The following is a 54,809-nucleotide window of genomic DNA, read 5'->3' on the forward strand; positions in this document are numbered from 1 at the left end:
CGACATCGACATCATCGGCGACGCGACGCCGCGCGCCGAGGCCGAGTTGATGACGGCGAGCCTCGACGTGCTCGACGCGCTGGGCCTCGAGGGCGGCACGATCCGGGTGAACGACCGCCGCGCGCTCGACGCGATGCTCGACGTCTTCGGCTTCGCCCCGGACGAGCGGCCGGGCGTGCTCATCACGATCGACAAGCTCGACAAGGTCGGTGCTTCGGGCGTGGTCGCTGAGCTGCGCGAGCGCCGCGCGACCGCCGCCGCGGTCGACGCGTTCGCCGCCTACCTCGACCGTCCGCAGGCCGCGGACACCGCCTTCGACGACGCCGGGATCCGTGCGGCCCTGCCCGCCGGCATCCCGGACGACGTCGTCGAACACCTGGTCGGACTCGGCGAGACGGTCGCCGCCGCGCGTGGTGCCGACGCCCCCCTGCGGTTCGACCCGTTCCTCGTCCGCGGGATGGGGTACTACACCGGCACGATCTTCGAGCTCGCGCACCCGAGCGTCGACTACTCGCTCGGGGGCGGGGGCCGGTACGACGGCATGATCGGCCGCTTCCTCGGACAGGACGTGCCCGCCGTGGGCTTCTCCATCGGGTTCGAGCGCCTCGTCGATCTGCTCCAGGATGCCGAGGACTCCGGGTCTCGTTCGCTCGTGCTCGTGCACGACCGCGATGTGCCGCTCGCGACGCTGCTGCGACTGAAAGCCGATCTCGTGTCCGCCGGGACGCGGGTGCGGCTCGAGCAGCGCTCCAAGAACCTCAAGGCCCTGCTCGAGCGTTCGCGGGCGGACGGATACACGTCCTTCGCGACCGTGAGCGCGGACACCACCGCGGAATCCCTCGAGATCAAGCCGCTCGACTGACCCGGCGGTCGCGTCACCGCCCGTTCACCGCCGCGCGGTGAGATCGCCTCATGCGCACACGCCGTCCGATCACCGTCGCGGCCGCTTCGTCGGCGGCGCTCGTCGGCGCCGCCGCGGTGGGCGTGCGCACGCTCATCGTCCGTCAGGCCGCGATCGCGCGGCGACGCATCGGGAAGCCGCTCGGAGAGCAGGCTCTGGATGCCGACCGGGTGTGGCGCCGCAAGAAGCATCCGGGGCCGCCGCTGGAGCTCCTTCTGCTCGGCGATTCGATCGCGGCGGGTCTGGGCGCCGGCCATCGGCGCGACACGCTCGGCGCGCGCCTCGCGAAGGGCATCGCCCGCGCTCACGGTCGGTCGGTGCGGCTGCACACGGCGGCGGTGGTCGGATCCGAGACGTCGGCGCTCGCCGGGCAACTCGACGGCCTCCCGGACGGCTACCGCGCGGACATCGCCGTCATCGTCGTCGGAGGCAACGACGTCACGCACCGTGTTCCGGCCGCGCGTGCGGCGGCGCAACTCGAAGCCGTCGTGCGCACCCTCCGCGGTGAGGGCGTGCCCGTCGTGGTCGGCACCTGTCCCGATCTGGGCACGCTGCGCGCGATCCCGCAGCCGCTGCGGGCCCTCGCGGCGCGGTCGTCGCGTCAACTGGCCGCCGCTCAGGCTGCCGCGGTGCGCCGGGCGGGCGGGCGTGTCGTCCCTCTCGCACGAGCGGTCGGTCCGGTCTTCGCCGAACGCCCCGACGAGATGTTCAGTGTCGACCGCTTCCATCCCAGCGCGCTCGGTTACCGGCGGACCGCAGACGCACTCCTCCCCGCGGTTCTCGCCGCCCTGACCGCGGAATCCCCGGCGGCGGCGGGCCGGCAGTAGACCGCCTTCCGGCCGCTCGGCTCCCGCACCGGCGCCCCCGGACACCGCTGCGATCGCGGCCCCGGGGTCCTGGCATCCGGCCTCCGTCCCACGCCGCCGTTGACCGGCGCGGTCCGGGCCGTCAGGCTGAGAACGTGCCCCTCCACGACGATGTCGATGCCTTTCTGACCGAGACTCTCATCGGTGCGGATCCCGCGTTGGATGCCGCGCTCGCCGCGCAGCAGGACGCCGGACTCCCGGCGATCGAGGTGGCGCCGGTCAACGCCAAGTTTCTGCACCTCCTCGTTCGCATCAGCGGTGCCCGACGGGTGCTGGAGATCGGCACCCTCGGTGCGTACTCGACGATCTGGCTCGCCCGCGCGCTCCCCGAGGGCGGACGGGTCGTCACGATCGAGGCCGAGGAGCGCAACGTGGGCATCGCCCGGGCCAATCTCGAGCGTGCCGGGGTCGCCGACCGTGTGGACATCCGCGTGGGCCGAGGTCTCGACGTGCTTCCCGCCCTCGTGGGCGAGGACCCCTTCGACTTCGTCTTCGTCGACGCCGACAAGGAGTCCAATCCCGGCTACCTCGACTGGGCCGCTCGGCTGGGGCGGCCCGGCACGGTGGTGGTTCTCGACAACGTCGTGCGTGCCGGCGCGGTCGCCGACCCGCCCCCGGGGGACACGAAGGTCGCCGGTGCCCGCGCGGGCGTCGTGATGCTGGGGGAGGACCCGCGATTCGATGCGACGGCCCTGCAGACGCTCGACCGCAAGGGGTGGGACGGTCTCGCCGTGGCCGTGCTGACGGACGCCGTGGCATCCGAGGTCCCGTCCGTGTCGTCCTGACCGCCCGCGTGTTCCCGTCCCGCAGCCGCGTCCGGCGTCGAGTGCCAGGCGCGGCGCGCGGACCCGGCCACACGAGCGGCGACCGTGATCACTAGACTCGAAGCGGACCGACGACGCTCCGCCCTCTCACACCCAGAACCAACGAGGAGTCCTTCGTGGCACTTATCGAGGCTGTCAACGCGCGCGAGATCCTGGATTCGCGCGGTAACCCGACCGTCGAGGTGGAGGTGCTCCTCGACGACGGCATCGTTCAGCGCGCGGCCGTCCCCTCCGGCGCATCCACCGGTGCCTTCGAGGCGTACGAGCTCCGTGACGGCGACAAGAGCCGCTACAACGGCAAGGGCGTGCTCAAGGCCGTCGCCGCGGTCGTCGACGAGCTGGGTCCGGCCATCGAGGGCGTCGAGGCCAGCGAGCAGCGCATCATCGATGAGATCCTGATCGAGACCGACGGCACCGACAACAAGTCGCGCACCGGCGCCAACGCCATCCTCGGCGTGTCGCTCGCGGTCGCGAAGGCCGCCGCCGACAGCGCCGACCTTCCGCTGTTCCGCTACCTCGGCGGCCCCAACGCGCACCTGCTGCCCGTGCCGCTGTTCAACGTCATCAACGGTGGCGAGCACGCCGACAACGGCATCGACTTCCAGGAGTTCTTCCTCGCGCCCATCGGCGCCGACACCTACGGCGAGTCTCTCCGCTGGGGCACCGAGGTCTACCACGTCCTCAAGGGCGAGCTGAAGGCCGCCGGCTTCGCCACAGGTCTCGGCGACGAGGGTGGCTTCGCCCCCGACCTGCCCAGCAACCGTGAGGGTCTCGACTTCCTGATCCGCGCGATCGAGAAGGCCGGCTTCACCCCCGGCACCGATATCGCCGTCGGCCTCGACGTCGCCGCCACCGAGTTCTACAAGGACGGCGTCTACACGGTCGAGGGCAAGGCCTGGAGCGTCGACGAGCTCGTCGACTACTTCGCCGACCTCGTCGCGAACTTCCCGATCGTCACGATCGAGGACGCCCTCGCCGAGGACGACTGGGACGGCTGGAAGAAGCTCACCGACGCGATCGGTTCGAAGGTTCAGCTCGTCGGCGACGACCTGTTCGTCACCAACCCCACCCGCCTGCAGCAGGGGATCGACCGCGGCGTCGCCAACTCGCTGCTGGTGAAGGTCAACCAGATCGGCACGCTCTCCGAGACCCTGGATGCCATCGCCCTGGCCACCCGCTCCGGGTACACGTCGATGCTCTCGCACCGTTCGGGCGAGACCGAGGACACCACGATCGCCGATCTCGCCGTGGCGGTGAACGCCGGACAGATCAAGACCGGTGCCCCCGCCCGCAGCGAGCGCGTCGCGAAGTACAACCAGCTGCTGCGCATCGAGGAAGACCTCGGCGACGCCGCCGTCTTCGCCGGCCGGTCCGCGTTCCCCCGTTTCAAGGGCTGAACGCAACCCGCGTTTCTGGGAGGGGGGAGCCGTGCGGCTCCCCCCCTCCGTCGTTCGTGGTATCCGCCGAGCGGATGCCGGGAGCGCGGCGCGTCACGGGGGCACTTTCCCCGCGCCGCATAGGCTGGGTCACTGCCCGCGGTGCGTACCTTGCGGCGGGCGAGGAAGGAGCCGTCGTGGATCGACCGACGCTCCCCACCTGTCCCCGAGGCCGGAACGACGCGGCGCCGGGGCCCCACGGCTCGGCACGGTCGCCGCGTGAGCGCTCCGGGGCGCCGAAGGCCGAGCGCTCGCGGCCCCGCCGAGTCGATGTGCGCGAATGGCTGAGCGGGCTTCGCATCTCGGGTTTCGTCGTCATCATGCTGGGCCTCGTGGTGCTCGGAACCCTCGTGCTGGTCCCGACCGTCGGCACGTACATGGAGCAGCGGCAGCGGATCCTCGCGCTGCAGAATGCCGTGGCTCTCAGCCAGAACGAAGTCGCCGATCTGGAATCCCAGCGTGAGCGCTGGTCGGACCCTGCCTACATCACCACGCAGGCGCGGGAGCGGCTCTACTACACACTGCCGGGCGAGGTCGTGTATCTCATCGACGACGATCTTCCGGCATCCGCGACCCCCCAGGAACAACAGGACGTCTCGCAAGACGTCGAGCAGACGCGCACCGATTGGATGTCGCAGCTCGTGCGGTCGGTGACCTCCGCCGGGGCGGCTCAGGTCGTCGTGCCGTCCATCGGCGTGCCCGATCCCGCGCCCACTCCGGCGCCGACGCCGTGAGCGCACGCCTCTTCTGCCGCGGACGTCGGGGGCGCCGGGTACCCTGGAGGGAATGAGCACCCCGCCCCTGCCCCCGGCCTCCGACTCCGATCTCGACGTGCTGCGGTCCCAGCTCGGCCGGGTTCCGCGCGGTGTCGTCGGCATCGCGGCGCGGTGCGTGTGCGGGAACCCCACCGTCGTGGCGACGTCTCCGCGGCTCGACGACGGAAGCCCGTTCCCCACGTTCTACTACCTCACGCACCCGGCTGCGACGGCGGCGATGTCGGTGCTCGAGGCCGGTCACGTCATGAAGGAGTTCACCGACGAACTCGCGAACGACGAAGAACTGCGGGCCGCCTACACGCTTGCGCACGAGGCCTACCTGCGTGATCGAGCCGTCTACGGCGAGCCCGAAGAGATCGCCGGCATCTCCGCGGGAGGAATGCCCACGCGCGTGAAGTGCCTGCACGCCCTCGCGGGGCACGCTCTGGCGGCCGGACCCGGTGTGAACCCCGTGGGCGACCGTGCGCTCGCGCGCGGCACCTGGTCGCCGGAGCGCTGCGAGTGCGAGACCCCCGGAGCGGGCGGATGAGACGCGTCGTCGCGGCCGTGGCATCCGTCGTCCTGGGGGCGGTCATGCTGACGGGTGCGACGGCGGCCCCGGTGCCCGAGGATCCCACCGACCCGGTCCGCGCCGCCCAGTACTGGCTCGACCAGTACGGCATCCGCGACGCGTGGAAGACCACGCGCGGAGCGGGACAGAAGATCGCCGTCATCGACACCGGTATCGCGCGCGGGCCCGTCGAGTTCACCGGCGCTGTCGCGGCGGGGACCGATGTATCGGGGGTCGGCGCTCCGGACGGGCGCACGCCCGTCGGGGCGGTGGACTCCAATCACGGCAGCTGGGTCGCTTCGCTTGCGGCCTCGCGGGGCACCGGCAACGGGCGCGGGATGATCGGGGTGGCTCCCGAAGCCGAGCTGCTCTCCATCTCGGTCGGCTTCGGGGCCACCACCTCGAAGCCCTTCACCGAGCAGATCGTGGACGCGCTGCGGTGGGCGGTCGACGAGGGCGCGACGATCATCAACATGTCGCTGACCACGAACACCCTCGACTGGGACCCCAGTTGGGACGAAGCCTTCCAGTACGCCTTCGAGCATGATGTCGTCGTCGTCGTCGCGGCCGGGAACCGCGGGAGCGGGACGTCCCGCGTCGGAGCGCCCGCCACGATCCCGGGTGTCCTCGCCGTCGGTGGGGTCGACCCGTCGGGCAGGGCGAGCAACGATGCCTCCACGCAGGGCATCACCATCGGTCTGTCCGCACCGAGCGAGCGTCTGCTCGGCGTGTCGGCCGACGGCACGCTCGTCCAGTGGAACGGGACGAGCGGGGCTGCGCCGATCGTCTCCGGCGTTGCGGCTCTGGTCCGCGCCGCCCATCCCGAGCTGGATGCCAACAACGTGCTCAACCGTCTGATCCGCACCGCGGCACCGGTCCCGGGGGCGGCGGCCGGCCAAGACCCCTTGTACGGCTATGGTCTGATCGACGCGGAGGCCGCGGTGTCGGCGACGAACGTGCCCTCGGTGTCGTCGAATCCGCTCGGTGACCTGGCCGAATGGGTGCGGTTGTACCGGCGTGCGGACGCTCCCGCCCCCACCGGTGAGCCCACCACCGCACCCGTCGAGATCCCGCCGCTCCCGCCCGCGGATTCCGCGCCCCGCGCGTCATCCCCCCTGCTCCCGACGCGCGACAGCCTGCTGTACGGGACGCTTCCACTCGCGGGCGGCACCCTCGCCGCTATAATGATCCTGCTCGGCGTCAGTGCTGCTGCCCGGCGAATCCGACAGGCGCGCACTCCTCGCGAGCCGAGCCGCATCACAAACCAGGAGTCTCTTCCATCGTGACCAGCACCGTGCCCAAGATCCTCATCGTCGGCGGAGGCTACGCGGGCTTCTACACCGCGTGGAAGCTCGAGAAGCTTCTCGGCCGCAACGAGGCCGAGGTCACCCTCGTCGATCCGCTGCCGTACATGACGTACCAGCCGTTCCTGCCGGAGGTCGCTGCGGGCGAGATTGAGCCTCGCCACGTCGTGGTGGGCCTGCGGCGGCACCTCAAGCGTACGACCGTCATCGCGGGCAAGGTCACGGGCATCGAGCACGCCCGAAAGACCGCGACGATCACGCCGATCGCCGGCGAGGAGTCGTGGCAGCAGGAGTACGACCAGATCGTCGTGACCGCCGGTGCGGTGTCTCGCACGTTCCCGATTCCCGGCATCGCCGAGAACGCGATCGGGCTCAAGACCATCGAAGAGGCCGTCGCGATCCGCGACCGGCTCACGTCGAACTTCGACAAGGCTTCGGTGCTGCCTGCTGGTCCCGAGCGCGACCGTCTGCTGACCGTCGTCGTCGTCGGTGGCGGCTTCGCGGGCATCGAGGTGTTCGCCGAGCTCCGCGCCTACGCGTCCTCGCTGCTCAAGCAGTACCCGACGCTGTCCTTCGACGACACCCACTTCCACCTCATCGAGGCGATGGGGCGCATCATGCCCGAGGTGTCGCAGAAGACGAGCGAGTGGGTGCTGGCCGATCTGGCGAAGACGGGTGCATTCGTGCACCTCGACACGCAGGTCAAGGGCGCAGTCGACGGTGTGGTCGAGCTCTCCACCGGTGAGCAGCTCCCCACCGATCTCATCATCTGGACCGCGGGCGTCATGGCGAACCCGACGGTCGTCCGCGGGAGCGACCTCCCTGTCGAGGAGCGCGGTCGCATCCGTACGCGCCCCGATCTGCGCGTGGGCACGGACGAGGAGATCGTCGAAGGCGCCTGGGCCGCCGGTGACGTGTCGGCTGTGCCCGACCTCTCCGGTGGCGGTGTGGGTGGCTTCTGTGTGCCCAACGCCCAGCACGCGGTGCGCCAGGGCAAGCTCATGGCGAAGAACCTCGTCGCGGTCCTGCGCGGCGAGGAGCCGAAGCAGTACTTCCACAAGAACCTCGGCGCGGTCGCGGGGCTCGGGCTGTACAACGGCGCGTTCCAGTCGGGCAAGATCGCGCTGACGGGTCTGCTCGCGTGGTTCGCGCACCGCGGTTACCACGGCCTGGCCATGCCGACGTGGGAGCGCAAGTTCCGCGTCGTGGGCGACTGGATGCAGAACTTCCTTCACGGCCGCGAGACCGTGTCCCTCGAGACCGTCCAGAACCCCCGCGCGGCGTTCGAGGAGTTCGCGGCTCGCCCGCGCCCCGCGCAGCTTGCGGCCGAGGCCCCGGCGGACAAGAAGCCCGAGAAGGTCGGCGCGTCCCGCTGACATCGATCGAGACCCCCGCATGACGCGGGGGTCTCGTCGTTTCGGGATGCCGCGTGCGGCCGCGCTACGGTGGGTCGTGGCATCCGCCCCCGTAGCCCAATGGCAGAGGCAGGCGACTTAAAATCGCTCCAGGTGTGGGTTCGAGTCCCACCGGGGGTACCGGTTCGGCATCCGTGTGCTCCGCGGTCGCTTCAGTGTCCAAGACACGCGGACGCCCGGTTCCGCCGTCGGCGTGTTCTGGACACTGAACCGGTGTCGAGGCCTCCAGACGCAGACGCGAGACCCGTGACGCGGTGGGCAGTCCTCCTGCCTCAGTGTCCAAGACACGCGGACGCCCGGTTCCGCCGTCGGCGTGTTCTGGACACTGAACCGGTGTCGAGGCCTCCAGACACAGACGCGAGACCCGTGACGCGGTGGGCAGTCCTCCTGCTTCAGTGTCCAAGACACGCGGACGCCCGGTTCCGCCGTCCGCGTGTTCTGGACACTGAACGGGGGACGGCGCGGCGCACCGCCCGCGCGTGCGTATCCACTGGGAGTCGTCCGTAGGCCCCTGTCGGGCGACAGCCGCGCCGTTAGGATTGTGCCGCAGTCGTCGAACGGAGTATCGGAATATGTGGGAGTGGCTCGTCCCCATCATCGTGATCGTCGCGATCCTGGTGATCGCGGGGATCTATCTGTGGGCGACGTACAACTCGCTCGTTTCCTTGAACGTCCGTGTCGACGAAGCATGGAGTGACATCACCGTCCAGCTGAAGAGGCGTGCCGATCTCCTGCCCAACCTCATCGAGACCGTGAAGGGGTATGCGGCACACGAGAAGGCGGTGTTCGAGAACGTCACGCGGGCTCGTGCCGAGACGATCTCGGCACAGAGCCCCGCCGAGGCCGGGGTCGCTGAGGGTCACATGCAGCAGGCGCTGAAGTCGTTGTTTGCTGTGGCCGAGGCCTACCCGCAGCTCCAGGCGAGTCAGAACTTCCTGCAGCTGCAGCAGTCCATCGTCGACACCGAGGACAAGATCCAGGCTTCGCGCCGGTTCTACAACGGTGGCGTGCGCGAGCTGAACACGAAGATCAAGGTCTTCCCAAACAACCTGTTCGCACGGCAGCTGGGCTTCCAGGCGCGCGAGTTCTTCGAGGTGGTCGACGGCGCCGCGATCTCGGAACCACCGCGCGTGCAGTTCTGACGCGTGACCTCGCGCCCCCTCATCCCCCCACGGGCGAGGGGGCGCTGTCGTCGCGCGGTGCACGCGGATGTTCGTGCCGCTCGGCGTCCAGAGCCGTGGACAGGGCGTCGGCCGCGTCTCCCCACCGGGACACCGTGACTCGTTCGAGGCCCTGCCACGCCGCCGCGGCGCGCAACTCGAGCGCCATACGCTCGGCGGCGTCGGCGGGCGCGCCGTGCTCCCACCACGCCGATTGGACCCGAAGCGCGGAGGCTGCGCGGTCGGCCTTGAGGTCGACCCGCCCGACGACGTCGTCACCGACGACCACCGGAAGGGAGTAGTAGCCGAAGCGCCGCTTCTCGGCGGGGGTGTAGATCTCGATCCGATAGTCGAAGTCGAACAGCCGCTCGGCCCGTTCCCGGAACCACACCACGGGGTCGAAGGGCGAGAGGATCGCCGTCGCATCGATCCGCCGGGGGCGCGCGGCATCCCGGTGGAGCCACGCCCGCGCCGGCCGCCCGCCACTGTGCCAACCCTCGACGTGGACGGGGATGAGTTCACCGGTGTCGACGAGATCGTTGACCGCCGACAGGACGGCAGGCCGATCCCGGATGCGCCAGTAGTCCGCGAGATCGGCCGCGGTCGCGACGCCATAGGCAACGGCGGCGCGACGGACGAGCTCGGCGATGGCCTCGCTGCGGGGGACCGTTCGATCGAGCGCGTGCGCAGGCAGCACGTCGGCGGAAAGGGCGTACCGCCTCTCGAAGCCCCGTCGCCCCGCGATGGCGACCTCCCCGAACAGCCACAGACGCTCCAGTCCGTTCTTGACGTCATCCCAGCCCCACCATGACCCGCGGGACCCTTTCCGGGCGTCGTGATCGATCTCGGCGGGACGAAGCGGGCCGCGTTCCGCGAGCTCGTCTCGCAGCCACTGCAACAGGGGGCGGTGGGCGTCCGCCCAGGCGTCGCTTCCGTACTTGCGTCGCATGTCGTCGCGTCGGAACTGCAGGAGCGGCCAGTCGTCGGCGGCGACGAGGGATGCCACGTGCGCCCACGACTCCACCCACCTCGGTCGGCGCGAGAAGGCGACCGCGTCGAGGAGTCCGGTGTCGTAGGGCCCGAGACGCGCGAAGAGAGGCATGTAGTGGGAGCGCGAGAAGACGTTCACCGAATCGATCTGCAGGATCCGCATGCGCTGGAGCGTCGCGGTGACCTGCCGGGTCCCGACGGAGGCGGGGCGGGGGCGACCGATGCCCTGAGCGGCGAGCGCGATGCGGCGCGCTTCGGCGCGGGGGAGGGACAGCGTCATGGGCGCCAGCGTAGACGTCGCCTCCGACATTCCCGGCGTTCTCGCCGGGGCCGCGGCGGTAGGCTGACGGGATGACCGGAACCGATCCCGAGGACCGCGGATCGTTCTTCGACGCCCTGCGACGGCGTACCGTCTCGAGCGACCTTTCGCCGGGAGTACCGCCTGCCATGCGTCAGGCCACCGCGTACTCGTGGCGGCTGCTCGTGATCGCTGCGGCCATCGGGGTCGTGGTGTGGGTCGTCATCCAGCTCAAGCTCCTGGTCGTCCCGCTCCTGGTCGCGATCCTGGTGACCGCTCTGGTGTGGCCCGCCTTCTCGTTCCTGCTCCGGCACCGATGGCCGAAGTGGTTGGCGATCGTCGTGACCGTGCTCGGGACGATCGCCATCATCTCGGGTCTTCTCTGGCTGGCGGTGTGGCAGATCACGCGTCAGTTCGGGTCGGTGCGGGAGCGGACGATCGAGGCCGTGGCACAGTTTCGCCAGTACCTGATCGACGGACCGCTCCACCTGAGTGCGCAGCAGATCGATGACGGCCTGCGACAAGCCGGTTCGTTCCTGCAGGAGCAGGCGGAGGTCTTGTGGACCGGGGCTCTGGCGATCGGCACGACGCTCGGTCACGTCGCCACGGGCCTGTTGCTGACGCTGTTCATCCTGCTGTGTCTTCTCGCCGACGGTGCCGGCATCTGGCGATGGACGACACGCCTGTTCCCGCGCGTCGCACGCCCCGCCGTCGACGGTGCGGGACGCGCCGGCTGGCGCACCGTCATGACCTACGCGCGCACCCAGCTGCTGGTCGCGACGATCGACGCGGTCGGCATCGGACTGGGCGCCTTCCTCCTCGGAGTGCCGTTGGCGATCCCGATCGGCGTGCTCGTGTTCCTCGGGGCGTTCATCCCCTTCGTCGGTGCGGTCGTCACCGGTGCTCTGGCCGTCTTCATCGCCCTCGTCTACAACGGGCCCCTCATCGCTCTCTTCATGCTGATCGTGGTGCTCGGTGTTCAGCAGATCGAGAGTCACATCCTGCAACCCATCCTCATGGGCTCGGCCGTCAAGGTGCATCCTCTGGCGGTGGTGCTGGTGGTGGCCGGCGGTGCGATGATCGGTGGCATCCCCGGAGCGCTCTTCGCGGTGCCTCTCTCGGCCTTCGTGAATGTCGTGGCGGTGTACCTCAGTACGAAAGCGTGGCGAGACGACGGCGCGGCTGTGGATTCCGCCGACCTCATCTGGCAGACCGTGCCGCGGGATCGCGGAAGGAGATCATGAACCACACGCCGACGTTGGCCGAGTTCGAGGATGCCGCGCAGACTCTGCGCGGCATCATCACGCGAACCCCGCTGGACGAATCGCTGCATCTGACCGAGTTGCTCGGCGTCCCCGTTCACCTCAAGCTCGAGAACCTCCAGCGGACGGGCTCATTCAAGATCCGCGGGGCGACCTACCGCCTCTCGCGGCTGACGGCCGAGGAACGCGCGCGGGGGGTCGTTGCGGCATCCGCGGGCAACCACGCGCAGGGAGTCGCTCTCGCGGCGCAGCAACTGGGCATCTCGGCAACGATCTTCATGCCCCTGGGCGTTCCGGTTCCCAAGCTCCTCGCAACACGCGGCTATGGCGCGGATGTCATCCTGGAGGGCGCCACGGTCGAGACCCCGCTCCGGCTGGCCGCCGAGTTCGCCGAACGGACCGGGGCGGTGCTGATTCATCCCTTCGACCACAGCGACATCGTCGTGGGTCAGGGGACGCTCGGTCTCGAGCTCGTCGAGGACCTGCCCGATCTCGAGACGGTCATCGTCGGAATCGGTGGCGGGGGACTGGCCGCCGGGGTCGCGGCGGCGGTCAAAGCGCGTGCGGCCGCCGAGGGACGCGCCGTACGTGTCATCGGGGTGCAGGCCGAGAACTCCGCGGCCTACCCGTCATCCCTGGCGGCCGGATATCCCATTCAGGTCTCCACGACGCCCACCATCGCAGACGGTATCGCCGTGGCCCGCCCCGGAGACCTCCCGTTCGAGCTCATTCGCGAGTACGTGGACGAGGTCGTCACCGTCACCGAGGATGACATCGCGCGGGCCCTGCTGGTCCTGCTCGAACGCGCGAAGCAGGTCGTCGAGCCCGCGGGCGCGGTCGGGGTCGCCGCCATCCTGGCGGGCAAGGTCCAGGCGACGGGAACGACCGTGACGATCCTCTCCGGGGGCAACATCGACCCCCTCCTGCTGCAGCGTGTGGTGGCCCACGGGCTGTCGGCATCCGGCCGGTACATGTCGTTGCGGATTCCTCTGCCCGATCGCCCCGGCCAGCTGGCGCGGGTGTCGGAGCTGCTCGCCCAGGTCGGGGCGAACGTCATCGAGGTGCTGCACACGCGACACGGACAAGGACTCCAGATCAGCGAGGTCATCCTGCAGCTCAGCGTCGAGACCCGCGGTGCCGAGCACCGCGCTCTCGTCATCCGCACGCTGGAGGAGGCGGGCTTCATCGCCACGGTCGTTCCCGACTGACCGGCGAGCGGCCGAGCGCTCCTCTCACGCCGAGTGATCGAGGGCGGACGTCTTCGTCGCCCCCGATCCCTGGCGGAAACACCGCGAGCCGCTCACCCCGACGGGGGGAGCGGCTCGCGATGGTCGAGTCACTGGCCGGAGTAGGTTTCGACCTTCACGATCTCGACGGAGATCTGCTTGCCGTTGGGCGCGGTGTAGGAGCCGCTGTCGCCCTCTTTCATCCCCAGGATCGCCTCACCCAGGGGGGAGGCTTCACTGTAGACGTCGAGTTCCGAGTCGGCCGCGATCTCCCGATTGCCGAGAAGGAACTTCTCCTCGCCCCCCGCGATGAGCGCGGTCACGACGGTGCCGGACTCGACGACGCCCGTGCTCTCGGGCGCTTCGCCGACCTTGGCGCTCTTCAGCAGCTGCTGCAGGGTGCGGATGCGCGCCTCCTGCTTTCCCTGTTCGTCCTTGGCGGCGTGGTAGCCGCCGTTCTCCTTCAGATCGCCCTCTTCACGAGCGGCTTCGATGCGCTTGGCGATCTCTTCGCGGCCCGTGGTCGAGAGGTGCTCGAGCTCGTGGGCGAGACGGTCGTAGGCATCCTGGGTGAGGAACGTCACCTGAGCGTCGCTGGACACGGTGGTCTCCTTCGTCGTTCGGGCCGGCGATGCGGCGCGATCCATGGGCGCCCGCCGGGAATATGTCGAACGCCCCGGCATCGAGCCGGGGCGCGTCTTGAGCAAAAAGCCTACGGCACCCAACAAGAGTTGACAAAACCCGTGGTCGCCAGGGCGAGGGTGGGGATCTCCTCGGTGAAAGCGCGACTGTGATCGTCGGATGCCGGGTACTCCACGACGCGCCAGCCGACCGTTCCGTGGTCTTCGTCCTGCGCCTCGATCGCACAGGCCACCGGCTGCCCCACCGGCGCGGTGATCTGGAAGGACACCGTCACACTTTCGGCATCCGCGACGGTGAAGCCGGTGTCGGTGGCGGTGACGGATGCCAGGCTGTTCGACACGGTCGTCCACGCCAGGGCCGCCGTGAGACCGACGCCGAGCACGCCCACGACACTCCACAGAACGATGCGGCGCCGCGGCGATCGGGCGCGTCCGTATCGCTCATCGAGCATGGCCTGCGTCGTCATGGTCTCCTCGGGCTTTAGGCTGGAGTTCCAGGCTACGCGCTTCCGCCCGGACGAAGGACTCCATGCTCACCGCGCTCGCGGCCCTCGCGGCCACGCCCACCCCCGCGTCGACCCCCGACCCCTCGATCGTCACGCCGGGCCCGATCGGGTTCGCGGCGATCGCCTTCATCGGCGTCGCGGTCTTCTTCCTGGTGTGGGACATGCTGCGTCGCATCCGTCGTGGGCGGTATCGCGAAGAGGTCAACGCCGAGTTGGACGCGGAAGAGCAGGCCCGTGCCGCTCAGGCCGCCAGCGAGACCGACGACGAAGACATCGACCCCGCCGCCCCGCGCGGCTGAGGAGGTCGCCGCGACAGCGGCATCCGCGTGATCAGCCGCCGTGGTAGGCGGGCGCGAGCGCGATCAGCAGGCACGCCGTCCAGTGGCAGAGGAACGCCAGCACCGTGCAGACGTGAAAGATCTCGTGGAACCCGAAGTGTCCCGGCCACGGGTTCGGGCGCTTCAGCGCGTACACGACCGCGCCGGCGGTGTAGAGCAGGCCACCGACCACGACGAGGACCATCATGGCCACATTGGCGGCCAGCAGGTCGCCGATGTACATCACGGCTGCCCACCCGAGCGCGAGGTACAGGGCGACGTACAGCCATCGGGGCGCGTGGATCCAGAACACCCGGAAGAAGATGCCCAGGATCGCTCCTCCCCACACGATCGAGAGCAGCAGCACTGTTTGCGGCGTGGGGAGCGCCAGCACCGCGAGCGGGGTGTAGGTGCCGGCGATCAACAGCAGGATGTTCGCGTGGTCGATGCGCTTGAGCACCGCTCTGGTCTTCGGCTTCCAGTTGAACCGGTGGTACAGGGCCGAGTTGCCGAACAGAAGCATCGACGTGGCCATGAACACCGCGGACGCCCATTTCGCGGGAGCCCCCTGCGCAAGGCAGATGAGGACGATTCCCGCGGCGATCGCGACGGGGAACGTGCCGGCATGGATCCATCCGCGCCACGTGGGCTTGAGGTCCGCTTGCGCTCCGACCGCCCCGGCTTCCAGAAGGGGGAGCTGGGGCATCTCGGGGCCGTCGCCGGAGGGGGGAAGTGTCACCCTTCGACCCTACGTCGCTCCGCATACCCGGGTCCGTACATGCCGGCGACGTCGGGGGAGGTGACGCGCACTTCGCACGGGAATCCGAGGCCGCGACGCGGTAGCGTAGGCGGGTGGCGCGCATGCGGAGGAACGAGGGGCGAGGACCCCTCTACCGGCTCTACATCTCGCGCCTGCGGCGCCGGATGCCGGCGACGGTTCCACACCACGTGGCGATGATGATCGACGGCAATCGGCGATGGGCGCGTCAGCTCGGCTTCGACAGTGCGGCCCACGGGCACCGTGCCGGGGCCGCCAAGATGCACGAGTTCCTGCGGTGGTGCGACGATCTCGGCATCCAGGTCGTGTCGCTGTATCTGCTGTCCAACGACAATCTGCGCAAACGGGATTCGCGCGAGCTGGACGATCTCATCGACATCATCGCCGAGCTGGCACGCGAGCTGTCGCACGAACCGGATTGGCGCGTGCAGCATGTCGGACGCTCCGACGATCTCCCCCCGGCGCTCGCCGAGGTGTTGCACGAGGTCACCGACCGCACGCGTTCGCACACCGGTCTGCACGTGAACCTCGCCGTCGGCTACGGCGGCCGCAGCGAGATCGTCGACGCGGTGCGCAGCATCATCGCGAAGCACGACGAACAGGGCGGGTCGCTCGAAGAGCTCGCCGCGAGTCTGACGCCGGAGCAGATCGGTGAGCACCTCTACACCGGGGGACAGGCCGACCCCGATCTGGTCATCCGCACCTCGGGCGAGCAGCGGTTGAGCGACTTCCTGCTGTGGCAGTCCGCGCATTCCGAGTTCTACTTCGTCGAGGCGCTCGGCCCCGATCTGCGCGAGGTCGACTTCCTCCGGGCGATCCGCGATTTCGCGACCCGCGATCGACGATTCGGGCAGTAGCAGCGTTAACGTACTCGTCACTTTTCCGGGCGTGTTCGCGCGCCCCGCGGTGCGTTTCAGGCCTTACGGTGAGGTCATCGGGCACGGAGCCCGGTCGAGTCGGCCTTCGGATCGCGACTCGTGACCCACAGGTCGACTCGTGAGTGCCGGGTGAGACACCCGGGTCGGGAGTGGGTTGTGACTGCACGAGCACCGTACGACCAGCGGAACATCGTCGACAGCAGTGTTTCGGAACCGGATGCCTCAGCCGATCAGGCTCTGCGCACGTATGTTCTGGACACCTCGGTCCTGTTGAGCGACCCGCGGGCGTTCTTCCGTTTCGCCGAGCATTCGGTCGTGATCCCGGTCGTCGTGATCACCGAGCTCGAGGGCAAACGCCACGATCCCGAGATCGGCTACTTCGCACGGCAAGCGCTGCGGCATCTCGACGAACTCCGTATCGAGCACGGCCGGCTGGACTTCCCCGTTCCGGTCGGCACCGACGGCACCCTGCGCGTGGAGTTGAACAACACCGACCCCTCGGTCCTGCCCTCGGGGATGCGCCTCGGCGACAATGACAGTCGCATCCTGGCCGTGGCCATGAACATCGCCCGTGACGGCGCCGAGGTCACCGTCGTGTCGAAGGATCTTCCGATGCGCGTGAAGGCCTCCTCGCTGGGGCTGTCGGCGGAGGAGTACCTCGCGGAACAGGCGATGGACTCCGGCTGGACGGGCATCGCCTCGATCGACGTGTCCGGCGACGACCTCAGCGACCTCTACGAGGCCGAGGTGGCCGTGAGCGAGGACGTCCGCGGCCTCCCGGTGAACACCGGCCTCATCATCCACTCCGAGCGCGGATCGGCGCTCGGCCGCGTCACCGGCGACGGGGAGTTCCGTCTGGTCCGCGGCGACCGCGACGCCTTCGGTCTGCACGGGCGCTCGGCTGAGCAGCGCATCGCCATCGACCTGCTGCTCGATCCCGACGTGGGCATCGTGTCGCTCGGGGGTCGGGCGGGTACCGGCAAGTCGGCGCTCGCGTTGTGCGCGGCCCTCGAGGCGGTGCTGGAGCGGCAGCAGCAGAAGAAGATCATCGTGTTCCGCCCGCTGTTCGCGGTCGGGGGACAGGAGTTGGGCTACCTCCCCGGCGATCAGGCCGAGAAGATGAACCCGTGGGGTCAGGCGGTGTTCGACACGCTCGGTTCCGTGGTGTCGGGGAACGTCCTCGAAGAGGTGCTCGCGCGAGGCCTCCTCGAAGTGCTCCCGCTGACGCACATCCGCGGGCGCTCGCTGCACGACGCGTTCGTCATCGTCGACGAGGCGCAGTCGCTCGAACGCAACGTCCTCCTGACCGTGCTCAGCCGCATCGGACAGAACTCCCGCGTCGTTCTCACCCACGACGTCGGACAGCGTGACAACCTGCGGGTGGGACGCCACGACGGGGTCGCATCGGTCATCGAGACGCTCAAGGGGCACGCGCTGTTCGGGCACGTCACGCTCACGCGCTCCGAGCGCTCGGCGATCGCCGCGCTCGTGACCGACCTGTTGGAGGCCGGCGAGCTCTCCTGAGGTCGACTCGATGAGGGGCCGGGATGCCAGGCATCCCGGCCCCTTCTCTCTGCCCGGGCGCTCATGAGAGCTTTCTCATCTCCAGCTTCTTCGCATCTCACGTGCAGCGGCCACGATGGAGTCATCGGCGAGGGAGACCTCGTCTCCGCCTCGGCGGTTCCCCCCATAAATGAATAAGAGGTCGGCTCATCGAGCAGGTCACCGGCGTTTCGGGTACGACGGAAGACCGCCGCAGTCGATCTCCCCAGCCCCCGGTTCCCCCCACCGGGGGCTTTTGGGTTTCCGGGGGGCTACTCCCAGCGGTAACCGGCGCCGCGCACCGTCACGATGCGTGCCGCGCCGAACTTCGCGCGAAGGTACCGCACGTACACGTCCACGACGTTCGAGCCGGGATCGAAGTCCAAGCCCCAGACGCGGCTGAGGAGCTGTTCTCGGCTCAGCACCTGGCCGGCATGCCGCACGAACTCCTCCGCGAGGGCGAACTCGCGAGCGCTGAGGTCGATCTCGCGTCCTCCGACCGTCGCCCGACGGCTGAGCACGTCGAGCGAGACCTCGCCGTGCGAGACGGTGATGCTCCCCAGCGTGACCGGCTCGCGCAGCCGGGATCGCACGCGCGCCAGCAGCTCATCGAACTTGAACGGCTTGGCCACATAGTCGTTCGCTCCGGCATCCAGGCCGTCGACGGTGTCGCGTGTGCTGGTGCGGGCCGTCAGCATGATGACCGGCAGGGACGAGCCCTGACCGCGCAGGCTGCGCAGCACCTCGAAGCCGTCCATGGTCGGTAAGCCCACGTCGAGCAGGACGAGATCGACGTCGCCCGTCAGGGCGGTCTCCAAGGCGTCTGCGCCGTCGTCGACGATCAGGGTCTGATACCCGGCGGACACCAGTCCTTTCGCCACGAACGCCGAGATGCGCTCTTCGTCTTCGGCGATGAGGATGCGGGTCATCCGGTGGCCTCTCTCTGCAGCACCACGTCGCCGGCACGAACCGGCGTCGGCAGGTCGGTGGGAGCGTGCGCGCCGCCCAGGGGAACGTGCAACGTGAAGGTCGCGCCGCCTCCGGGGGTGTCCGTGATCGCGCAGTGTCCGTCGTGCGCCTTGGCGATGGCATCCACGATCGACAGTCCCAGTCCGGAGCCATCGATCCCTCGCCGAGTGGACACGCGATCGAACCGCCGGAACACCCGGTGTCGCGCGGCCGGAGGGATGCCGGGACCGTGATCGCGCACCCACAGGCTGGCCGTCGTTCCGTCGGTGGAGCTGCCGATCTCGATGGGGCTGCCCGCGGGCGTGTACTTGGCGGCATTGTCGGCCAACTGCAACCACGCCTGCACGAGGCGGTCGTGGTCGCCGACGATCCGGCCGCGTCCCCGGGCCTCCACCGTCCACGTGTGCTCGGGGATCGCGGCGACCATCTCCGCCACTCGGTCGGTGAGGGCCGAGACATCGACGACCCCCGTCGACAAGGACCCGGCCTCCACCGCCGCGAGCGCGTCGATGTCGTCGACGAGACGCGAGAGCCGGTCGAGTTCGGCGATGCCGAGGTCGCGTGTCTCGATGACGTCGTGGGGGTCGGCGGGGTCCATGGTCTCGAGGTGTCCTCGCACGATCGTGATCGGCGTCTTGAGCTCGTGCCGGACATCGTCGAGCAGCTGACGCTGCGCCTCGACCGACATCGCCAGACGGTCGAGCATCGAGTTCACCGACGCGGTGAGCCCTGCGATCTCGTCGTCGCCGTCGGTGGTGAATCGAGTGCCGAGATCGGCGATCGTGATCGCGTCGGTGGTGTCGCGCAGCTTGCGCAGCGGCGAGAACAGCCGCCCGGTGACGAACCAACCCGCCACCGCGACCGCGAGAAGGACGATCGTGCCGGCGATCGCGTAGGTCGTGGTGGACAGGGTGACCAGCTCCCGACGCTGATCCATCGAGATGGCCTGCACGACAGCGGTATCGCCGTCCACGACGGCCGCGAACCGCAACGGGCCGATGGCACTGGGGAGCTCGCCCCGAGTGTCACCGCTCTCCAGGGCGTCGGTGAGACCGTCGAGGAACGTCTCGTCACCGGACAGAGCGAGACCGGGAGGGGCGGGAGTTGTCGCGACCACGGTGCCGTCGCGAAGCGCCAGGGTCCCATCCGTTCGCCCCGGTACGGCCGCCGCGACCAGCGCGACGGCATCCTGCTCGCTGGAGGCGACGGTCGACACGAACCCGTCGAGTTGTCGCTCGGCGTTGGCGGTCGCGCGTTCGCTCTGCACGAAGAACGTCACGCCGCCCGTGATGATCAACCCGAGCAGGACGACGCCGAGGATCGCCGCGAGGAGCCGTACGCGCGCCGACACTGCTCTCGTGCGGCGGCTCATCCTCTGATTATGGCGCTCCTCGGCGTCGTGCCGGTGCGCGTCAGCCCGGGTGGGTCATCGACAGCAGATCGAGCTTGGCGTCGAGCACCTCTTCGGTGATCTCGCCGCGCTCGACGTAGCCGAGGTCGATGACGGCCTCGCGGACCGTGATGCCCTTGGCAACCGAGTGCTTGGCGATCTTCGCGGCGGCTTCGTAACCGATGACCTTGTTCAGCGGCGTGACGATCGACGGCGACATGCCGGCGAACGCCTCGGCGCGGGCGACGTTGGCCTCCAGACCGTCGATGGTCTTGTCGGCCAGGACGCGCATGGCGTTGGAGAGCAGACGGATCGACTCCAGCAGCGCCGTCCCCATGACGGGGATCGCGACGTTCAACTCGAACGACCCGGAGGCGCCGGCCCAGGCGACGGTGGCGTCATTGCCGATGACGCGGGCGCAGACCATGAGTGTGGCTTCGGGGACGACCGGGTTGACCTTTCCCGGCATGATCGACGAACCCGGCTGCAGGTCGGGGATGTGCAGTTCTCCGAGGCCCGTGTTGGGACCGGAGCCCATCCAGCGGATGTCGTTGTTGATCTTCGTCAGCGACACCGCGATCGTCCGCAGGGCGCCGGATGCCTCGACCAGACCGTCGCGGTTGGCCTGAGCCTCGAAGTGGTCCTTCGCCTCGGTGATCGGCAGTTCGGTCTCGGCGGCGAGCAGCTCGATGACTTTCTGCGGGAAGCCGAGCGGCGTGTTGATCCCCGTTCCGACGGCCGTCCCCCCGAGGGGCACTTCGCCCACGCGGGGGAGGACGGCCTGAACACGCTCGATCCCGAGACGCATCTGGCGCGCGTACCCGCCGAATTCCTGGCCGAGCGTGACCGGGGTGGCATCCATGAGGTGGGTGCGCCCGGACTTGACGATGCCCTTCCATGCCTCGGCCTTGGCCTCGAGCGCGACGGACAGGTGGTCGAGCGCGGGGATCAGGTCGTCGATGAGAGCCTGCGTGACGGCGATGTGCACGGAGGTGGGGAAGACGTCGTTGGACGACTGCGAGGCGTTGACGTGATCGTTGGGGTGCACGGTCTCGCCGAGAATTCGGGTGGCGAGGGTGGCGAGCACCTCGTTCATGTTCATGTTCGACGAGGTGCCGCTGCCGGTCTGGTAAGTGTCGACTGGGAAGTGCGCGTCGTGCGCACCGGTGATCACTTCGTCGGCCGCCTGCGCGATCGCGTCGGCGATACGCGGGTCGAGCGTGCCGAGGTCTTTGTTCGCCTGCGCGGCGGCCTTCTTGATGCGGGCGAGCGCCGCGATCTGCGTCGATTCCAGCCCCGAGCCCGAGATGGGGAAGTTCTCGACCGCGCGCTGCGTCTGCGCGGCGTAGAGGGCGTCTTTCGGCACCCGCACCTCACCCATGGTGTCGTGCTCGATGCGGTACTCGATGTCGGTCACGTCGTCGTTCCTCCAGATCGTTGTGGTGCGTTGTCAGGCGGCGCGGGACTCGTCCACGTCGCCGACGCTCACGACGGGGACGGCTTCCCCGTCGTCGAGTCGGTAGTTGGCGCCCACGACCGCGACCCGGCCATCGGCGACGGCCTCGCTGATCAGTTCGGAGGCGCGCAGCAGGTCTGCCACCGTGTGGCGCAGGTGCTCGCGGCCCACCAGCTCGGGGTCGATGCGCTCGGGGGTGTGCCCCGCCTCGGCTTCGCTCCGCTGGACGCGACGGACCGCGGGAACGATGGGGGCGATCTGTCGCCAGATGTAGGCGGGAAGCGTGGGAGCGTCGACGCCGGTGCTGTCGATCGCTGCCCCGACCGCGCCGCAGGCGTCGTGCGCGAGCACCACGATGAGCGGGACCTCGAGCACGCCCACGGCGTACTCGAGGCTGCCGATCACCGAGTCGGAGATCACCTGACCGGCGTTGCGGACGACGAAGAGATCACCGAGTCCCTGATCGAAGATGATCTCGGCCGCGAGGCGGGAGTCGGAGCATCCGAACAAGGCGGCGTTCGGACGCTGGTAGCTGGCGAGTTCGGTGCGGCGTTCGACGTCCTGGCGCGGGTGCGCAGGCTCACCGGACACGAAACGCCGATTGCCCTCGAGCATCTGGTTCCATACAGCGCGCGGGGTCATGCGATCGTTCACGAAATCTCTCTCAGTTCTTTCACCTGCGCGGTGACGGACGCTGCCGCGATGGCCGTGGTTTCGGGGCTCGCGTCTCCGTAGATCAACACCTGATCGGGTCCGGCCGGGGTCGAGAGCGCGTAGGTGATGTTGCCGGCTCGTTCGGGATCGCTGGGTTCGTAGACATCCCACGCGATCCCGTCGATCTCGATGGAGTCCGTGCGCGGGGCGCCGCCGAGCACCTGCGCGACCCACTCCTCCCCGGTATCGAGTCCCTGCGCGACGCGCACGAAACCGGACTCGCCGGAGCGGACGTACACCATGGTCCACGCCTCGATGCCGCCCTGTCCTTCGGTGGCCGCCTGATTGACGCGCCATCCGTCGGGCAGCTGAGGGGAGAGGGCGGGCCGACCGAGGTCGTCGGACAGGTCCGCCGCGAGAGCGGGGACATCGGGCTCGGGGCGCGGGGCCGGTGTGCCTCGCGGAACGGCAGCGATGACGACGAGAACGACGGCGACCGTCACCAGCAGCGCAGCCAGGAGATTGCGGAAGGTCTTGCTCGAGCGGTATCGGCGGGAGGACTCGGCCTTGCGGGCCGCCGTCTCTTCCGGAGTCTCGGGGCGGCCGAGCTCGGCGACGACGCGACCCATCAGGATTCCTCGCCCTCGCCGCGAGCGGCATCGAGCCGGCGTTTCGCCCCGAGCAGCCACTCTTCGCAGCGAGCGGACAGCTGCTCGCCGCGCTCCCAGAGCGCCAGCGACTCCTCCAACGTGGGCGCGCCCTGCTCGAGTTCGGCGACCACGCGGACGAGTTCGTCGCGGGCCTGCTCGAAGGACAGGGACGCGACGTCGGCGGAGGGGCCGGAGGGCGTCGCGGTCATGGCATCCATTCTAGGCGTGACCGGCGGGCGGGCCGCCGACGGAGGGGGAGTCATCGGGCGTGATCGCACCCGTGGAGGAGGCGCCGAAGGCCCCTTCGGCGACGGTGACCACCACACGCGAGCCGGCGGGCGCCTGCGCGGCGTCGCGAACGATGCCCCCACCCTCCACCTGAGCGATGGCGTAGCCGCGCGCGAGCGTGGCCTCGGGTGAGAGCGCGCGCAGCGAGGCCCGCAGCTCCCGCGTCCGGCGATCCTCGGCCTGCAGACGTCGGTCCACGACGTCGCGACCGCGGGTCGACAGCATCCACACGTCCTGGGCGCGCGCGGTCAGCATCGTGTGCGGGGTGCGCAACGCCGGCCGCGAACGCAGCTGCTCCAGCTGGGCGATATCGTGAAGCACGCGCTGCGTGAGCCGACCGGTCAGGCGAGCCCGCAGCTGCGCCACCACCGCACGCTGCTCGCTGACGTCCGGCACTACGCGCTTGGCGGCATCCGTCGGCGTGGACGCGCGGACGTCGGCGACATCGTCGAGGAGAGGGCGGTCGTTCTCGTGTCCGATGGCGCTCACGATCGGAGTGGATGCCGCCGCCACGGCGCGCACGAGGCGCTCGTCGCTGAACCCCAGCAGCGTCTGCGGATCGCCGCCGCCGCGCGCGATGACGATGACATCGACCTCGGGGTCGGCATCCAGCGCCTTCAGCGCCGCGAGCGTCTCGGGGACGCACCGGTCACCCTGCACGGCGGCGTAGCGCGTGCGGAAGCGAACGTGCGGCCACCGCAGCTCGGCGTTGCGGTGCACGTCTTTCTCGGCGTCCGAGTTCTCGCCCGTGATGAGGCCGATGCAGTGCGGAAGGAAGGGCAACGGTTTCTTGCGGCGGGAGTCGAAAAGGCCCTCGGAGCGCAGCTGCACGCGCAGACGTTCGAGGCGCTCGAGCTGCTCACCGAGACCGACGTGACGCATCGCCGACACGGAGAAGGAGAAGTCGCCGGTGCGGGGGAAGTAGTCGGCCTTGACGCACGCGACGACATGGTCGCCGACTTCGAAGTCCTTCGGCAGTCGAGCGAGCGTGCTCGACCAGATGCGGAACGCGACGGTCGAATCGCTGCCCAGATCCTTCAGGCGCCCGAAGACGTTGCCGCCGCGTCGATTGAATGACGTGATCTCACCCTCGACCCACACCGAGCCCCACCGCTCGATGAACCCGCGGATGGTGTCGTTCAGCCGTGACACCGACGTGGGCGCATCGTTCCGCGACTCGCGCGGGTGCACGGAGTCGGCGGGGGGCGCCTGCCCCTCGACGGCTTCGGGTCGGAAGGAGGTCATGGTCTCTCGTCAGGTTCGATGGTGGGCGGTCGGCCGTCGTTCAGGGGCGCCCCGGTAGAATCGAGGGGTGAGCTCACCTGCCGTCCACCTGCCCGTTCCCCGAATCCCGGGTCGACGCGGGCGGCTCCAGGATATCCCGGTCCGCGGACAGAAGAAGGTGCTGCTCGCAGCACCACGCGGCTACTGCGCGGGTGTCGATCGGGCCGTCATCGCCGTCGAGAAGGCGCTCGAGCGCTACGGCGCGCCGGTGTACGTGCGCAAGCAGATCGTGCACAACATCCACGTCGTCACCGAGCTGGAGAAGAAGGGCGCGATCTTCGTCGAAGAGGTCGACGAGGTGCCCGAGGGCTCCCACGTCGTCTTCAGCGCGCACGGGGTGTCGCCCGCGGTGGTGTCCGCGGCATCCGACCGGCACCTGCAGGCGATCGATGCGACCTGTCCGCTCGTGACCAAGGTGCATCGCGAGGCCGTCCGATTCGCTCGCGACGACTTCGAGATCCTCCTGATCGGTCACGACGGACACGAGGAGGTCGAGGGCACCGCCGGCGAGGCGCCCGAACACGTCACCGTGGTGAACTCGCCCGAGCACGCCGACACGGTCGAGGTCCGCGATCCGTCCAAGGTCGTGTGGCTGTCGCAGACGACGCTCTCCGTGGACGAGACCATGGAGACCGTCCGCCGGTTGCGGCTGCGGTTCCCCGAGCTGCAGGATCCGCCGTCCGATGACATCTGCTACGCCACGCAGAACCGCCAGGTCGCGATCAAGAAGGTCGCGCGCGACGCCGACCTGGTGATCGTCGTCGGTTCGGCGAACTCGTCCAACAGCGTTCGCCTCGTCGAGGTCGCGCTCGAGCACGGCGCGAAGGCGGCCTATCGTGTCGACTACGTCGACGAGGTCCGTCAGGAGTGGCTCGAGGGCGTCGAGACGGTGGGTGTCACCAGCGGCGCGTCGGTACCCGAGGTACTCGTCACCGAAGTGCTCGAAGAGCTCGCCGGTGCCGGCTACCGCGACGTCGAAGAGGTTCGCACGGCCGAGGAAGACCTGATGTTCTCGCTCCCCAAGGAGCTGCGCCAGGATGCCTCCGGCAAGCGCGATCAGCGCGCCCTGGGTGGTCGGGGGCGCGCGTGAGCGACGGCGAGTCGCGCCCCCGTCCCCAGTACGGCGAGTACGCCACGCCCGAAGAGCAGCGCGCGCGGATCCAGCGTCCCGAGGTCACCGAGGCGCTCGAGGCGGGCGTCGCCCCGCCCGCCGAGCCGGCACCCGCCGCCGATTCCGCCCCCCGCGTCCGCGGTCCGCTCGCCGATCGGATCGCCACGTTCGTGCTGTTGGCCTACGGGCTCGTGTCGATCGTGTCGACGATCGTGCAGCTGCAGGACTTCCCCGGATATGCCGAACGCGCCGCTCAGATCCTCGGCGTCGATGCGACGTACACCGCGCTCTCCGCGGGTTACGTCTGGGGTGCCGCTGCCTCCGTGATCTACGGCGTCGGGTACGTTCTCACGGCGTGGCTCACGTGGCGTCGACTGCGTCGCGGCCGCATCGCGTTCTGGATCCCGCTCGTGGGATTCGTCGCCACGACGCTTCTGGCGGGCGTGTGCGTCACGATCGCCCTCACGGCCGACCCGGCCTTCCTCTCCGCCCTCACCGGCGTCGTCGCGAACTGAACCGTCGGGCGCGGCATCCCGTGTTCTCTTCGACGAGAGGAGGCCGGCGGTGGCGCGCAACGACCATGCCCAGTTGACCGCGCTGTACGACGCGCATGCCGCGCCGGTCTGGCGTTACGTCGTGAGTCTCACCGGCGACCATGCGGGAGCGGACGACGTCGTGCAGGAGACCCTGCTCCGGGCGTGGCGCACGCCGCGGGTCATGGCGGACGACCCGTCGCGGCTTCGGTCGTGGATGTTCACGGTCGCCCGCAATCTCGTCATCGACGAGGCTCGGAGTGCGCGTCGTCGCCATGAGCTGCCCGTGGACGAGCTCCCGGAGGCGCCGAGCGGAGACGACACGGATGCCATGTTCGACGCGCTCCTCGTGGAGGAGGCGCTGGCGACGCTGACGCCCGATCACCGCGCGGTCATCGTGGCCGCCTACTACGGCGGCCGCAGCGTCGCCCAGGCGGCGGAGGAGCTGGGGATCCCGGCCGGAACGGTGAAGTCCCGGCTGCACTACGCCGTACGCGCGCTGCGGCTCGCTCTGCAGGAACGGGGGGTGACCCGGTGAACCTCGAACACGAACGATTCGCGACGTGGGACGGCGCCTACGTCCTGGGCGCGCTGTCGGCCGCCGACCGCGGCGAGTTCGAGCGGCATCTCGAGGGATGCGTCCTGTGCCGATCCGCCGTGGCCGAACTCGCTCCCACCGCCGGGCTGCTGTCCCGACTCTCGGCCGAGCGGGCCGTGGCGATCGACGCGTCCGATCCGGTTCGGCGTGACCGACCGACCGACCCCGACCCCGCCCTTCGTGGCCGCTTCGTGCGCACGGCGCGCCGCCGTCGCCACCGGGCGGTCGCTCTGTGGGCCGGCGCCGCCGCTGCCGCCGCGCTGGTCATCGCGGTGCCGAGCGTCATCGCGCTCACGAGCGCACCGGCCGACATCGCCGGCACCGTCTACGCGCTCGACGACGTCGCCGGGGCGCCGTTGGAAGCGTCGGTGCGACTCACCCCCGTCGACTGGGGGACGCGTATCGATCTCGTCTGCGAGTACACCGGTGAGGTTCTGGACGCGCCCCCCGGCGGTTGGCCGTACGCTCTCGCCGTGACGGACGATGCCGGTGCGACCACGATGCTCTCGACCTGGCGCGCGGGGCCCGGCTCGACGACCGAGCTGAGCGCCGGGACGGACGTGGCGGCATCCCGGATCGACGCCATCGAGATCCGCACCGTCGACGGCGATCGCGTCGTCATGCGCCGGGAGTTCGACACCCCTTAGCATCGACGGATGCCAAGCCTCGTCGCCGTGTGCGCTGTCCATGCTCTTCGCCCCGATGCCGGGTCGGTCGGGGTGACCGCGATCGACAAGCGTGCCGTCGAGGGCGCCGTGCGTATTGGGCGCCTCGGCGTTCGTGCGGACGTTCAGGCGAGCCGGAAGCACCACGGTGGGCCCGACAAGGCCGTGTACGCCTACGCGCAGGACGACGCCGAGTTCTGGGAGCGCGAACTCGGTCGCGAGCTGGCCCCCGGCTGGTTCGGCGAGAACCTGCGACTGGAGGGCATCGATGTCAACGGCGCACGCATCGGCGAAGTGTGGCGCATCGGTGACAGCGTCGAAGTGGAGGTGACGATGCCGCGCACGCCCTGTGCGACGTTCGCCCGCTGGGTGGGTGGTGCCGCCGCTCGCGGGTGGGTCAAGCGGTTCTCGGATGAGGGCCGTCTCGGTGCATACCTGCGCGTTCGACGCGCCGGTGAGGTCCGCGCGGGCGATCCGGTGACAATCGTGTCGTCGCCCTCCGGCGCGCCCACGGTCCTGGAGATGTACCGCGCCTGAGCCGGCCGCGTGCGTCCTGCCCGCGGTGTCGCGTGTCCGTCTCGCGGAACCCGGATGCCGGACGCAAGAACGCCCCGGCCGGAGCCGGGGCGTTCCTGGCGGGGCTCAGCCCTGCGACTTGCCGAAGGAGCCGAGTTGCTTCGTGGCCTCGACCACGCGGACGGCCATCGCCGACTCGGCGATCTTGCCCCACGCGCGCGGGTCGTACTGCTTCTTGTTCCCGACCTCGCCGTCGACCTTGAGCACGCCGTCGTAGTTCGAGAACATGTACCCGGCGATCGAACGGGTGAAGGCGTACTGCGTGTCGGTGTCGATGTTCATCTTCACGACGCCGTTCGAGACGGCCAGCGCGATCTCCTCGTCGGTGGAGCCGCTGCCGCCGTGGAAGACCAGGTCGAGGGGCTTGGGGCCGGTGCCGAACTTGGCGGCGATCCCGTCCTGGATCTCGCCGAGCAGTTCGGGGCGCAGCTTCACGCCGCCGGGCTTGTACACGCCGTGCACGTTGCCGAACGTGAGGGCCGAGATGTAGCGACCGTTCTCGCCGAGGCCGAGGCGCTCGACGGCCTTCGTCACATCGGCGACCGTGGTGTACAGCGCTTCGTTGGAGCCCTCGTGCGCGACGCCGTCCTCCTCGCCGCCGACGACGCCCACCTCGATCTCGAGGATTGCGTTGATGTTCTTCATGCGGGGGAGGAGCTCGGCGGCGATGTCGATGTTCTCGTCGAGCGGCACGGCCGACCCGTCCCACATGTGCGACTGGAAGATGGGGTTGCGTCCCGCCTTGACCTCTTCCTCGGAGGCCTCCAGCAGGGGGAGAACGAATCCGGGCAGGGCGTCCTTCGGGCAGTGGTCGGTGTGAAGGGCCACGGTGATGGGGTAGTTCTTGGCGACCTCGGTGACGTACTTCGCGAACGCGAGCGCACCCGTCGCGCGGGCCTTGACGGTGTGGCCGGCGAAGTAGTCGGCGCCACCGGTGGTGACCTGAAGGATGCCGTCGGAGCCGGCCTCGGTCAGGCCCTGGAGCACGGCGTTGATGGTCTGCGAGCTCGAGACGTTGATCGCGGGGTACGCGAAGCTGCCGGCCTTCGCGCGGTCCAGCATGTCGGCGTACTGGTCAGGGGTGGCGACGGGCATGGAGGTGCTCCTTGGTCGTGACGGGGACATCGTCACTCTAGCGAAGGCCGTCGTTCGTGACGCCGCGAGAGCGCGAGGATCATGTCCGTTCTCGCGTGGCGTTAAGAATGCCGTTTCCTTCGGCCGAAAGCGGAGCAAAACCCTCGAATGTCACACGTGCGGCGCATACAGTGGGCCGCATGGTGAGCCTGACGTCCGACATGAGTCCTTTGCATCCCGATCGGAACCTGGCTCTCGAGCTGGTGAGGGCGACCGAAGCCGCCTCGATCCGCGCGGTCCCTTTCATCGGTCGTGGCGACAAGGAGGCCGCGGACGGCGCGGCGGTCGACGCGATGCGAGCCTTCTTCAGCACGGTCAACTTCGACGGCACGATCGTGATCGGCGAGGGCGAGAAGGACAACGCTCCGATGCTCTTCAACGGTGAACGCGTGGGCAGCGGCCGCGGTCCCCGGTGCGATGTCGCGGTCGACCCGATCGACGGGACATCACTCACGGCGGCCGGGCGACAGAACGCCCTGTCGGTGATCGCGGTCTCCGACCACGGCACGATGCTCGATGCGTCCAGCGTGTTCTACATGGACAAGCTCGTCACCGGCCCCGCCGGGGTCGGCGTGGTCGACATCCGCCTGCCGATCGGTGAGAACATCCGTCTGCTGGCCAAGTCGCTCGGCAAGCCCGTCGACGAGATCGTCGTGTCGGTGCTCAACCGGCCGCGTCATGAGAAGCTCATCGCCGAGATCCGTGAGGCCGGCGCCGGCACGCGCCTCATGAGCGACGGTGATGTGGCCGGTGGCATCAACGCCGCCCGTCACAACGCACGGACCGACATGTGTGTCGGTATCGGCGGGAGCCCCGAGGGCATCGTCACCGCGTGCGCCATCAAGGCGCTCGGCGGGCACATCCAGGGCGTCCTCGCGCCGCGTGACGACGAAGAGAAGCAGAAGGGCATCGACGCCGGCCTGAAGGTCGGCGGCGAGGTGTACGAGGCCGACGACCTCGTCCGCGGGAAGAACACGATCTTCGTGGCCACCGGCGTCACCGACGGGCAACTGGTGCAGGGCGTGCGCCGCGAGGGCGACTTCGTGTACACCGAGAGCGTCGTGCTGCGTGGCGCGTCCGGCACGCTGCGCCGCATCTCGTCGGAACACCTCACGTCGAAGTGGCTCTGACCGCTCGCTGACCCCCTCGCTGCGCGGGGCCGACGGATCGGTTCCCCGAGACTTCATCGCGCCGACCACCGCGCCGCAGCTCGCGGGGCGGATGCCGGCGCGATGGAGTCCTGTGGAGAGGAAGCCGGCGTGCAGGTACAGCCGGGCGTGTCGTTGCGCAAGCGTGACTGCCGCGGAGAGGGCGGTCTGGCAGAATTGGCAACGGTGTCAACGGCGACGCTGCGTTCTTCCGAGACCCGAAGGGGGATCGTCCATGGCAGCTCCGACGAACTCGACCGCACCTCAGACAGGTGCCCAGGCGGTCATCGCCAGCGCCGTTGACCCCGCGCGCCGTCCCGATGTGCTTCTTCGTAAGCGCCGCGACGAGGGCCACGAGATCAGCGCGTGGTGGATGGTCGGTGCCTTCGTCGCCGTCTCGGCGGCCGTGGTGAGCCTGCTCAGCTGGGTTCCGGGCGGCTCTTGATCGGCGCTCACTCCTACTCGTCCTGAGGGAGGCCCGCTCGCGCGCGGACGGCGCCGAGATCGGCGTGGGTCACACCGCCGTCGTCGTCTCTGACGCTCGTCTGGTCTTCGCCCTGGCTCGGGATCAGTTCCGGTGCCGTCCAGCGGCGCGGTGCTGTTTCGATGGCCGACGGCGCCGCCACGGCATCCAGCTTCGTGTCGTCGATGCCGGGGAACTTGCGCGCCGTGACGAGAACGCGCGACTCGAGCGACCCGGCGAACTTGTTGTAGCTGTCGACGGTCCGCTCCAGCGCTCGACGCAGGTCGCTCGCGTGGGTCGCGAGCACGCCGACGCGTTCGTACAGTTCGGTGCCGAGCGCGAAGAGCGAGCGAGCTTCGTCGGAGACGTCTTGCTGCGTCCAAGTGAAGGCCACGGTCTTCAGTACCGCCCAGAGATTGACGGGCGAGGCCAGTGCCACCCGTCGTGTGAAGGCGTACTCGAGCAGGGTCGGGTCGTCGTTGAGCGCGGCCGACAACAGCGACTCGCTCGGCAGGAAGCAGATGACGAACTCGGGGCTGGTCGACAGCCCGGCCCAGTACGTCTTCCGTGCCAGGGCGTCAACGTGCGCACGGACCGCCTTCGTGTGCTTCGTCATCAGAACCGATCGGCGTGCGCCCTCGTCGCCGGCGGCCGTCACCGGGATCGCGCTGGCCTGCAGATAGGCGTCGAGCGGGACCTTGGCATCCACCGCGAGGGCCTTGCCGCCCGGAAGCCGGACGACCATGTCGGGGCGTCCGGCGCCGGCGTCCGACGAGATCGACGACTGCAGGTCGAAGTCGACGTACCGCGTGAGGCCCGCGGCCTCGACCACGCGGCGCAGCTGGGTCTCGCCCCACACGCCGCGGGTGCTGCCCGAACGCATGGCCGAGGCCAGCGCTTCGGTGGTCGCTCGCAGCGCCTCGTCGGCCTCGCGGGAGAGGCGCAACTGCTCGCCGAGCGCGGAGTACTGTTCGACACGGTCGCGTTCGAGGCCATCGACCTTGCGCTGCATCGCGTCGAGCGTCTCGCGCACGGGGTCGAGCGCGCGCAGGACCGTCTGCTCGCGGCGCTCGCGCTCTTCGCGCGCCGCCTGCTCGGCCCGGGTCTGCCCCACCAGGTCGCGGTAGAGCGTGGTCTGGTGCTCGAGCTGGGCCTGGAGGCCGGCCTTCGCCGCGTCGGCCGCGGCCACGCGCGCCCCGAGCTCGGCCCGGTCGGATGCGGCGCGCGACGTCGCCCGCGCGGACCCGAGGAACCAGCCCGCACCGGCTCCGATGGCGAGGGCGAGGATCGCGACGATCGGGGCGATGGCATCCATGAGCTCAGTGTGCCGCAGGCCTCCGACATCGCCCGGATGCGCGCGGGGATCAGGCGACGGCGCGCTCGAGCCGGGGCTCGACCGCGATCTGCGACACGCGCACGCCGAGATGGTCGGCGAGGGAGAAGACGTCGTCCGCACCGGCGCGTCGGGCGCAGTCGATCGTGATCTCGGCGCACGCGACGGCGTCGGCCAGAGCGTCGTGGTGCGCGAAGGGCGAGCAGCCCGCTTCGGCGGCGACGAGGGGCAGGCGGTAGGAGTCGAGCGTGTAGGTCTTGCGCGACACCTGAACACTGCACAGGTAGCGGTACGGCGGGCACTCGTCACCCGTCGCCGCGCAGGCTCGGCGCAGCACCGACATGTCGAAGCCGGCGTTGTGGGCCACGAGCACGTCGGCGCCCGCGAAGGCGGTCAGGCGCGCCAGCTGCGTGCTCCAGTCCGGTGCGTCGACGACATCGGCGGGACGGATGCCATGGATGCCCACGTTGATCGCGGCGAACTGATCGTGCCCGGCCGGCGGTTTGATAAGCCACGCCGCGGTGGCGACCACGCGACCGTCTCGCACGCGGGCGAGACCGACAGCGCACGCGGAGGCGCCGCTGGAATTCGCCGTTTCGAAGTCGATCGCGGTGAAGTCCAGAGCCACGGTCCCACCTTCCGACGCCGTGGCGTCCGCGGCGGGGAGGCGCGCCGGGAACGCGCGCGAGCGCCGCGCGGTGTCGAGAAGTGCGACGCCCCCGCGTGGTATCCCGGGCCTGCGCGTAGGGTCGACGCATGACGGAACGCCAGAAGTCGACCTCGTTCGGACAGGCGGCCGCAGCCTACGAGTCGGGGAGGCCGGAGTACCCCGCCGAGGCGGTGGCGTGGATGCTCGCCCCCGTCCGCGAGCCCGGTCGCGCCCTGCGCGTCGCCGACGTCGGCGCGGGCACCGGAAAGCTCACGCGCGCGGTCGTCGAGATCGGTGCCGACGTGGTCGCGATCGATCCGGATGCCGCGATGCTGGCGTCGCTGCGCGAGAACGTCCGTGGCGTCCCGACGTTCGCGGGGACCGCCGAGCGTCTGCCGCTTCCAGACTCGGCTCTCGACGCGGTCGTCATGGGGCAGGCGTGGCACTGGGTGGACCCGGATGCCGGCTCGCGCGAGATCGCTCGGGTCCTGCGCGTCGGGGGTGTGCTGGGGCTCGTGTGGAACATCCGCGACGAGCGTGTCGATTGGGTGCACCGGCTGACGGCGGCGATGGGAGCGTCGAACGCCGAGCGGCTCATCTCCGCCGGTGGCCCGCACGTCGCGGCACCGCTGGCGGACCTCGAGCATCGCTCCTGGTCGTGGAGCCGTCGCATCACCCTCGCGCAGCTGCGCGACCTCGTCTTCTCGCGCAGCGACACCATCACGGCAACGCCGGAGCAGCGCGCGCGCATCGATGCCGAGGTCGACGGGGTCGTGGCATCCGTCCCCGGACTCGCCGACGGGGGAGCGGTCGACCTGCCCTACGTCACCCACGCCTTCCGCGCCCGGCGTCCCTGACGCCGTGGGGGCACCGCGGGCCGGGTAACCTGGACTCCCGTGGCTCTTACCATCGGAATCGTCGGCCTTCCCAACGTCGGAAAGTCGACCCTCTTCAACGCTCTGACCAAGAATCAGGTGCTCGCGGCGAACTACCCGTTCGCCACCATCGAGCCCAACGTCGGGGTCGTGAACCTTCCCGATGCGCGGCTCACGAAGCTCGCCGACGTGTTCGGCAGCGAGCGCATCGTGCCCGCCGCGGTGTCGTTCGTCGACATCGCCGGCATCGTCCGCGGCGCGAGCGAGGGCGAGGGCCTCGGCAACCAGTTCCTCGCCAACATCCGTGAGGCGGATGCCATCGCCCAGGTCGTCCGCGGATTCGCCGACGACGATGTGGTCCACGTCGATGGGCAGGTGAACCCGGCCAGCGACATGGAGACGATCAACGCCGAGCTGCAGCTCGCCGACCTCCAGACGCTGGAGAAGGCGATCACGCGGTACGAGAAAGAGGTCAAGGGCAAGAAGCTCGACCCCTCGGTGCTGGATGCCGCGAAGGCCGCGCAGGACGCGCTGCAGCGCGGGCAGTTGCTCTCGGCATCCGGTCTCGACCTGTCGCCGATCCGCGAACTCGGGCTCCTCACCGCGAAGCCCTTCATCTTCGTCTTCAACGTCGACGAGGCCGTCCTCACCGACCAGGCCCGCAAGGACGAGCTCGCCGCGCTCGTCGCTCCCGCGAAGGCCGTGTTCTTGGATGCCAAGATCGAGTCCGAGCTGATCGACCTCGACCCCGACGATGCCGCCGAGCTGCTGGCGTCCACCGGCCAGGACGAGTCGGGCCTCGACCAGCTCGCCCGCATCGGCTTCGACACGCTGGGGCTGCAGACTTACCTGACCGCCGGGCCCAAGGAAGCACGTGCCTGGACGATCGGCAAGGGCTGGAAGGCTCCGCAGGCGGCCGGTGTCATCCACACCGACTTCGAGAAGGGCTTCATCAAGGCCGAGGTCATCTCGTTCGCCGACCTCATCGAGCTCGGCTCGGTCGCCGAGGCCCGCGCGAAGGGCAAGGCGCGCCTCGAGGGCAAGGACTACGTCATGCAGGACGGCGACGTGGTGGAGTTCCGCCACAGTTAGGCATCTGATGCTCATCGTGATCTCTGGGCTGCCTGGCGTGGGGAAGACGACCGTCGCCGACCTCGTCGGTGCTCGCCTCGGTGCGGTGCGTCTGTCCATCGACCCGGTCGAGGATGCCCTGCTCGGGGCGGGGTTCCCGCAAGGGTGGGAAACAGGTGTCGCCGCCTACGAAGCGGTTCGCGCGATGGCCGAACTGAATCTGCGCACTGGTCGGACTGTCGTGGTGGATGCTGTCAATGACAGCGAGCCAGCCCGTGACACCTGGCGTCGAGCAGCCGACTCAGCGGACGCGGAACTGTGCTCGGTCGTATTGACAATGAGCGACACCATCGGCCATGCGTCGCGACTCCGTGAACGTGATCGAGGCTTCACGCATGTCACTGAGCCGACCTGGACCGAGGTTGCCGGGCGGGAGGTCGCGCCGTGGGTTGATACCCTCCGGACGATCGATGTGTCGGGGATGAGCGGGGAGCAGGTCGCGGCAGATGTCGAACGATACGTCGTGGAGTTCCGCTTCAACAACTGAGCGGAGGCCGGCCGGCCGAGGGTCTTTCCTTCGGGATGGAGTAGCGCCCGTGTGCGAGCGATGGCGCGTCGGCGGCGACGGCATCGACGCGCCTCAACCTCAGATTGCCTCGATCACTCCGCTGCAGGTCGCGTGACGGGCGCGTCTGCACCGCGCCCGCGGATCAGCCGAGCTCGCCCGGATGCGTCAGCCGCCACCACAGGCTGGGTTCTTCGATAACGCCCGAGATGGCCACCTCGGCTGAGGTGGTGTGGGGGCCCGCGGTCCAGGTGACCGTGCCGACCGTCTCACCGTCGGCATAGGTCTCGGGCGTGCGGACGTCGAGCGTCGCGGTCACGGGGGTGTCGGACCATGTCATCAGCGACGCACCCCGCGCGAGGATGATGTCGGCGCGCGAGCCCCACGCCGTCGTGATCTCGCCGATCGGTGCGCCGACGCTCCCGACCGGCACCTCGTGGAACCCCGCCCGGATGCTCTGCAGCAGCGTCACGACGTCCTGATCGGTGCTGTCGTGCGTCGTGCCGCCCAAGCGCACACCGGTGATCCTGAGGGGCGCACCGATGCCCACGTCGAGATCCGAGGTGAACAGAAGATTGAAGCTGCCCTCGCCCAGGTTCCCGGTCTTGAGCCCGTCGATCCCCTCCACGCCCAGCAGGCCGTTGGTGTTCGTCACCGTGCCGGGTCCGGCGGGCACCGAGATCGACGACGTGCCCGTGATCGCCGCGACCACGGGATTCGCCGCCGCGATCTTGCCGAGCGCGAGGAGGTCGCTCGGCGTGCTCGTGTTCCGTTCGTCGATGCCGGTGGCGTCCATGATCCGTGTCGAGGAGAGTCCGTTCGCGTCCAGCCACGATCGAGCCGCGTTCACGTACGCGCTCTCGGAACCGAAGCCCCACCGCGCGACCGCGACGGCATAGTTGCTCGCCGACGGCAGCAGCATGGTGGCGAGTGCGTCGTGCAGCGACACCTGTGCGCCCTCGGGCATCCTCGCGATCGTCACGCCGCGGACGTAGAACTCGTCGTACAGGTCGGCGTCGGCTTCCCCGAACGTCAGGGTGGGGCCGGGGTCGTCAGGGCTCGCGAGTGGATGCCGGTCCAGCACGACGAGCGCGGTGACGAGCTTCGCGATGCTCGCGATCGGCCGCGGCTCGTCACCGCCCGAGGACACCCAGGCGCCGGAAGCATCCGGGCCCAGGTAGGCCTCCCCGCCGGAGACGCTGACGAGCATCGATCCGGTGGTCGGCAATCGGATCGCTGCCGGCTCGGATGCGGGGACCGCGGGCGGCTCCGAAGTGACCACGGGAACCCCCAGCGGTGCGGCCGAGGCCCACCACACGTATCCGCCCCCGGCGCCGAGAGTCGCGAGCACGAGCACGAGGAACACGATCAGCGCGATCTTGCCGGCCCTGCCCGAACCGGATGCCGCGGGCGCGTCGTCGAGCAGATCCGCGAATGTCGTCAGATCGTCGACCCGCTGTGCTTCCCCCATTGCGATTCCCCCTCGCGCTCTTCGAACCTAACCTCCCCGGGTGCGGAGCGGAAACGGTGTGCGCCTCCGGGGCCGGTGGTCACACCCGCTCGGCGAAGACGACCCGGTTGTCGAGATAGGAGCCGGCGCCGCGGTCGAAGATCCCTCCGCACGTGATCACGCGCAGCTCGTCGCGCGCCGTTGCGCCGAAAACGCGGGCCGTGGGGAATTGCGCCTTCGGGTAGTCGGCGGTCTCGGTCACGCGATAGGCGTGGACGCGTCCGGCCGCGTCGTGCACCTCGACGACGTCACCGACGGACACGTCCTCGAGGTATCGGAAGACGGCGGGGCCGGTGGGGGAGTCCACGTGCGCCGCGATCACGGTGGGCCCGGTTCCGCCCGGTCTTCCGCCGCCCGTGAACCAACCGACCTCGTCGTAGTCGACGGGCACCTCCATGGCTCCGTCTTCGGCGAGGCCCAACTCGATGAGCGGCTCGTCGAGCCCGAGACCCGGGATGACGACGCGCGCGGGATCGGCGATCGCTGTCGAGTGACCTTTCTCGAGGAGTGGGGTCTGCGAGGGGGCGGGCGCCGGCGCGGTGATGGTCGGCGCGAAGCCGGAGGTGGTCGGCGCGGTCCCGGCAGCCGTCGGCGCGACGGCGCATCCCGCGGAGACCCACACCGCTGCGAGCGTGAGCGCGCACGCGGCGCGCCGCGGTCGCCCGGCGGGGGCGTTCCGCTGCGCGCCGCGCGGCGTGGGGATCACTGTGCCGCGGACCCGCGACGACGGTGGATCATCAGGGCGGCGCCCGCAATGACACCCGCACCGGCGACAGCGGCGGAGACGACGAGGGGAGCGGCGTCGGTATCGGCGGCGCCGCCCGCGCCGGTGTCGACGCCGCCGACCGGGATGGCCGTCAGCTGGCCGCGTACGACCCCCGCGGGAGACATCACGGTGTGGGAGTCTCCGGTGAAGCCGGCCGGGTTCGCCTCGATCTGGGCGAGGGTGAAGCCGTCGCCGGTGTCGACGCCGTCGGCCTGGACACCGGTGGTGAAGGGGCCCTCAAGGCAGCCCGACGATTCGCGCGGGCCGTCGCCGACGGGGGCCGGGTTGGGGAAGGCGATACGCGGCGGCCCGGGCTTGCCGACGGCCGCTTCGTGGATGTGCGTCGCTGTCTTCGCCGGGCTCTGGTAATCGCCGCTCACGCCCTCCAGTCGGATGTCGTAGCAGATGATGTCGAGGTCGGAGTTGATGCGGAACGTGAAAGTCCCCGTCGCTCCGTCCTGGCCGGGCGCGGGCACCCCGTCGTTGTTGATCACCTGGTCGGGGGTGGCCATGACGGTGAACGCGCTCGTGAACTCCGACGGTTCGGCGACCTCTGTCTCGGCGTGCGCCGGGGCGGCGATCCCCAGAAGCGCGATGCCCGCGACGGCACCTATCGTCAGGGGGCGGGCATATACCTTCTTCGTCATCGTCGTGCCTTTCGATCGGGACGCTCGTCGTCCGGTTGCGGGGTGTACGTCGCCGGTGGCCGGTGCGTTCATCGAGACGGGAAGCTTCGCGATGAACGTTTCGGAGCTCGTCGACGTATTCCTCGGCGAGTCCAACGGCATCGCGACCGTTAGCCTCGGGGAGGACGGTCACCGATGGTCGGTCGACGGGCGGCTTCCGCCGCGGAACGCGAGGAGGCACCCATGCGCGCGCCTCGGCGACGGGCGGTCGCGTTCGACGTGCGGCGTGCATTCGAGGAGCATGGCGGCGCGCTTCTCGGCTACGCGGTCAACGCCCTGCGTGACCGGCCCCTGGCCGAGGACTGCGTGCAGGAGACCTTCCTGCGTGCGTGGCGTGCGCGAGACCGGTTCGACCCGGAGCAGGCGTCGGAGCGCACGTGGCTCTTCTCTATCGCGCGCAACGTCATCGTCGACGCCCTGCGTACGCGGGCACGCCTTCCGCTCATCGGCGACGACGCGGAACTCGAGAGCCGTGCCACCGACGCCATCGACCCGCTGGAGCGCCTGCGCATGCTCGAGGCCCTCGCTGTCCTGAGCGAGGCCCACCGCACAGCGGTCGTCGCCGTCCATCTTCACGGTCGGAGTTATCAGGAGCTCTCGGATGCCACGGGTGTCCCCGTCTCCACCTGGCGTACGCGCACGTTCCATGCGCTCCGCGCCCTCCGCACGCACTTCGAAGGAAGGGAGGAGCCGGATGCGCGCTCCCGATGACCGATGGGCCGAACTCGTCGCCGCTGCCCTGGCGGGAGAACTGACCCGCGCCGAGGCGGAGGAGTTCGACGAACTGCGTCGCGGCCACCCGCGACGCGCCGACGAATACGCCGGCCTGCAGGAGGTCGCACGTCGCCTCCGCCAGGGCGACGTCACGTGGATCGCCCCGCGCGACACCGCCGACCTGGGCGAGCGGATCATGGCATCCATCGATCGCGAGGATGCCGCAGCGGCGGTCCCGGCGCCCGGCACCCCGGCCGTGGTTCCCCGCCGCCGACGGCCCTGGATCGCCCCCGTTTCGGCCGCGGCGTGTCTGGTGGTCGGTGTCATCGTGGGGGTGAACGGAGCAGAACTCCTTCGCCCCTCCGCACCCTCGGGACCGCCCGGAACCCTCGGAGCTGTCGAAAGCATCGTCGTGGACGACGACGTCGCCGAGGTCGACGTCGACGCGCAGCTCGTGGCGCACACGTGGGGGACCGAGGCCTACCTGCAGGCCACCGGACTCGATGTGGGAGCGACCTACGAGCTGGTGTTCGTGGGCGCGGACGGCGGAGAGTTCTCGGCCGGCGAGGTGCTCGGTTCCGAGGTGCCGATCGTGTGCCGGATGAACGCAGCCGTGCTGAGGGCGGACACCGTCCGCATGGAGCTGCGCGACACCGAGGATGCCGTGGTCGCGCACGCGGATCTTCCGGGCGTGTGATCCAGGGGGCACCGTGCCTCACGGCGAGCGGTAGGTCAAGCCCCCCGACGGCAACGAGGGCGTCGACCTACCGTGGAGGACATCGGGAGATACCCGGATACCACGCGGGAGGAGCCGACATGGGACTCGACGACAAGATCAAGAACGCCGCTGAAAACCTCACCGGAAAGGCGAAGGAAGCCGCCGGCAAGACGACGGACAACGAGCGCCTCGAGGCCGAGGGACACGCCGACCAGAGCAAGGCCAACGTCAAGCAGGCCGGCGAGAACGTCAAGGACGCCTTCAAGTAAGTCGCCCTCCCCGAATGCCCCGGCCGTCCTGGTCGGGGCATTCCTGTTCTCCGGACGGGGCGATGACCAAACCGGCCGATCCTCACCGGGATAATGGCGACATGACCGCTGCTGTTCCCACCGAGACCCCCACGCTGGTCTCGGGTACCCCCGTCGTCCTCCGCGCCCACGGCTACGAAGCCGCCGTCGCGAGCGTCGGCGCCTCTCTCCGCTCGCTGACCTTCGAGGGGCGCGACCTTGTCGTCCCCTTCGACGAGGACGAACTGCGTCCCGCCTACCGGGGGACCACGCTCGCGCCGTGGCCGAACCGCATCGTGGATGGCATCCACCGCTTCGACGGACGCGAGCACCAGCTCCCTCTCACCGAGCCCAACCGAGGGCACGCGCTCCACGGCCTGCTGTCATGGGCGCACTGGAACGTCCGCGACGTGTCGGACGATGCGGTCACCCTGACGGCGACGCTCCCCGCACAAGCGGGATACCCGTGGTGGCTCGTCGTGTCGACGACGTACCGGCTGGATGCCGACGGCCTCACCCAGACGGTGCGGGCGACCAACCTCGCCGACACCCCCGCACCGTGGGGTACCGGCCCGCACCCGTACCTGGTCGCAGGCCCCGCCGCTCTCGACGAGTGGACGCTCAGCCTCCCGGCCGACACCGTGCTCGAGGTGACGCCCGACCGCCTGTCGCCGGTGGCGCTGGCATCCGTCACGGTCGATGCGGCGCGCTTCGACTTCCGCGATGCGCGAGAGATCGGTGCCGTCGAGATCGACCACGCCTACACCGGACTGATCTGGGATGCCGACGGCCGGGCGACCGTCACGGTCACCGACCCGTCGGGCACGGGTGTGGCGATGAGCTGGGCGGGGGAGTGCGCGTGGGTGCAGATCCACACGGCGGATCAGCCCACCGGGCCGGGTACGCCCGGGCATCGCGCGGGGCTCGCGGTGGAGCCGATGACGTGCGCGCCGGACGCGTTCAACGACGACGCCTACGACTTCGACACCGGTGTGGTCTCGCTCGACCCCGGCGCCTCGCACGAGGCCGGATGGACCATCTCGGCCCGCTGAGCCCGCACACGGAACCGCCCCGATCGATGTGATCGGGGCGGTTCTGCGTGGTGTGTCAGACGACCTGCGCGCCGCACATGCCGCAATCGCCTCCGGCGGAGACTTCGACGAAGCAGTCGGGGCACATCGCCCGCGTGGGACGGTCGGTGACCGGCACCGGCTTGGGCGAGGCCGTACGGCGCTCCGCACGCGGGGCGGACGCGCGCTTCTTCAGCTCGATCGGCGCGGCCGGCGCGGGTGCCGGAGCCGGCTTGTGCTCCGCGCAGTAGAACCGGACGAAGCCGCCGTGGTGCTTGGGATGACGGTGCTTCACCGCCCACAGCTGCGTGCGGTCGAACAGCTCTCCGTCTGCACCGCACCCGACGCAGCGGGTGGGTTCACCGGGGACGACATCGGCGACGACGACGGGAACGTCGAAGGCGATGGCATCCCGCCAGTCCGAGGACGAGACGATCTTCATGGGGGACCCTTCTTCGGCGGTTCGGGCCGCCTCACCCACAACGGTACGCGTCCGCCGTGGGGTGCGGGGACGGATATCCGTCCACAGGGGGATGGACACCGGGTGCGGGCCCCCCGATAGGTTGGGAGGAATTCCCCCGCGTCGCCTCGGGCGGCGCCCATCGAAGGAGAAGCATGGAAATCGCCGCTCTGGGGGCGATCGGTCTCGTCGTCGTCATCGCTCTCGTCGTCGTCATCGTGGTCGTCCTGATCGTCGCGGGCCTGATCCGCGGCTGGTATCGCGTCGCGAAGGCCGATGAAGCCCTGGTCATCGTCGGTAAGCGCCAGAAGGCCGCCGACGGGAACTCGTCTCGCATCACCGTCATCACCGGTGGCGGCGCCATCGTCAACCCGCTCACGCAGCGGGGCGAGATGATCTCGCTGCGCGCCCGTCAGATCAAGATGGAGCCGACCGCGCAGTCCTCCAACGGCGTCACCGTGAACGTCAGCGGTGTGGCCCTGGTGAAGATCGGCTCGGATCCCGAATCCGTGCGTCGCGCGGCCGAACGTTTCGCCTCGCAGGACAAAGCGATCGAGCAGTTCACCACCGAGCAGCTCGAGGGTGCGCTGCGCGGTGTCGTGGCGACGCTCACCGTCGAGGAACTCATGCGTGACCGGCAGCGGCTGTCGGACCAGATCGCCGAGGGCATCAAGGGCGACCTGTCGTCGCAGGGGCTGATCCTCGACTCGTTCCAGATCCAGGGCGTCACCGACAGCAACGGCTACATCTCCGCTCTCGGTGCCACCGAGGTCGAGCGCGTCAAGCGCGAGGCCGAAGTCGCACGCATCAACGCGGTGCGAGAGATCCGCGCGCGGCAGATCGCCACCGACGAAGCCAACCTCATCGAGCAGACCGCGCTCGACAAGAACAGCGCCGCCGCGAAGGCCGAGGTCGGTCGCGCCAACGCCGAGGCGGAGCAGGCCGAGGCGCTCACGCGCGCCGAGCGTCGGCAGGCGGTCCTCCAGCAGGAGGCGCAGAACACGCAGGCCCGCCTCGAGTCCGAGGTCGCCCGCGTCGCCGACGCCGACCTCTACCAGCGGCAGAAGGAGGCCGACGCCGAGGCCTACGCGCAGATCAAGGCGGCGCAGGCCCGCGCACAGATCGCCGAGCAGGAAGCCGCCGCGGTACGCGTGCGTGCCGAGGCCGATGCGCAGGCCGTGCGCCTGGCCGGTGAGGCCCGCGCCGAAGCGATCCGCGCCGAGGCCGAGGCGCTGTCGCACAACCAGGAGGCCCTGCTCGCGCAGCGGGCGCTGGAGGCGCTCGTGCCGATGATGGCCGAGTTCGCAAAGGGCTACGACCGCGTCGGCAACGTCACGGTGCTCGGTGGAGAAGGCGCCAGCGGCCACCTCGCGGCCGAATCGGCGACGGGTCTGCGCTCGTCCTTCGAGGCGGTGCGTGCGGCGACCGGTATCGACCTGACCGCCATCATCCAGGGCCGCGCCGTGGCCGATGCGTTCGCCGATGCGTCGCGCCGACCTACGGAGCCGGCTTCCGCGGCTTCGGACCGCTCCGCGCCGGTGACGCCGCCCACTCCGGCCGCGTCGGCGACGCGGCCGACGGCCCCCGAGCCGCAGGACTGACAGGGCCGCCACCGTGCCCGAGGCGCCCGAGGTTGAGGCGCTCACGCTGTTTCTGCGTGAGCGCCTCACCGGGCAGGCGGTGCGTGCGGTGGAAGTGGTCGAGTTCCGGGCCGTGAAGTCGCGACCCCGCTCACTCGACGAGCTCGTCGGGCGGACGGTCACGGAGGTCGTGCGATACGGCAAGCACATCGACATCGATCTGGAGGGAACGCATCTCGGGATCGGGTTCGGTCGCGCCGGTTGGGCGACGTGGACCGACGACGCCATGGCATCCGATTCCTCTCCCGACGGTGCCGCGGTCATCGCTCGCGTGCGCTTCGACGGTGGTGTCCTCGGTATCACCGACGCGGGCGACTGGCTGTCAGTGCAGCTTCACGTCATCGACGACCCGCGCGAGGTTCCGTCCGTGGCGAAACTCGGCCCGGATGCCGCCGACCCGGGGTTCTCACGCGACGACCTCGCCCGCGCGCTGGGCACGCGCCGTAAGCAGCTCAAGTCGCTTCTGCAGGAGCAGGAATCCCTGGCCGGCATCGGCAACGCGTACTCGGACGAGATCCTCTACGTCGCGCGCCTGTCGCCCGTCGCCCACGCGGCAGCCCTCACGGACGGCGAGATCACACGACTGCACGAGGCGCTTCGCTCCGTGCTCGACGAGGCCGTCGCGTCGCGCCGCGGAGTGCCCATTGCCGATCAGAAAGCGGCGAAGGTCGCGGCGATGCGGGTGCACGGGCGCACCGGCGAGCCGTGCCCCGACGGCGACGGCGTCGTCGAGGACATTCCCGGCACGAAGGGCGGTGGCCAGTACTGCCCCGCGTGCCAGCCGCCGCACGCCTGACCCTGCGGCCGCCGCTCTCTCGCCGCCGCGGTGTCATCGCGCTGCATCCGTGCGGCAGGCAGCGGGGCAGACGTCGGCACGATGACGTCTCCGCGAACCGGATGAACGACGAAGGGCCCCGAGCCGAAGCCCGGAGCCCTGCGCTCGAACGGTGTCAGGCCGTCTGGCCCGCGTGCTTTCCCTCGGCGACCTCCTCGACGAGCTTGGCGTTGAACGCCGGCAGGTCGTCGGGGTTGCGGCTCGAGACGAGGCCGTGGTCGACGTGGACCTCCTCGTCGACCCAGGTGGCGCCGGCGTTGCGCAGGTCGGTCTGCAGCGTCGGGTAGCTGGTGAGGGTGCGGCCCTTGAGAACATCCGCCTCGGTGAGGATCCACCCGCCGTGGCAGATGACGGCGACCGGCTTGTGCTGGTCGAAGAAGGCACGGGCGAAGTGCACGGCATCCTTCACGATCCGGATGTCGTCCGCGTTCTGAACGCCGCCGGGGAGGACGAGCGCGTCGAAGTCGTCGGCCGTCGCCGCACCGACGGGGAGGTCGACCTTCTGCTCGTGCCCCTTCTCGCCCGTGACGCTACCGTCAGCGGGGGAGACGAGTACGGCCTCCGCGCCGGCCGAGGTGACGGCGTCCCACGGGCTGGTGAGCTCGCTGTCTTCGAAGCCGTCGGTGAGAAGGAAGGCGATGCGCTTTCCGGTGAGGTCCGTCATGGGGACTCCTCTCGTTCGTGGTCGGGATGCCACCACGCTACGAACCACCCGTGACGGCGCCGCGGGGGTTGCGGATGCCCGGACCGGGGGCTACGGGCGCCCGCGCCGTCTCGCGCCGTCACGGGGCGGCCCCGGCGACGGGGCGCGGGCGTAGCATGGACGGATGTCCGGTGACACCACCCCCGATACCGAGACGCCGCAGAAGCCTCTGATCGCTCTGCTGACGCCCGAGACCGACGACGACGTTCCTCCCGCTGCTCGCTGTTGCGGGGGCGGAGCCTGCTCGCTGGACTGACGCGCGGACGCTCCGGCGACGGAGCGCGCGCGGGCCTCAGTGCGCCATCGGCGCTGCGCCCTCGATCTGGTCGGCCGGCTTGCGAATGACGAAGGCACCGACAATCAAGGGCAGCGAGACGATCGCAGCGATGAGGAAGGCCGTGCGCGTGCCGGCGGCATCGGCCTCGAGGCCCCCGCCGTTCGAGGCCGACACGGCGGACATGACCGTGACCAGGAGCGCGATGCCCGCGGCGCCCGCCACCTGCTGGACGGTGCCGACCACGGCGGAGCCGTACGAGTAGAACTGCGGCGCGACCGAGCCGAGGGAGGCCGTGAACAACGGCGTGAACGACAGCGCGAGTCCGATCGACAGCACCGTTTGGGCGACGATCAGCAGGACGAAGGACGTGTCCGTGCCCACGGTGGAGTAGAACCACAGCATGGCGCTCGTGATGACCGCGCCGGGCACGAGCAGGACCTGGGTGCCGAAGCGGTCGTACAGGCGTCCGATCACCGGGCCGGCCAGGCCCATCGCGAGCGAGCCGGGCAGGACGGCGAGGCCGGTCTCGAGCGGGCTCTTGCCGAGGACGTTCTGCAGGTAGAGCGGAAGGAGGGTGATCGCGCCGAAGAACGCCAGCGACATCACACCCAACTGTGCGACCGACAGCGTGAAGTTGCGCGAGCGGAACACGCGCAGGTCGAGCAGCGCGACGCCGCCCTTCTGCAGGCGGAGCTGACGCAGGACGAACAGCGACAGCCCCACGGCACCGATGACGAGCGAGATCACGAGCGTGGCAGTGGATGCCGATTGCGCCGCGGCGGCGTCGGCTCCCGCACCGTGTCCGCCGCCGCCGATCTGGCTGAGTCCGAACACGAGACCGCCGAAGCCGAACGCCGACAGGATGACGGAGAGGATGTCGATCGGAGCCCTCCGCGTCTCGCCGAGGTTGTGGATCCACCGCGCGCCGACGAACAGCGCGACGAGCGCGATCGGCAGCACGATGCCGAAGATCCAGTGCCACCCGAGTGACTGCAGCACGAGGCCCGACATCGTCGGTCCGATCGCGGGCGCCAGGGCCATGACGATGCTGACGCGGCCCATCATCCGTCCGCGCTGCTGCGGGGGCACGATCGTCATGATCGTCGTCATCAGCAACGGCATCATGATCGCGGTGCCGGACGCCTGGATGACACGGGCGGCCACGAGCACCTCGAACCCGGGTGCGACGAACGCGACGAGGGTTCCAGCCGAGAACAGGCTCATTGCCGCGATGAACACCTGCCGCGTGGTGAATCGCTGCAGGAGGAAGCCGGTGATGGGGATGACGACGGCCATCGTCAGCATGAACGCGGTGGTCAGCCACTGCGCGGCGACGGCGGTGATGCCCAGATCGCGGATCAGAAACGGGATCGCCACGTTCATGGTGGTCTCGTTGAGGATCGCCACGAACGCGGCCGTGAGCAGGAGCCAGATCACGCGGCTCTGCTCGGCGGTCACCCCCGACGCCGAGGCCGGGGGAGCGGTGGGGATTCCGGTGGTGGCGGCCATGGCGAGATCCAATCGGGGAGGGCGTCGTGGCGTCACGGAAGGCGACGGACTTCGGGGGCAACGGCGCTGTCGCGCGGCGTATTCCCAGGATCGAAGAATCGGAAGACGGATGCCGAGTCTAGCGGGAGCCTCGGACATGCCCCGGGCGTCCCCATGTCCGCGGTCGGACGTAGGCTGACCGACATGAGCATGGGTGGCGCCGGCGGGAGCATGTTCCGCGGCGTGTACGCGGAGACGCAGCGGCAGCGCAATGCCGAGGCGCCGCGTGTGCCCGACCTGGGCCGGCGCGTCGCCGCGCTGTTCCGGCCCTACCGTGGTCGCATCGTCGCGACGGTGGTCCTCGTGGTCCTCGGCGCCGCGGTGGCGGTGATCCCTCCGCTCCTGGTGCAGCGCATCTTCGACGACGCCCTGTTCCCGGTCGACGGTTCGCCCGTCGACCTCCGGCTGCTGGCCATCCTCGTCGCCGCGATGATCGGTCTCTTCCTGCTCTCCGGTGGCCTGGGGGTCGCGCAGACGTGGTTCACGGCGACCGTGGGCAACCGCGTCACGGGCGACCTGCGGGTGCGCTTGTTCACGCACCTGCAATCCATGGAGCTCGGCTTCTTCACGCGCACGAAGACCGGTGTCATCCAATCGCGTCTGCAGAACGACGTGGGCGGGGTCTCGGGGGTCCTCACCAACACCGTGACCAGCATCCTGGGCAACTCGGTGACGGTGGTCGCCTCGCTCGTGGCGATGATCCTCATCGACTGGCGGCTGACCCTCATCGCGGTGGTCATCATGCCGTTCCTCGTCCTCGTGCAGCGCCGCGTGGGGCAGGTCCGCGCCCGCATCGCGGCGCAGACGCAGGAGTCGCTCTCCGAGCTGTCGGCGATCACGCAAGAGACGCTGAGCGTGTCCGGCATTCTGCTGTCGAAGTCCTTCAACCGTCAGCGCACCGAGTCCGCCCGGTACGACGCCGAGAACGCGAACCAGGTGCGGCTGCAGGTGCGTCAGGCGATGAGCGGTCAGCGGTTCTTCGCGGTCGTCCAGGTGATCATGTCGAGCGTCCCCGCCCTCATCTACCTCGTTGCGGGACTCCTCGTCGGCAGCGGTGCGGGCAGCCTCACGGCCGGAACGATCGTCGCCTTCACCACGGTGCAGGCGCGGCTGCTCATGCCGCTCATGGGCCTGATGCGGGTCGCTCTCGACGTGCAGACGTCGTCCGCGCTCTTCGCCCGCATCTTCGAGTACCTCGACCTCACGCCCGCGATCGCGGACGCGCCGGATGCCATCCCGGTGTCCGCGGCGCCCGGCCCGGTCGGACGCGTCGAGTTCCGCGACGTCGTGTTCCGCTACCCCGATGCTCCCGAGCAGGCGCGCCCCACTCTCGGCGGCGTGTCCTTCGTGGTCGAGCCGGGCCAGCACGTCGCCTTCGTCGGGCCCTCGGGCGCCGGCAAGACGACCATCCTGTACCTCACCCCGCGCATGTACGAGGCGAGCGGCGGCTCGGTGATGTTCTCGGGCGCCGATGTGCGGACGCTGGAACGCTCGTCGATCATCGACAACATCGGCATCGTCTCGCAAGAGACGTACCTCTTCCACGCCTCGGTGCGGGAGAACCTCCGGTATGCCAAGCCCGACGCGACGGATGCCGAGATCGAGGCGGCGTGCCGGGCCGCGAACATCCACCACGTCATCGCCGGTTTCGAGGACGGCTACGACACCGTCGTCGGTGAGCGCGGTTATCGGTTGTCCGGGGGCGAGAAGCAGCGCATCGCGATTGCCCGCGTGCTGCTGAAGGATCCTCCCGTGCTGCTTCTCGACGAGGCCACGAGCGCGCTCGACACGGTGTCGGAACGCATCGTGCAGGAGGCCCTCGAGACCGCGGCACACGGCCGCACGACGCTCTCGATCGCGCACCGCCTCTCGACGGTCATCGGTGCCGACCGCATCCACGTGGTCGATGCGGGGAGGATCGTGGAGTCCGGCACGCACACCGAGCTCCTCGCCGCCGGGGGCCTGTACGCGGGACTCGCAGCCGAGCAGCTGGCCGCGTCGTTCGTCCTCAGTGAAGAGGAGCGCGACAGCGCCGGCCTCCCACGTCCTGCCCTGGCTTCGCGCCGGGGCGATGAGCCACCCGCCTAGACGTCATTCCGGCAGCGTCTCGAGGAACGCCTCCAGTGCGATGCGGTACGACGGATCGGGATGCGTCTGGGCGATACGGATCAGCGGGGGCAGGTCGAGCGCGCGGATGAGCCGTCCGCGTTCAGCGACGGCGTCGTCAGCTCCGGCTGCGCGCAGAACGGCGATGCCCTCGCCCAGCGCCTCGAGATAGTCGTGCAGGACCTCGACCTCGCTCAGTCGCTGCGTGATGGAGCTGCGGTCGCGGCGTTCGCGCCAGTCGACGACGACGTCGGGCACGACGTCGAAAGCGCGCGCGAGGGTGTACATGCGCTGGGCGACCACTTGGTCTTCGTAGTAGCGACCCTCGGGGAAGCGCAATCCGTGGGAGTGCCAGAACGAGGTCCGGCTGAGCTTCGACCAGGCGACGATGTTCCCGGATGCCGCGGGGTGCTGCGCGAGGGTCGTGGCGGTGCGGGCAGGATCGGTCGCGGCGCTGACCCACGGCTGCACCGCCCCGGGCGTGTAGCCCGGGCCCTCGGCATCCGGTCGCAGGCGCACGTACGCACCGACGACGAAGTCGCTGCCGGATGTCTCGAGGGTCGCGTGGAGCCGCTCGAGAGCGCCGGGCCGCAGGCGGTCGTCGGCATCGAGGAAGGCGGTGTAGTCGGTGTCGACGCGGGCGAGGCCACTGTTACGGGCGGCGCCGAGGCCGCGGGGCGCGGGATGCTCGACCAGCTGGAAGCGTGGGTCCGAAGATGCCGCGTCGGCGAACAGCCGCCGGGTGTCGTCCGTGGAACCGTCGTCGACGAGGATCGCCCGCCAGCGGTCGAGCGATTGATCCTGGAGGGAGCGGAGCGCTTCGCCGGCGAATTCGGCGACGTCGCGGCCGGGGACGATCACGGTGATCGCGGGGGAACTCACCCGCGTGATCCTACGGCCGCCACCGCCTCGCCGACGGCGGTTGCCACGGCGTCGAGATTCTGCGTCAGCCCGTGCGGAAGGGTGAAGCGCACGGCGGTGCGCGCGTCGTCGGCCTCCATGCCGAGGGCCAGCAGGACATGAGACGCTTCGTCGCTGCCCGCGGCGCACGCGGATCCGCTCGACGAGACGATTCCGCGTCGCTCGAGCTCGAGCAGGACCGTTTCGCCGTTGACGCCCGGGAACACGAAACTCGCCGTACCCGGGAGCCGGCGCGTGGGATGGCCGGTCAGGCGCGCGCCGGGGACGGCGGCGAGAACGCCCGCGATGAAGGCATCGCGGAGCGCGCTGATGCGCCCGGCCTCGGCGACGCGTTCGGACTCGGCGAGCGCGAGCGCCGTGGCGATCGCGACGGCGCCGGCGACGTCCGGTGTGCCCGAGCGGCGCCCGCGTTCCTGGCCCCCACCGTGCAGCAACGGTTCGAGCGGCAGACGCCCGCGGACGGCGAGGATGCCGGTGCCCTTCGGGGCGCCGATCTTGTGCCCCGCGATGGTGAGGGCGTCGGCGCCGAGTCCGGCGAGCGGAAGCCAGCCGGCGGCCTGGACCGCGTCGAGGTGCAGCGGGACCTTCTGCTCGTGGGCGACCGCGGCGAGGGCGGCGGCATCCTGCACCGTCCCCACTTCGTTGTTGGCGTACCCGATGGTGACCAGTGCGGTGTCCGGCCGCAGAACGGCCGCGAGGTCGTCGGGGGCGAGGGCCCCTGTCTCGTCGACCGGTGCGTGGGTCACGTCGACACCGTGAAGGCGGGCCAAGTAGTCCGCCGACGCGAGGACGGACTCGTGCTCGATCGCGGTCGTGACGAGGTGTCGTCGGCCGAGGGGCAGCGCGCCCAGCACGAGCCCCTTGATCGCGGTGTTGTTCGACTCGGTGCCGCCCGACGTGAACACGATGTCGCCCGGCCGCATGCCCAGGATCGCCGCGACCCGCGCCCGGGCGTCGTCGAGCGCGGTCGCCGCGATCTCGCCGACCTCATGGCGACTGGAGGGGTTCCCGAACCAGCGGGTGAGGTAGGGCGCCATCGCCTCGACGACCTCGGGACGCACCGGGGTCGTGGCGGCGTTGTCGAGGTACAGGTTCACGTCGTGCGGATGCGGATGTCGAGACCCAGGTCGAGTGCGGGAGCGGAGTGGGTCAGTGCGCCGACCGAGATCACGTCGACTCCGGTCTCGGCGATCTCCCGCACGGTGTCGAGCGTGACCCCGCCGGATGCCTCGACGATGGCGCTTCCGGCGATCTTCTCGACCCCTGCCCGCAGATCGTCGAGGGTGAAGTTGTCGAGCATGATCGTGTCGACGCCGGCCGCGAGCACCGCGTCGATCTGGTCGAGGCGGTCGACCTCGACCTCGACGTGCGTGGTGTGCGGAAGCCGTGCCATCGCGCTCTGCAGCGCCTGGGTGAGCGGCAGACCGCTCGCGGCGAGGACGGCGAGATGGTTGTCCTTGGCCATCACGGCATCCGAGAGGGAGAACCGATGGTTGTGGCCCCCGCCGTCGCGAACCGCCTGGCGTTCGATGGCTCTCAGCCCCGGTGTGGTCTTCCGGGTGTCGACGATGCGCGCCCCCGTGTGGGCGACGGCGGCGACGTAACGGTTCGTCAGGGTCGCGATCCCCGACATGCGTTGAACGAAGTTCAGGCCGATCCGTTCGGCGGCGAGCACGGCGCGCGCGGGGCCGGACACGACAGCGAGCACCTGGCCCGGCACGAACTCGGTGCCGTCGGCCACCCGGACCTCGACCTCGATCGAGGGGTCGGTGAGGGTGAAGGCCGCCCGGAACACCTCCGACCCGCTGAAGACCCCGATCTCGCGCGCGACGAGTTCGGCCCGAGCCGTCGCGTCCGCCGGGATCAGTGCCTCGCTGGTCAGGTCACCCCACGGGGCGTCCTCGTCGAGAGCGGCGGCCACGACACGCTCGATGACGGTTCGGGTCAGCATGCGAGGGCCTCCTGGGCGGCGAGGGCGGATGGCGCGTCGGCGCGGGAGACGGTGCCCGCGTCGGCACGGAAGTGCGCGCCGATCGAATCGGTGCGGGCCAGAGCGGCGGCGACGATGTGGCGGGCGAGGACCAGCAGCCCGGCGTCCTCGAGCGAGGGAGGGGTCGCGGCCGAGGCCCAGGCGGCGAGCACGCCGGCGGCGCGGCGAAGGCCGGCTTCGTCGCGGACGAGACCCGCGTTCTGCCACATCAGGTCTTGGAGCGCCGCGCGCGTGAACGGCGGCGCGTCCGGGGACGCCTCGACGTCGGCCAACGGGATCGCTGCGGGTGCGGCGACGTCGGGCCACGGCGCGTCGGTGGCTGCGGCGTCTCCCGCGCGCGCGCCGAACACCGCGCCTTCGAGGAGCGAGTTGGATGCCAGACGATTGGCGCCGTGCAAACCCGTCCGTGCCGTCTCGCCCACCGCGTACAGTCCCGGAACCGTCGTCCGCCCGTCGAGGTCGGTGACGACGCCCCCCATCAGGTAGTGCGCCGCGGGGGTGACGGGGATCGGTTCGCGGGCCCAGTCTAGGCCGCGCGCGCGCACGGCCGCGTCGATGGTGGGGAATCGGCGGGCGAGGTGGTCGCGGCCCAGGGCCGTGGCATCCAGGTGTACCGGTCGGCCACCCTGCGCGGCCATCGCCCGCGCGCTGGCGCGAGCGACGACGTCGCGAGGTGCGAGCTCACCGTCGGGGTGCGCGTCGAAGGCGAAGCGGCGTCCGGTGTCGTCGACGAGGATTGCGCCGTCGCCGCGCACCGCCTCGGACACGAGGAACGGTTCGCCCGCGGCGAGAGCGGTGGGATGAAACTGGACGAACTCGAGGTCGGCGACGGCGGCTCCCACCCGCAGCGCCGCCGCGATGCCGTCGCCGGTGGCCGAGCGGGGATTGGTCGTGTGGGAGTAGAGCTGCCCGGCTCCGCCCGTGGCGAGGATCACCGCGTCGGCGGGCAGACGCCGGGCGACGCCCGCGGTGTCCACGTCGACGGCGACGATGCGTCCGCCTTCTCGGACGAGCTCGCACAGCATGGTGTGCTCCAGCACCTCGATCGTGCTTGCGCGCACGGCGGCGCCCAGCGCGGACTGGATCGCTGCACCCGTCGCGTCTCCACCAGCGTGCAGCACCCGGGGGCGGGCGTGCGCCGCTTCGAGGCCGCGCGCGAAGTCTCCGTCGTCGGCGCGGTCGAACGCGACGCCTCGTCGGACGAGCTCGGCGATCCGCGCGGGGCCCTCCGTCACGAGCGTGCGGACGGCATCGACGTCGTTGAGCCCGACGCCCGCGGTGAGGGTGTCGGCCGCGTGCGATGCGAGGGTGTCGTCGGTCGCGGTGACGGCGGCGATTCCGCCCTGAGCCCAGCGCGTATTGGTGTCGGCCAGGGCGCCCTTGGTCACCACCGTGACGCGGCATCCCGCCTCGGTCGCGTGGAGGGCCGCGGTGAGACCGGCGATGCCGCTGCCGACGACGACCACGTCGGTCATTTCACGGCCCCGTTCGGCTTGGCCGCCAGCATGCGCTCGAGGGCGACGGTGGCGGGTTCGGCGACGTCGGCCGGAACGGTGATGCGGTTGACGACGTCGCCGGCGACCAGGGATTCGAGCACCCACGCGAGGTATCCGGGGTGGATGCGATACATCGTCGAGCACGGGCAGACGACGGGATCCAGGCAGAAGATCTCGTGCTGCGGGTACTGCGCGGCCAGGCGCTGGACGAGGTTGATCTCGGTTCCGATCGCGAAGGTCGTCGGTTCTTCGGCGGCGGCGATGGCCTTCCGGATGATGTCGGTCGAGCCCGCCTCGTCGGCGGCATCCACCACCTCCATGGGGCACTCGGGGTGCACGATGACGCGCACGCCCGGGTGCTCGGCGCGGGCTTTGTCGATCTGGGCCGCCGTGAACCGGCGGTGCACCGAGCAGAAGCCGTGCCAGAGGATGACCTGGCTGCCCTCCAGCTCCTCGGCCGTGGATCCGCCGAGGGGACGGCGGGGGTTCCACATCGGCATCCGATCCAACGGCACGCCCATCGCCTTGGCGGTGTTGCGGCCCAGGTGCTGGTCGGGGAAGAACAGCACGCGCCGGCCCCGCGCGAACGCCCACTCCAGGACGGTGCGAGCGTTCGACGACGTGCACACGATGCCGCCGTGGCGGCCGACGAAGCCCTTGATGGCCGCGCTGGAGTTCATGTACGTGACCGGGATCACGGGCAGCAGGCCCTCGGCATCCGGTGTCTCGAGGTCGCCGAGCACGTCGGCGAGCTGTTCCCAGCACTCCTCGACCTGGTCGATGTCGGCCATGTCCGCCATCGAGCATCCCGCGGCGAGGTTCGGCAGGATCACCGCCTGCTCGGGCTGCGAGAGGAGATCGGCGGTCTCGGCCATGAAGTGCACGCCGCAGAACACGATCGCCTCGGCTTCGGGGTGCGCCTTGGCGGCGTTGGCGAGCTGGAACGAGTCGCCCACGTAGTCGGCGTGGCGCACGACCTCCTCGCGCTGATAGAAGTGGCCCAGCACGACGACCCGGTCGCCCAGCGTCTGCTTCGCCGCGCGGATGCGGGCGTCGAGCTCGTCGTCCGAGGCCTCGCGGTAGGCGATCGGCAGCTCGCCCTGGCGCGGGGCGCCGGTGGGGATGACGTCGCCCATCGACGAACCCGGGCCATAGCCGGGACGCGCGTCGAAGTCCCAGGGGCCGACGGCGAGGTCGGTCGTGCACGTGGCCTCGGTCGAGGCGCCCGAAACGATGGCCTGGATGACGTGGTCGACGGACGGGTCGATGGCCGGACGGGGCTGCAGGGTCAGGGGTGTCGTGCTCATGGGCGGTCCGATCAGTGACGGGACGTGAGCGGGCCGCGGTCGGCGAGCTCCACGTCACGGTTGTAGCGGTACAGGCGGGCAGGGCGATGGCTTCCGGTGCGGAAGCGGTCGGTCGGGATGACGGTGTCGGAGGTGTCGATCTGGCGGCGGAAGTTGGCCGGGTCGAGGCGGCGGCCGAGGATCGTCTCGGTGACTTCGCGCAGGTCCGCCAGCGTGAACTCGTCGGGCAGCAGGCCGTGTGCGATGCGGCTGTAGCCGACCTTGTTGCGCAGACGCCACAGCGTGTACTCGACGATGTCGTTGTGGTCGAACGCGAGGGCGGGCAGGTTCGTCGCGTCGAACCACTCGACGTTCTCGGGCGCGTCGTCGTGGCGGGCGTGGGCTGCGACCTGGGCGTCGACCTCGTCGGAGCGCAGCAGCGCCCAGTACACGATCGAGACGACCCGGGTGGGCGAGCGGTCGACGGCGCCGAACGCGTACAGCTGCTCGAGGTAGCTGGGCGTGAGACCCGTCGTCTCCTCCAGCGTGCGGGATGCCGCGGCGTCGAGACTCTCGGACGGGTCGAGCCATCCGCCGGGAAGCGCCCACCGCCCCCCGAACGGATCGCGCGTGCGACGGACGAGGGGGAGCGACAGCACGGGGTCATCGTCGACGTCTCGTCGAACGCTGAAGATCACGGTCGACACCGCGACG

At 70.0% G+C, this 54,809-nt stretch carries 58 protein-coding genes and 1 tRNA gene (2 of these 59 cut by a window edge); 33 read left to right on the top strand and 26 right to left on the bottom strand.

Annotated elements, in window-relative coordinates; translation table 11 throughout:
- From hisS to MHY30_RS00300, 10 genes are all read left to right on the top strand, one after another.
- Nucleotides 1-862, top strand: the 3' portion of a protein-coding gene (gene hisS, locus MHY30_RS00255) for a histidine--tRNA ligase (RefSeq protein ID WP_239274752.1). 389 nt of this gene lie to the left of the window's left edge; 862 of the gene's 1,251 nt are visible here — the last part of the coding sequence; the start codon falls outside the window, past its left edge; its stop codon occupies nt 860-862.
- A 50-nt stretch (nt 863-912) separates the two neighbouring features.
- Complete coding sequence (locus tag MHY30_RS00260) at nt 913-1,728, top strand: SGNH/GDSL hydrolase family protein (protein ID WP_239272910.1); 816 nt, start codon at nt 913-915, stop codon at nt 1,726-1,728.
- A 134-nt stretch (nt 1,729-1,862) separates the two neighbouring features.
- Nucleotides 1,863-2,552: an O-methyltransferase gene (locus tag MHY30_RS00265; RefSeq protein ID WP_239272920.1), complete on the top strand. Its 690-nt coding sequence runs from the start codon at nt 1,863-1,865 to the stop codon at nt 2,550-2,552.
- A gap of 155 nt (nt 2,553-2,707) precedes the next feature.
- Nucleotides 2,708-3,988: a phosphopyruvate hydratase gene (gene eno, locus MHY30_RS00270; protein WP_239272930.1), complete on the top strand. Its 1,281-nt coding sequence runs from the start codon at nt 2,708-2,710 to the stop codon at nt 3,986-3,988.
- 311 nt (nt 3,989-4,299) lie between these two features.
- Nucleotides 4,300-4,761: a septum formation initiator family protein gene (locus tag MHY30_RS00275; RefSeq protein ID WP_239272932.1), complete on the top strand. Its 462-nt coding sequence runs from the start codon at nt 4,300-4,302 to the stop codon at nt 4,759-4,761.
- 52 nt (nt 4,762-4,813) lie between these two features.
- Entirely contained in the window at nt 4,814-5,332 is a 519-nt protein-coding gene (locus MHY30_RS00280) for a DUF501 domain-containing protein (RefSeq protein WP_239272942.1), read from the top strand.
- Complete coding sequence (locus tag MHY30_RS00285; RefSeq protein ID WP_239272953.1) at nt 5,329-6,639, top strand: S8 family serine peptidase; 1,311 nt, start codon at nt 5,329-5,331, stop codon at nt 6,637-6,639. The genes MHY30_RS00280 and MHY30_RS00285 overlap by 4 nt, the downstream gene beginning before the upstream one ends.
- The gene (locus tag MHY30_RS00290) at nt 6,636-8,033 is read left to right on the top strand and encodes an FAD-dependent oxidoreductase (protein ID WP_239272972.1); all 1,398 of its coding nucleotides are present in this window, start codon (nt 6,636-6,638) and stop codon (nt 8,031-8,033) included. The genes MHY30_RS00285 and MHY30_RS00290 overlap by 4 nt, the downstream gene beginning before the upstream one ends.
- Before the next feature lie 85 nt (nt 8,034-8,118).
- A tRNA-Leu gene (locus MHY30_RS00295) sits at nt 8,119-8,192 on the top strand.
- Between the two features lie 452 nt (nt 8,193-8,644).
- Nucleotides 8,645-9,214: a LemA family protein gene (locus tag MHY30_RS00300; RefSeq protein WP_239272981.1), complete on the top strand. Its 570-nt coding sequence runs from the start codon at nt 8,645-8,647 to the stop codon at nt 9,212-9,214.
- A 19-nt stretch (nt 9,215-9,233) separates the two neighbouring features.
- Here MHY30_RS00300 and MHY30_RS00305 read toward each other — a convergent pair whose 3' ends face one another.
- Entirely contained in the window at nt 9,234-10,502 is a 1,269-nt protein-coding gene (locus MHY30_RS00305; protein ID WP_239272998.1) for a winged helix-turn-helix domain-containing protein, read from the bottom strand.
- Between the two features lie 71 nt (nt 10,503-10,573).
- On the opposite strand from MHY30_RS00305, the gene MHY30_RS00310 reads away from it, so the two are divergent.
- Entirely contained in the window at nt 10,574-11,764 is a 1,191-nt protein-coding gene (locus MHY30_RS00310; RefSeq protein ID WP_239273014.1) for an AI-2E family transporter, read from the top strand.
- Nucleotides 11,761-12,990: a threonine ammonia-lyase gene (gene ilvA, locus MHY30_RS00315; protein ID WP_239273030.1), complete on the top strand. Its 1,230-nt coding sequence runs from the start codon at nt 11,761-11,763 to the stop codon at nt 12,988-12,990. The genes MHY30_RS00310 and ilvA overlap by 4 nt, the downstream gene beginning before the upstream one ends.
- 128 nt (nt 12,991-13,118) lie before the next feature.
- On the opposite strand, the gene greA is transcribed toward ilvA, so the two are convergent.
- Nucleotides 13,119-13,610 carry a transcription elongation factor GreA gene (gene greA / locus MHY30_RS00320; protein ID WP_239273039.1) on the bottom strand — a complete coding sequence of 164 codons (492 nt, stop codon included), beginning with the start codon at nt 13,608-13,610 and terminating at the stop codon, nt 13,119-13,121.
- A gap of 110 nt (nt 13,611-13,720) precedes the next feature.
- On the bottom strand, nt 13,721-14,116 hold the full coding sequence (locus MHY30_RS00325; protein ID WP_239273048.1) for a DUF4307 domain-containing protein: 396 nt from the start codon (nt 14,114-14,116) through the stop codon (nt 13,721-13,723).
- A gap of 62 nt (nt 14,117-14,178) precedes the next feature.
- Between MHY30_RS00325 and MHY30_RS00330 the strand changes: the two genes are divergently transcribed.
- Nucleotides 14,179-14,454: a hypothetical protein gene (locus tag MHY30_RS00330; RefSeq protein WP_239273058.1), complete on the top strand. Its 276-nt coding sequence runs from the start codon at nt 14,179-14,181 to the stop codon at nt 14,452-14,454.
- 31 nt (nt 14,455-14,485) lie between these two features.
- Here MHY30_RS00330 and MHY30_RS00335 read toward each other — a convergent pair whose 3' ends face one another.
- On the bottom strand, nt 14,486-15,178 hold the full coding sequence (locus MHY30_RS00335; protein ID WP_239274753.1) for a hemolysin III family protein: 693 nt from the start codon (nt 15,176-15,178) through the stop codon (nt 14,486-14,488).
- A 155-nt stretch (nt 15,179-15,333) separates the two neighbouring features.
- Between MHY30_RS00335 and MHY30_RS00340 the strand changes: the two genes are divergently transcribed.
- Both MHY30_RS00340 and MHY30_RS00345 read left to right on the top strand, forming a co-directional pair.
- Nucleotides 15,334-16,107, top strand: coding sequence for an isoprenyl transferase (locus MHY30_RS00340; RefSeq protein ID WP_239274754.1), 774 nt, complete (start codon nt 15,334-15,336; stop codon nt 16,105-16,107).
- A gap of 210 nt (nt 16,108-16,317) precedes the next feature.
- Nucleotides 16,318-17,652, top strand: a complete 1,335-nt coding sequence (locus MHY30_RS00345) for a PhoH family protein (RefSeq protein WP_239274755.1) — start codon at nt 16,318-16,320, stop codon at nt 17,650-17,652.
- Nucleotides 17,653-17,942: 290 nt separating this feature from the next.
- On the opposite strand, the gene MHY30_RS00350 is transcribed toward MHY30_RS00345, so the two are convergent.
- Genes MHY30_RS00350 through xseA form a run of 7 tightly spaced genes read right to left on the bottom strand, consistent with a single transcriptional unit; the run spans nt 17,943 to nt 24,322 of the window.
- Nucleotides 17,943-18,599 (bottom strand): response regulator transcription factor, encoded by a 657-nt coding sequence (locus MHY30_RS00350; RefSeq protein WP_239273068.1) that lies wholly within the window; start codon nt 18,597-18,599, stop codon nt 17,943-17,945.
- On the bottom strand, nt 18,596-20,011 hold the full coding sequence (locus MHY30_RS00355) for a HAMP domain-containing sensor histidine kinase (RefSeq protein WP_239273078.1): 1,416 nt from the start codon (nt 20,009-20,011) through the stop codon (nt 18,596-18,598). The genes MHY30_RS00350 and MHY30_RS00355 overlap by 4 nt, the downstream gene beginning before the upstream one ends.
- Before the next feature lie 40 nt (nt 20,012-20,051).
- Nucleotides 20,052-21,446, bottom strand: coding sequence for a class II fumarate hydratase (locus MHY30_RS00360; RefSeq protein ID WP_239273089.1), 1,395 nt, complete (start codon nt 21,444-21,446; stop codon nt 20,052-20,054).
- A 33-nt stretch (nt 21,447-21,479) separates the two neighbouring features.
- The gene (locus MHY30_RS00365) at nt 21,480-22,127 is read right to left on the bottom strand and encodes a carbonic anhydrase (protein ID WP_239273105.1); all 648 of its coding nucleotides are present in this window, start codon (nt 22,125-22,127) and stop codon (nt 21,480-21,482) included.
- Between the two features lie 8 nt (nt 22,128-22,135).
- Nucleotides 22,136-22,768, bottom strand: coding sequence for a DUF4245 family protein (locus MHY30_RS00370; protein WP_239273123.1), 633 nt, complete (start codon nt 22,766-22,768; stop codon nt 22,136-22,138).
- Nucleotides 22,768-23,007: an exodeoxyribonuclease VII small subunit gene (locus tag MHY30_RS00375; RefSeq protein ID WP_036328293.1), complete on the bottom strand. Its 240-nt coding sequence runs from the start codon at nt 23,005-23,007 to the stop codon at nt 22,768-22,770. The genes MHY30_RS00370 and MHY30_RS00375 overlap by 1 nt, the downstream gene beginning before the upstream one ends.
- A gap of 1 nt (nt 23,008) precedes the next feature.
- Nucleotides 23,009-24,322, bottom strand: a complete 1,314-nt coding sequence (gene xseA, locus MHY30_RS00380) for an exodeoxyribonuclease VII large subunit (RefSeq protein ID WP_239273132.1) — start codon at nt 24,320-24,322, stop codon at nt 23,009-23,011.
- Between the two features lie 67 nt (nt 24,323-24,389).
- On the opposite strand from xseA, the gene MHY30_RS00385 reads away from it, so the two are divergent.
- Genes MHY30_RS00385 through MHY30_RS00405 form a run of 5 tightly spaced genes read left to right on the top strand, consistent with a single transcriptional unit; the run spans nt 24,390 to nt 27,805 of the window.
- Complete coding sequence (locus MHY30_RS00385) at nt 24,390-25,451, top strand: 4-hydroxy-3-methylbut-2-enyl diphosphate reductase (RefSeq protein ID WP_239273142.1); 1,062 nt, start codon at nt 24,390-24,392, stop codon at nt 25,449-25,451.
- Nucleotides 25,448-25,987 carry a DUF6264 family protein gene (locus tag MHY30_RS00390; RefSeq protein WP_239273151.1) on the top strand — a complete coding sequence of 180 codons (540 nt, stop codon included), beginning with the start codon at nt 25,448-25,450 and terminating at the stop codon, nt 25,985-25,987. The genes MHY30_RS00385 and MHY30_RS00390 overlap by 4 nt, the downstream gene beginning before the upstream one ends.
- Before the next feature lie 49 nt (nt 25,988-26,036).
- A complete protein-coding gene (locus tag MHY30_RS00395; RefSeq protein WP_239273160.1) occupies nt 26,037-26,543 on the top strand; it encodes a sigma-70 family RNA polymerase sigma factor in 507 nt (168 codons plus the stop codon).
- A complete protein-coding gene (locus MHY30_RS00400; protein WP_239273177.1) occupies nt 26,540-27,250 on the top strand; it encodes an anti-sigma factor in 711 nt (236 codons plus the stop codon). Before MHY30_RS00395 ends, MHY30_RS00400 begins: the two co-directional genes overlap by 4 nt.
- A 9-nt stretch (nt 27,251-27,259) precedes the next feature.
- Nucleotides 27,260-27,805, top strand: coding sequence for an MOSC domain-containing protein (locus MHY30_RS00405; protein ID WP_239273179.1), 546 nt, complete (start codon nt 27,260-27,262; stop codon nt 27,803-27,805).
- A 105-nt stretch (nt 27,806-27,910) separates the two neighbouring features.
- On the opposite strand, the gene fbaA is transcribed toward MHY30_RS00405, so the two are convergent.
- On the bottom strand, nt 27,911-28,939 hold the full coding sequence (gene fbaA / locus MHY30_RS00410; RefSeq protein ID WP_239273191.1) for a class II fructose-bisphosphate aldolase: 1,029 nt from the start codon (nt 28,937-28,939) through the stop codon (nt 27,911-27,913).
- Nucleotides 28,940-29,118: 179 nt separating this feature from the next.
- Here fbaA and glpX point away from each other — a divergent pair, with 179 nt between their 5' ends.
- Entirely contained in the window at nt 29,119-30,108 is a 990-nt protein-coding gene (gene glpX / locus MHY30_RS00415) for a class II fructose-bisphosphatase (protein WP_239273201.1), read from the top strand.
- A gap of 253 nt (nt 30,109-30,361) precedes the next feature.
- On the top strand, nt 30,362-30,571 hold the full coding sequence (locus MHY30_RS00420; protein WP_239273203.1) for a UDP-N-acetylmuramyl pentapeptide phosphotransferase: 210 nt from the start codon (nt 30,362-30,364) through the stop codon (nt 30,569-30,571).
- Nucleotides 30,572-30,584: 13 nt separating this feature from the next.
- Here MHY30_RS00420 and MHY30_RS00425 read toward each other — a convergent pair whose 3' ends face one another.
- Nucleotides 30,585-31,904 carry a DNA recombination protein RmuC gene (locus MHY30_RS00425; protein ID WP_239273212.1) on the bottom strand — a complete coding sequence of 440 codons (1,320 nt, stop codon included), beginning with the start codon at nt 31,902-31,904 and terminating at the stop codon, nt 30,585-30,587.
- Between the two features lie 49 nt (nt 31,905-31,953).
- Nucleotides 31,954-32,550 (bottom strand): 3'-5' exonuclease, encoded by a 597-nt coding sequence (locus MHY30_RS00430; protein ID WP_239273214.1) that lies wholly within the window; start codon nt 32,548-32,550, stop codon nt 31,954-31,956.
- 128 nt (nt 32,551-32,678) lie between these two features.
- Here MHY30_RS00430 and MHY30_RS00435 point away from each other — a divergent pair, with 128 nt between their 5' ends.
- From MHY30_RS00435 to MHY30_RS00445, 3 genes are read left to right on the top strand one after another with little or no spacing between them, the layout of a single operon-like run.
- Nucleotides 32,679-33,428, top strand: a complete 750-nt coding sequence (locus MHY30_RS00435; protein WP_239273225.1) for a class I SAM-dependent methyltransferase — start codon at nt 32,679-32,681, stop codon at nt 33,426-33,428.
- Nucleotides 33,429-33,467: 39 nt separating this feature from the next.
- A complete protein-coding gene (gene ychF / locus MHY30_RS00440; RefSeq protein ID WP_239273236.1) occupies nt 33,468-34,538 on the top strand; it encodes a redox-regulated ATPase YchF in 1,071 nt (356 codons plus the stop codon).
- A 7-nt stretch (nt 34,539-34,545) separates the two neighbouring features.
- Complete coding sequence (locus tag MHY30_RS00445; protein ID WP_239273245.1) at nt 34,546-35,064, top strand: AAA family ATPase; 519 nt, start codon at nt 34,546-34,548, stop codon at nt 35,062-35,064.
- A gap of 163 nt (nt 35,065-35,227) precedes the next feature.
- On the opposite strand, the gene MHY30_RS00450 is transcribed toward MHY30_RS00445, so the two are convergent.
- The 3 genes from MHY30_RS00450 to MHY30_RS00460 form a co-directional block, all read right to left on the bottom strand.
- Nucleotides 35,228-36,553, bottom strand: a complete 1,326-nt coding sequence (locus tag MHY30_RS00450; protein ID WP_239273247.1) for a D-alanyl-D-alanine carboxypeptidase — start codon at nt 36,551-36,553, stop codon at nt 35,228-35,230.
- A gap of 79 nt (nt 36,554-36,632) precedes the next feature.
- The gene (locus MHY30_RS00455; RefSeq protein WP_239273249.1) at nt 36,633-37,214 is read right to left on the bottom strand and encodes a class F sortase; all 582 of its coding nucleotides are present in this window, start codon (nt 37,212-37,214) and stop codon (nt 36,633-36,635) included.
- Nucleotides 37,215-37,294: 80 nt separating this feature from the next.
- Nucleotides 37,295-38,005: a CHRD domain-containing protein gene (locus MHY30_RS00460; protein WP_239273259.1), complete on the bottom strand. Its 711-nt coding sequence runs from the start codon at nt 38,003-38,005 to the stop codon at nt 37,295-37,297.
- Nucleotides 38,006-38,227: 222 nt separating this feature from the next.
- Between MHY30_RS00460 and MHY30_RS00465 the strand changes: the two genes are divergently transcribed.
- The 4 genes from MHY30_RS00465 to MHY30_RS00480 all read left to right on the top strand — a co-directional run bounded on the left by MHY30_RS00465 (nt 38,228) and on the right by MHY30_RS00480 (nt 40,815).
- The gene (locus tag MHY30_RS00465; protein WP_239273269.1) at nt 38,228-38,755 is read left to right on the top strand and encodes a sigma-70 family RNA polymerase sigma factor; all 528 of its coding nucleotides are present in this window, start codon (nt 38,228-38,230) and stop codon (nt 38,753-38,755) included.
- Nucleotides 38,739-39,455 (top strand): hypothetical protein, encoded by a 717-nt coding sequence (locus MHY30_RS00470; protein ID WP_239273271.1) that lies wholly within the window; start codon nt 38,739-38,741, stop codon nt 39,453-39,455. The genes MHY30_RS00465 and MHY30_RS00470 overlap by 17 nt, the downstream gene beginning before the upstream one ends.
- Nucleotides 39,456-39,574: 119 nt before the next feature.
- Nucleotides 39,575-39,745, top strand: a complete 171-nt coding sequence (locus tag MHY30_RS00475) for a CsbD family protein (protein WP_228163496.1) — start codon at nt 39,575-39,577, stop codon at nt 39,743-39,745.
- A gap of 101 nt (nt 39,746-39,846) precedes the next feature.
- Entirely contained in the window at nt 39,847-40,815 is a 969-nt protein-coding gene (locus tag MHY30_RS00480; protein ID WP_239273279.1) for an aldose 1-epimerase family protein, read from the top strand.
- Nucleotides 40,816-40,870: 55 nt separating this feature from the next.
- Here MHY30_RS00480 and MHY30_RS00485 read toward each other — a convergent pair whose 3' ends face one another.
- The gene (locus tag MHY30_RS00485) at nt 40,871-41,275 is read right to left on the bottom strand and encodes a glucose-6-phosphate dehydrogenase (RefSeq protein ID WP_239273281.1); all 405 of its coding nucleotides are present in this window, start codon (nt 41,273-41,275) and stop codon (nt 40,871-40,873) included.
- 173 nt (nt 41,276-41,448) lie between these two features.
- On the opposite strand from MHY30_RS00485, the gene MHY30_RS00490 reads away from it, so the two are divergent.
- Entirely contained in the window at nt 41,449-42,894 is a 1,446-nt protein-coding gene (locus tag MHY30_RS00490; RefSeq protein ID WP_239273283.1) for a flotillin family protein, read from the top strand.
- A 13-nt stretch (nt 42,895-42,907) separates the two neighbouring features.
- Nucleotides 42,908-43,729 carry a DNA-formamidopyrimidine glycosylase family protein gene (locus MHY30_RS00495; protein ID WP_239273285.1) on the top strand — a complete coding sequence of 274 codons (822 nt, stop codon included), beginning with the start codon at nt 42,908-42,910 and terminating at the stop codon, nt 43,727-43,729.
- 154 nt (nt 43,730-43,883) lie between these two features.
- On the opposite strand, the gene MHY30_RS00500 is transcribed toward MHY30_RS00495, so the two are convergent.
- Nucleotides 43,884-44,432, bottom strand: a complete 549-nt coding sequence (locus tag MHY30_RS00500) for a type 1 glutamine amidotransferase domain-containing protein (protein WP_239273312.1) — start codon at nt 44,430-44,432, stop codon at nt 43,884-43,886.
- A gap of 163 nt (nt 44,433-44,595) precedes the next feature.
- On the opposite strand from MHY30_RS00500, the gene MHY30_RS15030 reads away from it, so the two are divergent.
- Nucleotides 44,596-44,727, top strand: coding sequence for a hypothetical protein (locus tag MHY30_RS15030; protein WP_275437741.1), 132 nt, complete (start codon nt 44,596-44,598; stop codon nt 44,725-44,727).
- 36 nt (nt 44,728-44,763) lie between these two features.
- On the opposite strand, the gene MHY30_RS00505 is transcribed toward MHY30_RS15030, so the two are convergent.
- A complete protein-coding gene (locus MHY30_RS00505) occupies nt 44,764-46,257 on the bottom strand; it encodes an MDR family MFS transporter (RefSeq protein ID WP_239273324.1) in 1,494 nt (497 codons plus the stop codon).
- 189 nt (nt 46,258-46,446) lie between these two features.
- Between MHY30_RS00505 and MHY30_RS00510 the strand changes: the two genes are divergently transcribed.
- On the top strand, nt 46,447-48,384 hold the full coding sequence (locus MHY30_RS00510; RefSeq protein ID WP_239274756.1) for an ABC transporter ATP-binding protein: 1,938 nt from the start codon (nt 46,447-46,449) through the stop codon (nt 48,382-48,384).
- 3 nt (nt 48,385-48,387) lie between these two features.
- Here MHY30_RS00510 and MHY30_RS00515 read toward each other — a convergent pair whose 3' ends face one another.
- The 6 genes in view from MHY30_RS00515 to MHY30_RS00540 are tightly spaced (at most 11 nt apart) and all read right to left on the bottom strand, a layout consistent with a single transcriptional unit that may run on beyond the window.
- Nucleotides 48,388-49,284: a glycosyltransferase family A protein gene (locus MHY30_RS00515; RefSeq protein ID WP_239273334.1), complete on the bottom strand. Its 897-nt coding sequence runs from the start codon at nt 49,282-49,284 to the stop codon at nt 48,388-48,390.
- Nucleotides 49,281-50,420 (bottom strand): cysteine desulfurase family protein, encoded by a 1,140-nt coding sequence (locus MHY30_RS00520; RefSeq protein ID WP_308192635.1) that lies wholly within the window; start codon nt 50,418-50,420, stop codon nt 49,281-49,283. The genes MHY30_RS00515 and MHY30_RS00520 overlap by 4 nt, the downstream gene beginning before the upstream one ends.
- Nucleotides 50,417-51,274: a carboxylating nicotinate-nucleotide diphosphorylase gene (gene nadC, locus MHY30_RS00525; RefSeq protein ID WP_239273362.1), complete on the bottom strand. Its 858-nt coding sequence runs from the start codon at nt 51,272-51,274 to the stop codon at nt 50,417-50,419. The genes MHY30_RS00520 and nadC overlap by 4 nt, the downstream gene beginning before the upstream one ends.
- Complete coding sequence (gene nadB / locus MHY30_RS00530) at nt 51,268-52,788, bottom strand: L-aspartate oxidase (RefSeq protein WP_239273381.1); 1,521 nt, start codon at nt 52,786-52,788, stop codon at nt 51,268-51,270. The genes nadC and nadB overlap by 7 nt, the downstream gene beginning before the upstream one ends.
- Nucleotides 52,785-54,116, bottom strand: coding sequence for a quinolinate synthase NadA (gene nadA / locus MHY30_RS00535; protein ID WP_239273397.1), 1,332 nt, complete (start codon nt 54,114-54,116; stop codon nt 52,785-52,787). The genes nadB and nadA overlap by 4 nt, the downstream gene beginning before the upstream one ends.
- 11 nt (nt 54,117-54,127) lie before the next feature.
- Nucleotides 54,128-54,809: the 3' portion of an NUDIX domain-containing protein gene (locus MHY30_RS00540; RefSeq protein WP_374204579.1), read on the bottom strand. The gene runs 44 nt beyond the window's last position; the window shows 682 of its 726 coding nt (coding positions 45-726); its start codon lies off the right edge, out of view; it ends in the stop codon at nt 54,128-54,130.

It is taken from the genome of Microbacterium sp. ACRRU (assembly GCF_022346945.1).
In the GTDB taxonomy this organism is placed as follows: domain Bacteria; phylum Actinomycetota; class Actinomycetes; order Actinomycetales; family Microbacteriaceae; genus Microbacterium; species Microbacterium mcarthurae.

Coding starts and splice junctions, on each gene's coding strand:
- nadC (WP_239273362.1), bottom strand. CDS start 51,274: ATGCTGACCCGAACCGTCATCGAGCGTGTCGTGGCCGCCGCTCTCGAC.
- MHY30_RS00375 (WP_036328293.1), bottom strand. CDS start 23,007: ATGGATGCCATGACCGCGACGCCCTCCGGCCCCTCCGCCGACGTCGCG.
- MHY30_RS15030 (WP_275437741.1), top strand. CDS start 44,596: ATGTCCGGTGACACCACCCCCGATACCGAGACGCCGCAGAAGCCTCTG.
- MHY30_RS00305 (WP_239272998.1), bottom strand. CDS start 10,502: ATGACGCTGTCCCTCCCCCGCGCCGAAGCGCGCCGCATCGCGCTCGCC.
- MHY30_RS00475 (WP_228163496.1), top strand. CDS start 39,575: ATGGGACTCGACGACAAGATCAAGAACGCCGCTGAAAACCTCACCGGA.
- glpX (WP_239273201.1), top strand. CDS start 29,119: ATGGTGAGCCTGACGTCCGACATGAGTCCTTTGCATCCCGATCGGAAC.
- MHY30_RS00340 (WP_239274754.1), top strand. CDS start 15,334: ATGCGGAGGAACGAGGGGCGAGGACCCCTCTACCGGCTCTACATCTCG.
- MHY30_RS00510 (WP_239274756.1), top strand. CDS start 46,447: ATGGGTGGCGCCGGCGGGAGCATGTTCCGCGGCGTGTACGCGGAGACG.
- MHY30_RS00465 (WP_239273269.1), top strand. CDS start 38,228: ATGCGCGCGCCTCGGCGACGGGCGGTCGCGTTCGACGTGCGGCGTGCA.
- MHY30_RS00460 (WP_239273259.1), bottom strand. CDS start 38,005: ATGACGAAGAAGGTATATGCCCGCCCCCTGACGATAGGTGCCGTCGCG.
- MHY30_RS00330 (WP_239273058.1), top strand. CDS start 14,179: ATGCTCACCGCGCTCGCGGCCCTCGCGGCCACGCCCACCCCCGCGTCG.
- MHY30_RS00480 (WP_239273279.1), top strand. CDS start 39,847: ATGACCGCTGCTGTTCCCACCGAGACCCCCACGCTGGTCTCGGGTACC.
- MHY30_RS00285 (WP_239272953.1), top strand. CDS start 5,329: ATGAGACGCGTCGTCGCGGCCGTGGCATCCGTCGTCCTGGGGGCGGTC.
- MHY30_RS00435 (WP_239273225.1), top strand. CDS start 32,679: ATGACGGAACGCCAGAAGTCGACCTCGTTCGGACAGGCGGCCGCAGCC.
- MHY30_RS00505 (WP_239273324.1), bottom strand. CDS start 46,257: ATGGCCGCCACCACCGGAATCCCCACCGCTCCCCCGGCCTCGGCGTCG.
- MHY30_RS00425 (WP_239273212.1), bottom strand. CDS start 31,904: ATGGATGCCATCGCCCCGATCGTCGCGATCCTCGCCCTCGCCATCGGA.
- MHY30_RS00260 (WP_239272910.1), top strand. CDS start 913: ATGCGCACACGCCGTCCGATCACCGTCGCGGCCGCTTCGTCGGCGGCG.
- MHY30_RS00500 (WP_239273312.1), bottom strand. CDS start 44,432: ATGACGGACCTCACCGGAAAGCGCATCGCCTTCCTTCTCACCGACGGC.
- MHY30_RS00420 (WP_239273203.1), top strand. CDS start 30,362: ATGGCAGCTCCGACGAACTCGACCGCACCTCAGACAGGTGCCCAGGCG.
- MHY30_RS00350 (WP_239273068.1), bottom strand. CDS start 18,599: ATGACCCGCATCCTCATCGCCGAAGACGAAGAGCGCATCTCGGCGTTC.
- MHY30_RS00280 (WP_239272942.1), top strand. CDS start 4,814: ATGAGCACCCCGCCCCTGCCCCCGGCCTCCGACTCCGATCTCGACGTG.
- MHY30_RS00450 (WP_239273247.1), bottom strand. CDS start 36,553: ATGGGGGAAGCACAGCGGGTCGACGATCTGACGACATTCGCGGATCTG.
- MHY30_RS00325 (WP_239273048.1), bottom strand. CDS start 14,116: ATGACGACGCAGGCCATGCTCGATGAGCGATACGGACGCGCCCGATCG.
- MHY30_RS00485 (WP_239273281.1), bottom strand. CDS start 41,275: ATGAAGATCGTCTCGTCCTCGGACTGGCGGGATGCCATCGCCTTCGAC.
- nadB (WP_239273381.1), bottom strand. CDS start 52,788: ATGACCGACGTGGTCGTCGTCGGCAGCGGCATCGCCGGTCTCACCGCG.
- MHY30_RS00370 (WP_239273123.1), bottom strand. CDS start 22,768: ATGGGTCGCGTCGTCGCCGAGCTCGGCCGCCCCGAGACTCCGGAAGAG.
- fbaA (WP_239273191.1), bottom strand. CDS start 28,939: ATGCCCGTCGCCACCCCTGACCAGTACGCCGACATGCTGGACCGCGCG.
- xseA (WP_239273132.1), bottom strand. CDS start 24,322: ATGACCTCCTTCCGACCCGAAGCCGTCGAGGGGCAGGCGCCCCCCGCC.
- MHY30_RS00470 (WP_239273271.1), top strand. CDS start 38,739: ATGCGCGCTCCCGATGACCGATGGGCCGAACTCGTCGCCGCTGCCCTG.
- MHY30_RS00335 (WP_239274753.1), bottom strand. CDS start 15,178: ATGCCCCAGCTCCCCCTTCTGGAAGCCGGGGCGGTCGGAGCGCAAGCG.
- MHY30_RS00445 (WP_239273245.1), top strand. CDS start 34,546: ATGCTCATCGTGATCTCTGGGCTGCCTGGCGTGGGGAAGACGACCGTC.
- ilvA (WP_239273030.1), top strand. CDS start 11,761: ATGAACCACACGCCGACGTTGGCCGAGTTCGAGGATGCCGCGCAGACT.
- MHY30_RS00490 (WP_239273283.1), top strand. CDS start 41,449: ATGGAAATCGCCGCTCTGGGGGCGATCGGTCTCGTCGTCGTCATCGCT.
- nadA (WP_239273397.1), bottom strand. CDS start 54,116: ATGAGCACGACACCCCTGACCCTGCAGCCCCGTCCGGCCATCGACCCG.
- MHY30_RS00310 (WP_239273014.1), top strand. CDS start 10,574: ATGACCGGAACCGATCCCGAGGACCGCGGATCGTTCTTCGACGCCCTG.
- MHY30_RS00405 (WP_239273179.1), top strand. CDS start 27,260: ATGCCAAGCCTCGTCGCCGTGTGCGCTGTCCATGCTCTTCGCCCCGAT.
- MHY30_RS00355 (WP_239273078.1), bottom strand. CDS start 20,011: ATGAGCCGCCGCACGAGAGCAGTGTCGGCGCGCGTACGGCTCCTCGCG.
- MHY30_RS00300 (WP_239272981.1), top strand. CDS start 8,645: ATGTGGGAGTGGCTCGTCCCCATCATCGTGATCGTCGCGATCCTGGTG.
- MHY30_RS00365 (WP_239273105.1), bottom strand. CDS start 22,127: ATGACCCCGCGCGCTGTATGGAACCAGATGCTCGAGGGCAATCGGCGT.